At 60.0% G+C, this 55,384-nt stretch carries 56 protein-coding genes and 3 pseudogenes (2 of these 59 running past the window's edge); 20 read left to right on the top strand and 39 right to left on the bottom strand.

All coding sequences use genetic code 11. The annotated features are described in order from the left end of the window. From rplF to CFE428DRAFT_RS02275, 22 genes and pseudogenes are all read right to left on the bottom strand, one after another. Positions 1-343, bottom strand: the 5' portion of a protein-coding gene (gene rplF, locus CFE428DRAFT_RS02380; protein ID WP_006977828.1) for a 50S ribosomal protein L6. Its footprint begins 197 nt before the window's first position; the window shows 343 of its 540 coding nt (coding positions 1-343); it begins with the start codon at positions 341-343; its stop codon lies off the left edge, out of view. A 14-nt stretch (positions 344-357) separates the two neighbouring features. After that, the gene (gene rpsH / locus CFE428DRAFT_RS02375) at positions 358-756 is read right to left on the bottom strand and encodes a 30S ribosomal protein S8 (protein ID WP_006977827.1); all 399 of its coding nucleotides are present in this window, start codon (positions 754-756) and stop codon (positions 358-360) included. A gap of 3 nt (positions 757-759) precedes the next feature. Next, entirely contained in the window at positions 760-1,353 is a 594-nt protein-coding gene (gene rplE / locus CFE428DRAFT_RS02370; protein WP_006977826.1) for a 50S ribosomal protein L5, read from the bottom strand. Between the two features lie 3 nt (positions 1,354-1,356). Next, on the bottom strand, positions 1,357-1,650 hold the full coding sequence (gene rplX / locus CFE428DRAFT_RS02365) for a 50S ribosomal protein L24 (RefSeq protein WP_006977825.1): 294 nt from the start codon (positions 1,648-1,650) through the stop codon (positions 1,357-1,359). Positions 1,651-1,653: 3 nt separating this feature from the next. Next, the gene (rplN, locus tag CFE428DRAFT_RS02360) at positions 1,654-2,022 is read right to left on the bottom strand and encodes a 50S ribosomal protein L14 (RefSeq protein WP_006977824.1); all 369 of its coding nucleotides are present in this window, start codon (positions 2,020-2,022) and stop codon (positions 1,654-1,656) included. Positions 2,023-2,044: 22 nt separating this feature from the next. Next, positions 2,045-2,329 carry a 30S ribosomal protein S17 gene (gene rpsQ / locus CFE428DRAFT_RS02355; RefSeq protein ID WP_006977823.1) on the bottom strand — a complete coding sequence of 95 codons (285 nt, stop codon included), beginning with the start codon at positions 2,327-2,329 and terminating at the stop codon, positions 2,045-2,047. 3 nt (positions 2,330-2,332) lie between these two features. Then, a complete protein-coding gene (gene rpmC / locus CFE428DRAFT_RS02350) occupies positions 2,333-2,545 on the bottom strand; it encodes a 50S ribosomal protein L29 (protein ID WP_006977822.1) in 213 nt (70 codons plus the stop codon). A gap of 3 nt (positions 2,546-2,548) precedes the next feature. Beyond that, entirely contained in the window at positions 2,549-2,968 is a 420-nt protein-coding gene (gene rplP / locus CFE428DRAFT_RS02345) for a 50S ribosomal protein L16 (RefSeq protein ID WP_006977821.1), read from the bottom strand. A 33-nt stretch (positions 2,969-3,001) separates the two neighbouring features. Next, the gene (gene rpsC / locus CFE428DRAFT_RS02340; RefSeq protein WP_006977820.1) at positions 3,002-3,757 is read right to left on the bottom strand and encodes a 30S ribosomal protein S3; all 756 of its coding nucleotides are present in this window, start codon (positions 3,755-3,757) and stop codon (positions 3,002-3,004) included. Positions 3,758-3,759: 2 nt separating this feature from the next. Beyond that, entirely contained in the window at positions 3,760-4,245 is a 486-nt protein-coding gene (gene rplV / locus CFE428DRAFT_RS02335) for a 50S ribosomal protein L22 (protein WP_006977819.1), read from the bottom strand. 42 nt (positions 4,246-4,287) lie between these two features. Continuing rightward, positions 4,288-5,112: a rod shape-determining protein MreC gene (locus CFE428DRAFT_RS02330; protein ID WP_042724221.1), complete on the bottom strand. Its 825-nt coding sequence runs from the start codon at positions 5,110-5,112 to the stop codon at positions 4,288-4,290. A 28-nt stretch (positions 5,113-5,140) separates the two neighbouring features. Beyond that, positions 5,141-5,422: pseudogene (gene rpsS, locus CFE428DRAFT_RS02325) on the bottom strand (30S ribosomal protein S19). 23 nt (positions 5,423-5,445) lie between these two features. Next, a complete protein-coding gene (gene rplB / locus CFE428DRAFT_RS02320; protein ID WP_006977816.1) occupies positions 5,446-6,312 on the bottom strand; it encodes a 50S ribosomal protein L2 in 867 nt (288 codons plus the stop codon). Between the two features lie 13 nt (positions 6,313-6,325). Then, positions 6,326-6,610, bottom strand: coding sequence for a 50S ribosomal protein L23 (gene rplW, locus CFE428DRAFT_RS02315; protein WP_006977815.1), 285 nt, complete (start codon positions 6,608-6,610; stop codon positions 6,326-6,328). 1 nt (position 6,611) lies between these two features. Beyond that, positions 6,612-7,223, bottom strand: coding sequence for a 50S ribosomal protein L4 (gene rplD, locus CFE428DRAFT_RS02310; protein ID WP_006977814.1), 612 nt, complete (start codon positions 7,221-7,223; stop codon positions 6,612-6,614). A 6-nt stretch (positions 7,224-7,229) separates the two neighbouring features. Further along, complete coding sequence (gene rplC / locus CFE428DRAFT_RS02305; RefSeq protein WP_006977813.1) at positions 7,230-7,877, bottom strand: 50S ribosomal protein L3; 648 nt, start codon at positions 7,875-7,877, stop codon at positions 7,230-7,232. 20 nt (positions 7,878-7,897) lie between these two features. Beyond that, positions 7,898-8,206 carry a 30S ribosomal protein S10 gene (rpsJ, locus tag CFE428DRAFT_RS02300; protein ID WP_006977812.1) on the bottom strand — a complete coding sequence of 103 codons (309 nt, stop codon included), beginning with the start codon at positions 8,204-8,206 and terminating at the stop codon, positions 7,898-7,900. 53 nt (positions 8,207-8,259) lie between these two features. Continuing rightward, complete coding sequence (fusA, locus tag CFE428DRAFT_RS02295) at positions 8,260-10,428, bottom strand: elongation factor G (RefSeq protein WP_006977811.1); 2,169 nt, start codon at positions 10,426-10,428, stop codon at positions 8,260-8,262. Between the two features lie 39 nt (positions 10,429-10,467). Beyond that, entirely contained in the window at positions 10,468-10,941 is a 474-nt protein-coding gene (gene rpsG, locus CFE428DRAFT_RS02290) for a 30S ribosomal protein S7 (RefSeq protein WP_006977810.1), read from the bottom strand. 35 nt (positions 10,942-10,976) lie between these two features. Beyond that, positions 10,977-11,390, bottom strand: a complete 414-nt coding sequence (gene rpsL, locus CFE428DRAFT_RS02285; protein WP_006977809.1) for a 30S ribosomal protein S12 — start codon at positions 11,388-11,390, stop codon at positions 10,977-10,979. A 788-nt stretch (positions 11,391-12,178) separates the two neighbouring features. Continuing rightward, positions 12,179-17,599 (bottom strand): LamG-like jellyroll fold domain-containing protein, encoded by a 5,421-nt coding sequence (locus tag CFE428DRAFT_RS02280; RefSeq protein ID WP_006977808.1) that lies wholly within the window; start codon positions 17,597-17,599, stop codon positions 12,179-12,181. Positions 17,600-17,692: 93 nt separating this feature from the next. Beyond that, positions 17,693-18,667 carry an AraC family transcriptional regulator gene (locus CFE428DRAFT_RS02275; RefSeq protein ID WP_006977807.1) on the bottom strand — a complete coding sequence of 325 codons (975 nt, stop codon included), beginning with the start codon at positions 18,665-18,667 and terminating at the stop codon, positions 17,693-17,695. Positions 18,668-18,858: 191 nt separating this feature from the next. Between CFE428DRAFT_RS02275 and CFE428DRAFT_RS36890 the strand changes: the two genes are divergently transcribed. Together CFE428DRAFT_RS36890 and CFE428DRAFT_RS39465 are read left to right on the top strand one after the other, a co-directional pair. Next, entirely contained in the window at positions 18,859-19,227 is a 369-nt protein-coding gene (locus CFE428DRAFT_RS36890; protein ID WP_237705419.1) for a hypothetical protein, read from the top strand. A gap of 75 nt (positions 19,228-19,302) precedes the next feature. Further along, complete coding sequence (locus CFE428DRAFT_RS39465) at positions 19,303-19,857, top strand: hypothetical protein (RefSeq protein WP_006977806.1); 555 nt, start codon at positions 19,303-19,305, stop codon at positions 19,855-19,857. 40 nt (positions 19,858-19,897) lie between these two features. On the opposite strand, the gene CFE428DRAFT_RS02260 is transcribed toward CFE428DRAFT_RS39465, so the two are convergent. Beyond that, complete coding sequence (locus CFE428DRAFT_RS02260) at positions 19,898-20,125, bottom strand: hypothetical protein (RefSeq protein ID WP_006977805.1); 228 nt, start codon at positions 20,123-20,125, stop codon at positions 19,898-19,900. Between the two features lie 291 nt (positions 20,126-20,416). Here CFE428DRAFT_RS02260 and CFE428DRAFT_RS02255 point away from each other — a divergent pair. The 4 genes and pseudogenes from CFE428DRAFT_RS02255 to CFE428DRAFT_RS02240 all read left to right on the top strand — a co-directional run bounded on the left by CFE428DRAFT_RS02255 (position 20,417) and on the right by CFE428DRAFT_RS02240 (position 26,305). Beyond that, positions 20,417-22,070 (top strand): annotated as a pseudogene (locus tag CFE428DRAFT_RS02255) (alpha-amylase family protein). 576 nt (positions 22,071-22,646) lie between these two features. Further along, the gene (locus tag CFE428DRAFT_RS39460) at positions 22,647-23,606 is read left to right on the top strand and encodes an autotransporter-associated beta strand repeat-containing protein (RefSeq protein ID WP_006977803.1); all 960 of its coding nucleotides are present in this window, start codon (positions 22,647-22,649) and stop codon (positions 23,604-23,606) included. After that, complete coding sequence (locus CFE428DRAFT_RS02245) at positions 23,518-24,645, top strand: PEP-CTERM sorting domain-containing protein (RefSeq protein ID WP_237705424.1); 1,128 nt, start codon at positions 23,518-23,520, stop codon at positions 24,643-24,645. The genes CFE428DRAFT_RS39460 and CFE428DRAFT_RS02245 overlap by 89 nt, the downstream gene beginning before the upstream one ends. 151 nt (positions 24,646-24,796) lie before the next feature. Beyond that, on the top strand, positions 24,797-26,305 hold the full coding sequence (locus CFE428DRAFT_RS02240; protein WP_006977801.1) for a nickel pincer cofactor-dependent isomerase, group 22: 1,509 nt from the start codon (positions 24,797-24,799) through the stop codon (positions 26,303-26,305). Between the two features lie 18 nt (positions 26,306-26,323). Here CFE428DRAFT_RS02240 and CFE428DRAFT_RS02235 read toward each other — a convergent pair whose 3' ends face one another. The 3 genes from CFE428DRAFT_RS02235 to CFE428DRAFT_RS02225 all read right to left on the bottom strand — a co-directional run bounded on the left by CFE428DRAFT_RS02235 (position 26,324) and on the right by CFE428DRAFT_RS02225 (position 27,733). Further along, positions 26,324-26,710: a type II toxin-antitoxin system VapC family toxin gene (locus CFE428DRAFT_RS02235; RefSeq protein WP_006977800.1), complete on the bottom strand. Its 387-nt coding sequence runs from the start codon at positions 26,708-26,710 to the stop codon at positions 26,324-26,326. Continuing rightward, on the bottom strand, positions 26,707-26,934 hold the full coding sequence (locus CFE428DRAFT_RS02230) for a DUF2281 domain-containing protein (protein ID WP_006977799.1): 228 nt from the start codon (positions 26,932-26,934) through the stop codon (positions 26,707-26,709). Before CFE428DRAFT_RS02230 ends, CFE428DRAFT_RS02235 begins: the two co-directional genes overlap by 4 nt. A gap of 295 nt (positions 26,935-27,229) precedes the next feature. Beyond that, entirely contained in the window at positions 27,230-27,733 is a 504-nt protein-coding gene (locus tag CFE428DRAFT_RS02225) for a DUF4240 domain-containing protein (RefSeq protein WP_006977798.1), read from the bottom strand. Positions 27,734-28,168: 435 nt separating this feature from the next. Between CFE428DRAFT_RS02225 and CFE428DRAFT_RS35265 the strand changes: the two genes are divergently transcribed. Further along, positions 28,169-31,054: an SIR2 family protein gene (locus CFE428DRAFT_RS35265; protein ID WP_157447407.1), complete on the top strand. Its 2,886-nt coding sequence runs from the start codon at positions 28,169-28,171 to the stop codon at positions 31,052-31,054. Between the two features lie 276 nt (positions 31,055-31,330). On the opposite strand, the gene CFE428DRAFT_RS32815 is transcribed toward CFE428DRAFT_RS35265, so the two are convergent. Next, complete coding sequence (locus CFE428DRAFT_RS32815) at positions 31,331-32,863, bottom strand: DUF1963 domain-containing protein (protein ID WP_162145221.1); 1,533 nt, start codon at positions 32,861-32,863, stop codon at positions 31,331-31,333. Between the two features lie 223 nt (positions 32,864-33,086). Between CFE428DRAFT_RS32815 and CFE428DRAFT_RS02210 the strand changes: the two genes are divergently transcribed. Both CFE428DRAFT_RS02210 and CFE428DRAFT_RS02205 read left to right on the top strand, forming a co-directional pair. Beyond that, complete coding sequence (locus tag CFE428DRAFT_RS02210) at positions 33,087-33,893, top strand: hypothetical protein (RefSeq protein WP_006977795.1); 807 nt, start codon at positions 33,087-33,089, stop codon at positions 33,891-33,893. Positions 33,894-33,999: 106 nt separating this feature from the next. Continuing rightward, positions 34,000-35,283: an outer membrane protein assembly factor BamB family protein gene (locus CFE428DRAFT_RS02205; RefSeq protein WP_006977794.1), complete on the top strand. Its 1,284-nt coding sequence runs from the start codon at positions 34,000-34,002 to the stop codon at positions 35,281-35,283. Between the two features lie 14 nt (positions 35,284-35,297). On the opposite strand, the gene CFE428DRAFT_RS02200 is transcribed toward CFE428DRAFT_RS02205, so the two are convergent. Next, positions 35,298-35,870, bottom strand: a complete 573-nt coding sequence (locus CFE428DRAFT_RS02200; RefSeq protein ID WP_006977793.1) for a lipocalin family protein — start codon at positions 35,868-35,870, stop codon at positions 35,298-35,300. Positions 35,871-36,009: 139 nt separating this feature from the next. Beyond that, positions 36,010-36,204, bottom strand: a complete 195-nt coding sequence (locus CFE428DRAFT_RS02195) for a hypothetical protein (protein WP_006977792.1) — start codon at positions 36,202-36,204, stop codon at positions 36,010-36,012. A 428-nt stretch (positions 36,205-36,632) separates the two neighbouring features. Between CFE428DRAFT_RS02195 and CFE428DRAFT_RS02190 the strand changes: the two genes are divergently transcribed. The 4 genes from CFE428DRAFT_RS02190 (at position 36,633) to CFE428DRAFT_RS02175 (ending at position 39,001) form a co-directional block, all read left to right on the top strand. Further along, positions 36,633-37,247: a porin family protein gene (locus CFE428DRAFT_RS02190; RefSeq protein ID WP_006977791.1), complete on the top strand. Its 615-nt coding sequence runs from the start codon at positions 36,633-36,635 to the stop codon at positions 37,245-37,247. A gap of 174 nt (positions 37,248-37,421) precedes the next feature. Further along, complete coding sequence (locus CFE428DRAFT_RS02185; RefSeq protein WP_006977790.1) at positions 37,422-37,808, top strand: zinc ribbon domain-containing protein; 387 nt, start codon at positions 37,422-37,424, stop codon at positions 37,806-37,808. Positions 37,809-37,949: 141 nt separating this feature from the next. After that, a complete protein-coding gene (locus tag CFE428DRAFT_RS02180; RefSeq protein ID WP_006977789.1) occupies positions 37,950-38,651 on the top strand; it encodes a response regulator transcription factor in 702 nt (233 codons plus the stop codon). Between the two features lie 59 nt (positions 38,652-38,710). Next, positions 38,711-39,001, top strand: a complete 291-nt coding sequence (locus CFE428DRAFT_RS02175) for a hypothetical protein (RefSeq protein ID WP_006977788.1) — start codon at positions 38,711-38,713, stop codon at positions 38,999-39,001. A gap of 16 nt (positions 39,002-39,017) precedes the next feature. On the opposite strand, the gene CFE428DRAFT_RS02170 is transcribed toward CFE428DRAFT_RS02175, so the two are convergent. From CFE428DRAFT_RS02170 to CFE428DRAFT_RS02155, 4 genes are all read right to left on the bottom strand, one after another. Continuing rightward, the gene (locus tag CFE428DRAFT_RS02170; protein ID WP_157447406.1) at positions 39,018-39,665 is read right to left on the bottom strand and encodes a DUF72 domain-containing protein; all 648 of its coding nucleotides are present in this window, start codon (positions 39,663-39,665) and stop codon (positions 39,018-39,020) included. Between the two features lie 161 nt (positions 39,666-39,826). Continuing rightward, a complete protein-coding gene (locus CFE428DRAFT_RS02165) occupies positions 39,827-40,249 on the bottom strand; it encodes a CBS domain-containing protein (RefSeq protein WP_006977786.1) in 423 nt (140 codons plus the stop codon). A 59-nt stretch (positions 40,250-40,308) separates the two neighbouring features. Continuing rightward, positions 40,309-40,944 carry a DUF6799 domain-containing protein gene (locus tag CFE428DRAFT_RS02160; protein WP_006977785.1) on the bottom strand — a complete coding sequence of 212 codons (636 nt, stop codon included), beginning with the start codon at positions 40,942-40,944 and terminating at the stop codon, positions 40,309-40,311. A 98-nt stretch (positions 40,945-41,042) separates the two neighbouring features. Next, the gene (locus tag CFE428DRAFT_RS02155; protein ID WP_006977784.1) at positions 41,043-41,528 is read right to left on the bottom strand and encodes a cupredoxin domain-containing protein; all 486 of its coding nucleotides are present in this window, start codon (positions 41,526-41,528) and stop codon (positions 41,043-41,045) included. Between the two features lie 177 nt (positions 41,529-41,705). Here CFE428DRAFT_RS02155 and CFE428DRAFT_RS02150 point away from each other — a divergent pair, with 177 nt between their 5' ends. From CFE428DRAFT_RS02150 to CFE428DRAFT_RS02125, 7 genes and pseudogenes are all read left to right on the top strand, one after another. Continuing rightward, the gene (locus CFE428DRAFT_RS02150; protein WP_006977783.1) at positions 41,706-42,206 is read left to right on the top strand and encodes a YciE/YciF ferroxidase family protein; all 501 of its coding nucleotides are present in this window, start codon (positions 41,706-41,708) and stop codon (positions 42,204-42,206) included. Positions 42,207-42,727: 521 nt separating this feature from the next. Beyond that, positions 42,728-43,372, top strand: a complete 645-nt coding sequence (locus CFE428DRAFT_RS02145; protein WP_006977782.1) for a DUF6799 domain-containing protein — start codon at positions 42,728-42,730, stop codon at positions 43,370-43,372. A 531-nt stretch (positions 43,373-43,903) separates the two neighbouring features. Beyond that, positions 43,904-44,086: a hypothetical protein gene (locus CFE428DRAFT_RS36880; RefSeq protein WP_131989163.1), complete on the top strand. Its 183-nt coding sequence runs from the start codon at positions 43,904-43,906 to the stop codon at positions 44,084-44,086. A gap of 15 nt (positions 44,087-44,101) precedes the next feature. Further along, entirely contained in the window at positions 44,102-44,389 is a 288-nt protein-coding gene (locus CFE428DRAFT_RS02135) for a hypothetical protein (RefSeq protein WP_006977781.1), read from the top strand. A 166-nt stretch (positions 44,390-44,555) separates the two neighbouring features. Then, positions 44,556-44,930: pseudogene (locus tag CFE428DRAFT_RS40870) on the top strand (MFS transporter); the annotation flags it as partial. Between the two features lie 118 nt (positions 44,931-45,048). Further along, a complete protein-coding gene (locus tag CFE428DRAFT_RS39450; protein ID WP_006977779.1) occupies positions 45,049-45,753 on the top strand; it encodes an MFS transporter in 705 nt (234 codons plus the stop codon). 12 nt (positions 45,754-45,765) lie between these two features. Continuing rightward, on the top strand, positions 45,766-46,959 hold the full coding sequence (locus CFE428DRAFT_RS02125; protein ID WP_006977778.1) for an MFS transporter: 1,194 nt from the start codon (positions 45,766-45,768) through the stop codon (positions 46,957-46,959). 20 nt (positions 46,960-46,979) lie between these two features. On the opposite strand, the gene CFE428DRAFT_RS32810 is transcribed toward CFE428DRAFT_RS02125, so the two are convergent. From CFE428DRAFT_RS32810 to CFE428DRAFT_RS02095, 6 genes are all read right to left on the bottom strand, one after another. After that, positions 46,980-49,262, bottom strand: a complete 2,283-nt coding sequence (locus tag CFE428DRAFT_RS32810; protein WP_006977777.1) for a hypothetical protein — start codon at positions 49,260-49,262, stop codon at positions 46,980-46,982. Between the two features lie 12 nt (positions 49,263-49,274). Next, entirely contained in the window at positions 49,275-50,030 is a 756-nt protein-coding gene (locus CFE428DRAFT_RS02115; RefSeq protein WP_006977776.1) for a protein phosphatase 2C domain-containing protein, read from the bottom strand. A gap of 14 nt (positions 50,031-50,044) precedes the next feature. Further along, positions 50,045-50,884, bottom strand: a complete 840-nt coding sequence (locus tag CFE428DRAFT_RS02110) for a vWA domain-containing protein (RefSeq protein WP_006977775.1) — start codon at positions 50,882-50,884, stop codon at positions 50,045-50,047. Between the two features lie 98 nt (positions 50,885-50,982). After that, positions 50,983-52,275 (bottom strand): DUF1552 domain-containing protein, encoded by a 1,293-nt coding sequence (locus CFE428DRAFT_RS02105; RefSeq protein WP_006977774.1) that lies wholly within the window; start codon positions 52,273-52,275, stop codon positions 50,983-50,985. Between the two features lie 30 nt (positions 52,276-52,305). Next, on the bottom strand, positions 52,306-55,047 hold the full coding sequence (locus CFE428DRAFT_RS02100) for a DUF1592 domain-containing protein (RefSeq protein ID WP_006977773.1): 2,742 nt from the start codon (positions 55,045-55,047) through the stop codon (positions 52,306-52,308). Between the two features lie 29 nt (positions 55,048-55,076). Then, positions 55,077-55,384, bottom strand: partial view of a hypothetical protein gene (locus CFE428DRAFT_RS02095; RefSeq protein WP_006977772.1) — the 3' portion only. Its footprint extends 652 nt past the window's final position; only the last 308 of its 960 coding nucleotides appear in the window; its start codon lies beyond the right edge, outside the window; it ends in the stop codon at positions 55,077-55,079.

Below are 55,384 nucleotides of genomic sequence, written 5' to 3'. Positions count from 1 at the left end.
GCACGTCGTGGGAGAAGCCGAGGTTCAGGTCGAGAATCGCGCCCTTGACCGCGGCCTTGAAACCGACGCCCTGGATCTCGAGATCCTTGGTGAAGCCGGTGGCAACGCCAGTGACGATGTTGTTGACCAACGCGCGGGACAGGCCGTGCAACGCGCGGACCTTGCGGTCTTCGCTGGAGCGCTCGATGTGGACGGTATTGCCGTCAACGCGCCCCTTGATTTGCTTGGGCAGGGTCCACGAAAGCTTGCCTTTCGGCCCTTCGGCGTTCACGGCGCCGTCGCCGGAAATGGTGACCTTCACCTTCGCGGGGAGGTCGATGACTTTTTTACCGATACGGGACATAACAGAGAGTTCAGTTACCAAACGATGGCGAGGAGCTCGCCGCCGATATTTTGCTTCTTGGCTTCACGACCGCTGACGATGCCCTGCGGCGTGGAAAGGATGGAGATACCCATGCCGCCGAGAACGCGCGGAATTTCGGTCGCACCGACATACTTGCGCAGACCGGGCTTGCTCACGCGCTTGAGGCCGGTGATGGCCGACTGGCGGTTGTGGTTCTTGGTGGCCACCTTGATTTGCGGGAACTTGCCCGTGGTGTCCACTTCGTAATTCGCGATATAACCTTCCTGCTTCAGGATGCGGGCGATCTCGGCCTTGATCTTCGAGTAGGGCGCGACGACCTCCGCCTTGTGCGCGGTTCCGGCATTGCGCAGGCGCGTCAGGAAATCAGCGATGGGATCAGTAAGTTGGCTCATGTCTTAGGATTGGGCTGGGGCTTCCTCAGCCTTCTTTTGCGGCGGCCGTTTGGCCTTGTCGGTGAAAGGCATGCCCAGTTCGCTGAGCAGGCTCTTCGCTTCCGCGTTGGTGGTGGCAGTGGTGACGATCGTCACGTCGAAGCCGATGTTGCGCTTGATCTTGTCGAGCTCGACTTCCGGGAAGATGGACTGGTCGCTCACCCCGAGGGTGTAGTTGCCGTTGCCATCGAACGCGCGGGGCGAAACGCCACGGAAATCGCGAATGCGGGGCAGCGCCATCTTGATGAGACGCTCGAGGAATTCATACATGCGGGGACCGCGGAGGGTCACCTTCGCGCCGATCGCCTGGTACTGGCGGAGCTTGAAGTTCGCGATGCTCTTCTTGGAGCGGGTCTCGGCCGGCTTCTGGCCGGTGATGAGCGTGAGTTCGGCCTTCACGTCTTCGAGCGCCTGCTTGACGTCGTTGTTCGCGTTGACGCAGCTATTGACGACGACCTTCTCGATCTTCGGGATCTGGTTGACGTTCTTGTAGCCGTGCTTTTCGCGCAGGGACGGGATCACGCGATCCTTATAAAACTGGTAGAGTTCGACAGCCATGGTTTAGGAGGCTTTCTTCTTGGATTTCGATTTCGTCTTGGTGGCCTTGCTGGTCGCTTCGGCTTCCTCAACCTTCTTGACGTTGGAAATGTGGATCGGGCCTTCGCGCTGGATGATCGCACCCTGCGGGTTGTCCTGGGACTTCTTGGTGTGCTTCTTGATCATGCGCACGCCTTCGATCAAGACCTGTTCCTTGGTGGGAAACACCTGCAACACTTTGCCAGTGGAACCCTTGTGGTTGCCGGTGATGACCTGGACGTTGTCGCCCTTCTTGACGTGGAAACGATTACGGGACATGGCTTACAGCACCTCCGGGGCAAGCGAGACGATCTTCATGAAGTTCTTCTCGCGGAGTTCACGGGCGACGGGGCCGAAGATACGGGTCCCGCGCGGGTTGAGATCCTTGTCGATGATGACAATGGCGTTGTTGTCGAAGCGCAGGTAGCTGCCGTCTTCGCGCCGAATCGGGTGCCTGGTGCGGACGACCACGGCCCGAACAACTTCGCCTTTTTTCACGGTGCCGCCGGCGGAGGCTTCGCGGATGTGGGCGGTGATCACGTCGCCGACATGGGCCTCGGGCGTGTTCTTCTTGCCGATGACGCCAATCATCTTCGCCATGCGGGCGCCGGTGTTGTCAGCGACATCTAGTCTGGAACGAATCTGGAGCATAAAAAGGAACGCGGATTATACGTCAGTGCTTGAGAACTTCAACCAAACGCCAGCGTTTCAGCTTGGAAAGCGGGCGGGTCTCGGCGATGCGCACGGTGTCACCCACCTGTGCCTTGCCTTCTTCGTCGTGAGCGTAGAAACGCTTCACCTGCTTGACGATCTTGCCAAATTTGGCGTGCGGCACGCGGGTGGTGGTCTCGACGATGGCGGTCTTGGCCATCTTGGTGGAAACGACCTGGCCGACGCGCTCCTTGCGGAGGCCGCGGGACGGCGTGGATTCAGGGGTGGCGGTAGCGGTCTCGCTCATGGCTTACTTGGCTGCGGCCGGAGCGGCCTTGGATTTCTTTTGGGTGAGCACCGTTTCAATACGGGCGATTTCACGACGGATGGCGCGGAGTTGGCTCGGCTTTTCGAGCTGACCGCTCTGCTGCTGAATGCGCAGATGGAAGCTCTCCTCGCGCAGTTCGTGCTTGCGGGCCGCCAGTTCCTGCAGGCTCAGTTCAAGAATTTCTTTCAATTTCATAGACTAGGCAGCGTGGTGACGGGTGAGGAACTTGGTGCGGATGGGCAGCTTGTCGGCCGCCAGGCGCAGGGACTCGCGGGCCACCGATTCCGGCACGCCGTCGAGTTCGAAGAGGATGTTGCCCGGGCGAACCGTGGCCACCCAGTATTCGGGAGCGCCTTTGCCTTTACCCATTCGGGTTTCCGGCGGGCGGGCGGTCACGGACTTGTCAGGGAAGATGCGGATCCAGAGCTTGCCTTTACGCTTCATGTTGCGGGTAAGCGCGACACGGGCGGCTTCAATCTGGGTGTTGGTGATCCAGGCGCGGTCCAGAGTCTGGAGAGCAAACGCTCCGAAATCGATATTGATATTGCGTGAAGCCTTGCCCGCGCGGCTGCCGCGCTGGGTCTTGCGATACTTCACTCGTTTGGGCATCAAAGGCATAACCTAAAATCTCCTGCTAAAAATGCGGTGGGGTTACTGAGCGGCGGGTTGTTCGGCGGCGGCGGCAGGTGGCTGCTCTTCGCGGTTGCCACGGTCGCGATCGCGGTCGCGATCGCCACGACGCTCACGCTTTTCTTCCTTGTCGGCCGGTTGCGGCTCGTTGGCGCCTTCCGGCTTGCACAGCCAGCACTTGACGCCGATTTTGCCGTAAACCGTGTTCGCTTCAGCGAAGCCGTAATCAATCGGCTGACGAAGGGTATGGAGCGGGATCTTGCCTTCGCGGTACCATTCAGCGCGGCTGATTTCTGCACCGCCGAGACGGCCGGCGCAGCGGAGCTTGATGCCTTGGGCACCAAATTCCATCGTCTGCTGGATGGACTTCTTCATCGCGCGGCGGAAGCTGATACGACGTTCGATCTGCAGAGCGACGTTTTCGGCGACTAGCTGGGCGTCGAGTTCCGGAGTCTTGATCTCCTGGATGTCAATCTTGACCGACTTGCCGTTCGAGAGGCGCTCGATTTCCTTGGTCATGTTCTCGATCTCGGTGCCCTTGCGGCCGATGACGATGCCAGGGCGAGCCGTGAAAATGGTCACGCGGATGCTGTTCCACGCACGCTCGATGACGATCTTGGAGACCGCGGCCAGGCGAAGCTTGTCCTTCACATAGCGACGAATCTTGAGATCCGAGTTCAGGAAATCCGGCAATTCCTTGGGAGAAGCGTACCAGCGCGAACGCCAGTCGCGGTTCACTGCCAGACGGTAGCCGATAGGATTAACTTTCTGACCCATAATTATTCTTGAGTAGTGGTCTGTTCGGGAGCGGGAGCGGCCTCAGCGGCGGGCGCCGGGGTTTCAACCGGAGCAGCGGCTTTCTTCTTCGCCGCAGGCTTGGAGGCCTTGCTCTTGTTCGCCGCCTTCTTGGGCTGACGCTTCGGGGTGATTTCGATCTCGTCCGTAAGGATGATACGGATGTGGGAAGTGCGCTTACGGATAGGGCCGGCGCTACCGCGGGCCTTGGGCTGGAAACGCTTGAAGGTCGGGCCTTCGCCAACCGTGGCTTCCTTCACGACGAGGCGCTCGGCGCGGAGGTTGTTGTTGTTCTCGGCGTTGGCCACGGCGCTCTTGAGCGTCTTGGAAATGAGCACCGCTGCCTTGCGCGGAGTGAACGCAAGGATGTCGAGCGCCGCCGCCACGGGCAGGCCCTGGATCTCGCGCGTGACTTCCCGGGCCTTGAAGGCCGAGATGCGTGCGCCTCGATGGATGGATTTGATCTGCATGCTAAGTGCTCGTCTAAGTTAGGTTAGGTAAAAATTGGCTGGTTAACGATGGGCTTCCACTTTTAAGCGGTCCCCCACTTTAATTCGATCTTTATCGGTCGTCAGATCTTGAATAACGGCGCCGGCGATTTTCTCCCGGGCATCTACTACCCGGACACTGCCGACGATGTGATCGCCGCGGATGACCTGGAAGGGCATCCCGACTTTCACGCCCTGCTTGGTCCCGATGTTCATCACGACCAGCGCGAGATCGTCTCGCACGCTGATCGCCATCCCATCGGAAATCGTCGCCTCGACCGGCAGGGCTTCCACCGCATTGGGTGTGGCACCACCGAGCGCGGCATCCGCTTTGCGAAAGGCTGACTCGAGAGTGGCAATCGCGTCGGCGTTCGTCGTCGGCGCCAGCTTTTGGTAAAGCCGGGCCGCTTCGGAGAGCTGCACGAGGACTTCGGAGAGGTTTTTCTTCTCCTCAGCCATCACGCGCAGATCACGCACCGCGTAGAGCAATCGCTCTTCGAGTTTGGAATTGCTGCCTCCGGCATCGAGCCCGAGGGCTTCGATCTTCAGCTCCAATTCCATTGTCTTTCGCTTGAAGATTTCGCTTTCGCCGATGGACCGAGCGAGGTTTTGCCTCATCTCAGCCAGCGTTTTCGAATTCTCCGCGAGGGCGTCACCCAATTGTTTGTTATCCTTTTGAGCTTTCTCAAGGTTCGCTTGAGACTTCTCCAGGAGAACTTTCAACTGGCTGTTTTCAATATCTACTTCTGACAAAGAACCTTTGGCCTGCCCCTGCGCCCTTTCGAGCGACAAGAGACCGAGCCCGGCGACCAGTGCCGCGCATTTCAGCCCCAGGGTCGAGAATTTCATTCTTCTCAACATGGGACTTTCATCCGCGCTACTTGGCTACCTTGGCGGTGTGGGAACCGTGCTTCTTGAAGATTCGCGTGGGCGAAAATTCACCAAGCTTGTGCCCCACCATGTTTTCCGTCACGAAGACGGAGTTAAAAATTTTGCCGTTGTGCACCAGGAACGTGTGGCCCACGAATTCCGGCGTGATCATCGAGCGGCGCGACCAGGTCTTGATCGGCTTCTTTGCGCCCGAATCATTCATCTTGTCGATTTTTTCGAAGAGGTTGTCCGTTCAACAAACCGGACCTTTTTTCAGAGAGCGACCCATAATTAGTAATCAGTATTTAGTGCTTAGTAATCAGTGGTTACTTGGCTTTTCTTCTTCGACTTGCGACGTTCGATAATGAAGCTGTTGCTCGGCTTGTGCTTGCGGCGGGTCTTGAAACCCTTCGCCAGCTGGCCCCAGGGCGACATCGGGTGATGGCGACCGCCACCGCCCTTGGACTTGCCCTGACCGCCACCCATCGGGTGATCGACCGGGTTCATCACCATACCGCGAACGGTCGGGCGAACACCCCGCCAGCGGCTGCGACCAGCCTTGCCGGAGGAAACGTTCATGTGCTCGGTATTACCGACCTGGCCGATCGTGGCGTAGCACTTGATGTGAATCTTGCGGATTTCGCCGGAGGGCAGCTTGACCAGCGCGTAGTCACCTTCGCGGTTGTTCAGCATGACCAACTGGCCGGCGCTGCGGGCGATCTGGCCGCCTCGGCCCGCGACGAGCTCGACGTTATGGATCGCGGTGCCGAGCGGGATGGCGCTGAGCGGAAGGGCATTGCCGATCTTGGGCTCGACGGCTTCACCGGCGCTGACCTTGTCACCGACGTTCAGGCCGACGGGAGCGAGGATGTAAGCCTTCTCACCGTCCGGATACTGAAGGAGGGCGATGCGGCAGGTGCGGTTCGGATCGTATTCGATCGCCTTCACCTCGGCCTCGACGTTGCGCTTCTTGCGCTTGAAGTCGATGATCCGGTACTTCTGCTTGTGGCCACCACCGATGTGTCGGCAGGTGATGCGGCCGTTGTTATTGCGGCCACCGGAGCGGCGCTTGATAACAACCAGCGATTTCTCGGGCTTGGTCTTGGTGATCTCATCGAACGCCGGCAACGCCTTGAAGCGGTTGGTCGGGGTGAGAGGGCGGAAAGTCTTGAGGGCCATGGCTGGTTACGGGTTAGGCGAGTTCGATCTTGTCACCGGCCTTGAGGGTCACGATGGCTTTTTTCCAGTCGGACTTGTGGCCGAAGGCGGCGGTCCGTTCGCGCTTCTTCTTGCCGGCGTAGTTACAGGTATTCACCGCAACGACGGTCTTCTTGAAGAGGCGTTCGATGGCCTGCTTGATCTGGGTCTTGTTCGCGTGCGGCTTCACACGGAAGACGTACTTGTTTTCTTTCTCCGCGAGGAGCGTCGCCTTTTCCGTCAGGCGAACCGTATCGATAATGTCGTAGGGCTCGTTCATGTTACTTGGCGAGGCGGTCGGCTATTTGAGCGAGACCGTCGTTGGTGATGACGATCTTGCGGAAGTTGAGGAGTTGCTCGGTGTTCACTTCAGAGGCGGTGATGAGCTGCGCCGGCTGGACGTTGCGGGCCGAGAGGTAGGTATTCTTGTCGAAGGCGGCGGAAACGACCAGCGTCTTCGGCTCTTCGGTGATCAGGGCGATGGCCGCGGCGAATTGCTTCGTCTTCGGCTCCTTGATCGCGAACTCGTCGACGATGAAAACGTCGCCGGACTTGATCCGCTCGCTCAGCGCCTTGCGCAAGGCGAGCTTCTTCACGCTCTTGGCCACCTTCTTGGAATAGTCACGCGGATGCGGGCCGAACACGACGCCGCCACCCACCCAAACGGGGCTGGACTTGTAACCGGCGCGGGCGCGGCCCGTGCCTTTCTGGCGCCAGGGCTTGGCGCCCGAGCCATTGACGGTCGCCTTGGTCTTGACCGAGGCGGTGCCGCTGCGGCGATTGGCGCGCAGGGCGGTCACAGTGTCATGGATGACCTGGCTATACTTGCCGTTTTCCACGACTTCGATCTTCGCCGCCTTGGCGGCTTCTACGGTGAGAACTTTCGCTGCCATAAATCGTTACTTTGCAGCCTCCTGTTTGGCTTTTTTGGCGGGACGGATCACGATGTAGGTGCCATTCGCACCGGGCACCGCGCCGCTGATCAGGATCACGCCTTCTTCAGGACGGACCTGCACCACCTTGAGGTTTTGCACGGTCACGCGCTCGTCACCCATGTGACCAGGCATGCCCATGTTCTTCCAAATGCGGCCCGGGGTCGAACGGTTGCCGATGGCGCCGTTCCGGCGGTGCATCATGGAACCGTGGGAAGCCCCCTGCCCCGCCATGTTGTGCTTGCGGATGACGCCCTGGAAGCCTTTGCCCTTTGAGCGACCGATCACGTCCACTACGTCGCCGACGGCGAACTGGGAGACGCTGAGGTCGAGCGCGCCGTCCAGCTTGACGTCGTCCGGGAGGCGGAATTCCTTCACGAGCTTCTTCGGCTCGGAACCAGCCTTCTTGAAATGACCGAGCAGCGGCTGCGTCACACGCTGTTCTTTTTGCACGTCGAAACCAACCTGCACGCCGACGTAGCCGTCGTTTTCCTGCGTCTTGGTTTGCAGAACGGTATTGCCGCCGGCTTCGATGACGGTCACGGGCGTAGCTTTGCCCTTGTCGTCATACACTCGGGTCATCCCGATCTTTTTGCCTAGGAGTCCAATCTTCATGTCTTAGTCGGGCGAAAGGGTCAGATCTTGATGGTGATATCCACGCCAGCCGGGAGGTTGAGCTTCTTGAGCTCGTCCACCGTCTTGGCGGTCGGCTCGATGATGTCGAGCAGGCGCTTGTGGGTGCGGACTTCGAACTGGTCCATGGACTTTTTGTCCACGTGCGGGGACCGGTTCACGGTGAATTTTTCGATACGGGTCGGGAGCGGAATAGGGCCCGCGACCTTGGCGCCGGTGCGCTTGGCGGTCTCGACAATTTCCGCCGACGATTGGTCGAGCATGCGGAAGTCGAAAGCCTTGAGTCGGATGCGAATGCGTTGTCCGGTCATAGCGTAAAGTGGTTAGTAGGTTAAGTTGAGATTGTTAGGGGTTTAGGCCGGCCTTACTTGCTCTTCTGGTCGAGCACGGCGGTCTTGACGTTCTCCGGCACCTGCTCGAAGTGCGAGGGCTCCATCGAGTAGCTGGAGCGGCCCTTCGAGAGCGAGCGGATCGCCGTGGCGTAACCGAACATTTCCGCGAGCGGAACGTCGGCGTTGACGATCGAGAGACCGACCTTGTTTTCGATGCCCTTGATGACACCGCGGCGGCGATTGAGGTCGCCCATGATGTCGCCCTGGAATTCTTCCGGGGTGCTGTTCTCGACCTTCATGATCGGTTCCAGGAGGATCGAATTGCCGTTCTTGAAGGCATCCTTCACCGCGAAGATGGCGGCCATCTTGAAGGCCATTTCGTTCGAGTCGACTTCGTGATAGCTGCCGAAGACGATGTCGATTTCGACGTCGATCACCGGGTAACCACCGAGCACGCCATTGAGAACGGCTTCTTCGATGCCCTTCTTGACCGCCGGGATGTAGTCTTTCGGAATGGTGCCGCCGACGATCTTGTTTTCAACGATGTGGCCCTTGCCCTTCTCGGCGGGACGGACGTCGACTTCGACGTGACCGTATTGACCACGGCCACCGGACTGCTTGACGAGGCGACCGACGCCGTGCGCGGCTTTGGTGATCGTTTCGCGGTAGGCGATCTGCGGCTTGCCGGAGTTCGCTTCCACCTTGAACTCGCGGAGCATACGATCGCGAATGATTTCGAGGTGAAGCTCGCCCATGCCGGCGATGATCGTCTGGCCGGTCTCTTCGTTGGTGAAGACGCGGAAGGTCGGATCTTCTTCGGAGAGGCGCTGGAGAGCGACGCCCATCTTTTCCTGGTCGACCTTGGTCTTCGGCTCGATGGACATCGAGATAACCGGGTCAGGGAACGACGGCGGCTCGAGGAGCACGGGATGATCTTCGTCGCAAAGCGTATCACCGGTGGTGATGTTCTTGATACCGACGATGGCGGCGATGTCACCGGAATACACCGTGTCGATGTCTTCGCGCTTGTCGGCGGAAATCTGGATGAGGCGGCTGATGCGCTCGCGCTTGTTGGTGCGCGGGTTGTAAACGTTGTCGCCCTTCGAAAGGGTGCCGGAATACACGCGGAAGAAGACCAGCTTGCCGACGAACGGGTCCGCCCAGAGCTTGAACGCCAGCGAGCAAAAGGTGCCGTTGTCGTCCGTGATCACGTCCATCGCGGAACTGTCGTCCGGGTTCATCCCCTTGGCCGGAGGAATGTCGAGCGGGCTCGGGAGATAATCGACGACCGCATCGACGAGATACTGCACACCTTTGTTCTTGAAAGCGGAACCACCGACGACCGGGACGAACTTGTTCGCGATGGTCTGGCGACGGATGCCTGCCTTGAGGATTTCCTTGGTCACCGGCTTTTCCTCGAGGATCAGTTCGCCGATTTCGTCGTCGATGTTGGAGATCTGCTCGACGAGGTCCAGGTAAGCGGCATCGACCAGATCCTTGGCTTCCGCCGGGATCTCTTCGATCTTGTAGTTCGAACCCATCTCCTTGTCGTCGAGATAGATGATCGCCTTCTTGTTGACGACATCGTACTGGCCCTTCAACTGATCTTCCGACCCAATGGGGATGAGGATCGGCCAGGCATTCGCACGGAGCTTCGTGCGCATGTCGTTGATGGCGTTGTTAAAGTTTGCACCCGTGCGGTCCATCTTATTGACGAACGCGATGCGCGGCACGCCATACTTGGTGGCCTGGCGCCAAACGGTCTCAGACTGAGGCTGCACACCGGCCACACCGCAGAACACGGCGATCGCACCGTCCAGCACGCGCAGGGAGCGCTCCACTTCGGCCGTGAAGTCCACGTGGCCGGGAGTGTCGATGATATTAACGCGCTGCTTGATGCCGGAAAAAATCTTGTAGACACCCTCTTCGTTGCGCTGCTGCCAGTAGCAAGTCGTCGCCGCCGAGGTGATGGTGATGCCACGCTCGCGCTCCTGTTCCATCCAGTCCGTCACGGTCGTGCCTTCGTGCACCTCACCGATCTTGTGGATCATGCCGGTGTAGAAGAGAATACGCTCGGTGAGCGTGGTCTTGCCCGCATCGATGTGCGCAGCAATGCCGATGTTGCGTGTCCGCTCGAGCGGGTACGGGCGGTTCGGCGAGTTCAGGGAAGCAGTAGCTGGAGCAGCAGCGGCGGTCGACATAAGCTTTGTCAGTTAAGTGGCGTCGTTACTGGGGTGAAATTAAAAGCGGAAGTGAGCAAACGCGCGGTTGGCCTGAGCCATCTTGTGCGTGTCGTCGCGCTTCTTGATCGCATTGCCCTGGCCGTTTGCCGCTTCCTTGAGCTCCGAGGCGAGCGCCTTCACGAGCGGCACGTTCTTACGGCCTTGTGCATACGAGACGATCCAGCGCATCGCGAGAGCGAGCTGGCGGGCCGGCGGGACTTCCATCGGCACCTGGTAGGTGGCGCCACCCACGCGGCGGCTCTTCACCTCGAGGCGGGGCTTCACGTTGTCGATCGCCTTGTGCAGGATCTCCAACGGGTCGACCGCGTCTGTCCCCGTGCGGGTTTCTTCGATCGCGGTATAAACGATACGTTCGGCCAGCGACTTCTTGCCGCTGTGCATGACCGTGCTGATCAAACGGGCCACCACCGGGCTGTGGTAACGGCCATCCAGCTTCTCTTCCTTGTGAATAACGCGACGACGACGGGACATGGTCTAAAAGTGGTTAAGTGAGAGTGGAAAGTGGATTACTTCTTCTTGCCCTTGCCGGCAGCGGCGGCTTCGGCGCCAGCCTTCGGACGCTTCGCACCGTATTTGGAACGGCTGCGACGGCGGCCATCAACGCCAAGGGCGTCGAGCGTGCCGCGGACGATATGATAACGAACACCCGGAAGATCCTTCACACGACCACCGCGAACGAGAACGATCGAGTGCTCCTGGAGGTTGTGACCTTCGCCGGGGATGTAAGCGATCACTTCCTGCCCGTTCGTGAGGCGCACCTTGGCAACTTTACGAAGCGCGGAGTTCGGCTTCTTCGGGGTGCGAGTCATGACCTGCACGCACACGCCACGGCGTTGCGGGCAATTGGTCAGCGCCGGCGACTTGGATTTCACCGTCACTTTGGAGCGACCTTTACGGACGAGCTGGTTGATCGTTGGCATTGTGGAAAATTGTTTTTGGGTCTGCAGCTTTCGGCGACTGGCGCCACACTTGGCGGCCCTTCAGCCACCTTCGTTCACGGCTTTCACCGCGAGGTCTCCGCATCCGCTTTCGGCAGAACGTAGAGACTAGAAAACCCGCCGGGGCGGGCATTTTTGCAGCGTCCGCCGGGAGCGGGGAGCGCGGACACTAGGAGTTTTCACTTGCGGCGCAAGCTATTTTCTTCGCATTCGCGTTTTTTCTGCGAATCCACAACCTCCGCCTCGCGGCTTCGGCTGCGATTTCTGCGCGCCTCTCAGCGCACTCGGAGCAACATCTCCCGACGTTGTCTGGGTCGATCTTCGATCCTCTTCGCCAATCCCTCGCGGTATTGTCGGTTCGATCGTCTGATCTTTTGGCGACGCCTTTCAGCACCGCGCTCTTCCCCTCACCGGCTCCGTTTTGGCTTCACCCGACGTCGCGAAGCCACCGGCCTGAGACCGGAGCCGCGAGAGCGTTGAGTAGAGACTCAAGAGAGCGCGAAAGGGGACGAGATGTGTAAGGGCAGGCGCGAATTCATGCAAGAGACTTTTTGAGAATTTTTCAGGGAAACCGACGGCGCCCTCACAACGCCCCCACCCCGGCACCATGGCGCCCGGGGGAATTCCGACGAGATATTCGCCGAGATGCAGGGAAACATCAGGACCGTGGGAGCGGATCGATTCCAATGTGGAAATCGCTACCCAACCGGCGTGGGATTGGGGTGTGACAAGAGGCTGGCACAGCCGCCTCTCCGCCGGCGGCTATATCTTCACTCCAGCTCGAGAAGGAACTCGATCAGCTCATTCTGCTCGGTTGCCGTCAGTTCGCGGAAGCGGTCGTGGCCCTTGCCGGTGGGCGCGTTGGTGGTGTTGAAGACGGAAGGTAGGTCCGCGGCCTGGCCGCGATGCAGGTACGGCCCCGTCTGCCAGACCCCACGCAGCGTTGGCGTGTCGAAGCCGGTGAGCGTTTGTCCGAGGCGTTTCCCGGAGGCCGTGCTGATCGTCCCCACATCGTGGAGCAGGTTCACTGCGCTGTCGGTGAAGTTCGTGCCGCTGTGGCAGGTCGCACAACCTTTGTCCTGGAAGTGTTGGGCGCCGTTGATCGCCGCCGCGGTATTGCTGCCATCGGCGTTCCGATACGGGCTCTTCGGATAGGCGTTCAGCGACGAGACGTAGGCAGCGAGCGCGTCGAGGTCGGCGCTGCGCCCCGCGTTCGAGGCGCCGAGCGATGGGTTCGGCGTGCCGTTGGTGATGAATCCGGACCCGCCGAAGGCATTGCGAATATCGATTTCGAAATCCTGGATCTCGTCGAAGTTACCCGTCCAGTGGACCGGCCCATTGCCGGTGCCGGAGCGGCCGAGCAGCGTGATCGTCTGGCGGAAGCCTTCCCCGCGATCAGTGAAGTCCCAGGTCCGGCCGTCGCTCCCGCCATCGAGATGGCACGTGGCGCAGCTGATGTAGCCCTCCGCCGACATGCGCGGATCGTCCGCGTTGTAGAAGATCTTTTTCCCGGCGAGCACGGTGGCGGTGAGCTTTTCCGTGGCGATGAGCGTCGTCTGCCCGAGGTCGATCATCGCCGAACTGGTCGCATTCACCAGTCCCGTGATGTCGAGCGTGGTCACCGTGCGCGAGAGGAAATTGTGCACGTAGAGGCGCGTCCCATCGGGCTTGATGGTGAGCCCGGACGGTGCGCTGGCGACGACGATGCCCGCAACCTGGTTGCCCGTGGTGGTATCGAAGACGAGCACCTCGTTGTTCGTGATGTAAGTCACGAAGGCCAGGTCGCCGACCGGTGAGAAGCACACTGCCGAAGGCATGCCCTGGTTGTCGATGTCCTTGCGCGCCAGCGTGACCTCCGAGCCGCCGGCGAGATCGATCTGTCGCAGGATGCTGCGCACGGTGTTGTCCTCCGTGAGCGGCAGACCGCTGTGGCCCGGGCCGGTGCCACGGTTGATGTTATCCTTCTTCGCCGGAATCCACAGCCGCTTGCCGTCGGGCGAAATGCCCGCGTCGAGCAGATAGTTCGGCAATCCGCTCCCGCCGCTCGCCGAGTCGGGCGTCGTCTCGATGCCGAGCGCGAATGGATTCGCCGGGCGCGTCGTCGTGATGGGGGCGAGCGCCATCGTCGACGGGTCCACTTCCCACACTTGTCCCTGCGTGTCCGGCGAGAGGAATCGCGTCACGAACACCCGTGTCGAATCCGCCGATATGGCCACCGCGCGGGCCTCCGCCGCGAGATCCAGCGAACCGGTCACCGCGCGAGTGGCCGGGTCGATCTTGAACAATCCTGCCGCGCCTTCGCAGGCGACGAACGCGGCGCTGCCATTCGGGGCAAAGGCGATTCCCATCGGCTGATAGGCGCGGCCGAGGAGGATCGTCTGCAAAACCGCGCCGGTGCTCGCGTTCAAGACGTAGACGTTGCCGCTTTCCCGGCAGGACACCCACACTTCCGCGCCGCCCGGCCGCACCGCCACGGAGTTCGGCTTCGTCCCCACGGCGATCTCGAAATCGCGCAACCGGGAGCTCCCATCCATGCGCGTCACGGTGTCGATGTCGGGATTGACGATCCACACTTTGTTCAGCGTGCTGTCATAGGCGACCTGGCCGGATTTCGTCGGCGGATTCGCGGTCAGGGGCCGGTAGACGATCTGGACGAAAGTCTTCTGCGAAATGGTGTAACCGTCATCGACGAAGGCCGTCACCACATAACGGCCCGGCGCCGCGTAAGTATGGCTGGCGCTGGTGCTGCCGCTCCACGCGCTGTGAGAGCCGTCGCCGAAATCGAACGAGTAACTGAGCGGCTCGCCGACATTGGCATCCGTCGCGGTCGCGGTGAAGGTTACCGCCGAATTCGTGGTTTGCTTGGGATTCGTGGAAGCGACCGTGGTGACAACCGGGGCCGCGTTCGGCGAGCCGGCGCCGAGCGCATTGATCTGCGCGGCAGTCGCAATCGCCCCGTAGACGCGGACTTCGTCGATCCGTCCGACCATCACATTCCCGCCCGCCATGGAACCGATTTCCATTCCTGCGTTCGTGTTGAAATCCGTGCGGACCGTCTGCCCTGCCGTGGCATCCTGGCGATTGTAATAGATGCGTGCCGTGCCGGCGGTGCGGTTGATCGTCACGGCGACATGGTTCCACTGGTCGAACTGGAAAGTGCCGACCGCCGTGTAAGCGGCCGCGCCGAGCGTGCCGTTGCCCGTTTCGAGCTGGATGCGCCCGAGGCTCGTCTGGCCGGCGGCATAAACGAAGAGCCGGAAGCCCGCCGTGTTGTAACCCCACGTGCCGTTCGCCAGGATCGTCTGCAGCCCGGTCGACGTGGAAGGAATCTTCACCCACGCCGAAAGGGTTGTCGTATTGCCGATGTCAAACGCGGCGGAATTTGCCCGCTGGCCTGAGCCGTTGAGCAGCAGCGAATGCGTGCCGATGGCGTGGTCTGTGCTAAACGACGGCGCGTTGATGAGGTTGAGCGTCCGGCCGAAGCCGCCCTGGTCCGCCGTGCTGTTGTCCATGGGCCAGACAGCCAGCGGCGTGCGGATGGAGAGCTCGCGAACGTCGTCGAGCGTCAACGCACGGCCGTAGATGCGGACATCGTCCAGGGCGCCGAGCAGTGGACTGCCGCCGTCGGTCATGCGTCCGAGCAGGAGTTGCTGATTCGTCGGAAAATCATTTCGCACCGAGGCATCCGCAGTCATGTCCACGCCGTTCACGTAGATGGCCGCTGTGCCGGTCGAGCGATCCACGGTGACTGCCACGTGGTTCCATTGATCGAACGTGAACACGCCGGTGTTGGTGAAGGCGTCGCCACCGGCGCTACCATTGCCCGTTTCGATTCGCAGCCGTCCGGCTTGCGTGTTGGTCGATCCGTAGAGGAACAACTTCACGCCCGCGGTGTTGCTGCCCGTCGCGCTCGTCGCGAAAATCGTCTGCAGATTTCCCGAGCCGGATGGCGCCTGCACCCAACCCGACCAGGTGAAGCTTTGCCCGAGATCCATCGTTCCCGCATCCGCGTAGTTCGCCGCGGCCGGGATGCTCAGTGCGCCCGCGCCTTCCATGGCGGTGGCCGTGTAGGTCGCCCCGCCTTGCAAAATCACCGGATGACTTCCGCCCGAATCATCCGCCGTGGAGTTGTTGAAACGCCACCAGGCGATCGGCCCGTCGCGTTGCGTCCGCAGCGCCTGGATTTCGCTCGGGTAAAGCACGCGATTGAAAACATTCAGCTCGTCGAGCTGTCCCTTCATCCGATTCGAGCCGTTCGTCATCTGACCGATCTGGATCAGTTGATTCGTCGGGAAATCCGTCCGCACCGTCGTGTCGCTCGCGCGATCCACGCCGTTATAGTAGATATGCGCCGCCCCGGTGTTGCGGTCGATCGTCAGCGCGACATGGTTCCACTGGTCGTATTGGAAAACGCCGTTCGCCGTGACCGCCGCGTCGCCCAAGGTGCCATTGCCGCTTTCCACGCGGATCTGTCCCGCCGAGGCATTCGTCGACCCATAGATGAACAGCTTGAATCCGAGCGATTGGTAATTCGATGGGCTGTTTCCGAAAACGGTATGCAGGGAGCCTTCGCCGGATGGAATCTTCACCCAACTCGCGACGGTGAACGTGTTGCCGAGATCGTAAGTGCCGACATTCACATAGTCGTCCACGCCATCGAAGGTGAGCGCGCCATTGATCACGCCGGGCCCCCACGGGGTGGCAGGAAAGTTCGTCAGTGTGCCATTGCGGGAGCTGATGTCGTCGACCGCGATCGTGCCCGAGGTTTCGTCGAAGTGGTACCGTGAGACGAGCCCCAGCGTGGTGTCATCCACGTGATCGCCCGTCGAGAAGCGCATGCGGAACTCCTGGCGCAAACCATTGCCGACGACGTCGCGGACGCCGCCCACGGGGAGAATGACTTCGTAGATCGTGTTCGCCAGCAGGGGCACATCCGGCGCGAAATTGATGACGCCCATCTGCGTGGAATAGGTCCCGGTCAGGGCGGTGGTGCTCCCCAGCGGGCGCACGATGAACGTGCTCGTCGTCATCGAAGTGACGTCGATCTGATCGCTCATGATGAGCCCCACGCGCGAGGTGAGCGCCTGGCGCGTCGCTCCGTCCGACGGACTGGCGAACGTCACCGCCGGCCCCTGCGTGTCCGGATTCTGCGCGATGGGAATGATCCCGCACAAATTCCGACCGACCTGTCCGCCGGTGATGAGCATGTTGCCGAGCGGATAGTTGAAATCGCCCGGCGACGGCAGCGTGTAGGTATTGAGCGTCGCGAGGGTGTTCGCGTCGAAGACGATGAGCTTTGCCGCACCGGGAATCGTGTAGCCGATCCCCTCCTTCACCGAGATGTAGCGGGCATCCGCTCCACCGGAACTCACACTGCCGACGAAGGTGATGTTCTGCGGATCGGAGAAATCGTAAACGCCCACCACCCCATGCTCGCCGGTGTAGAGCCGGCTGCCGTGGACGAACGAGGTGTAGACGGGATTCGCCGTGATGAGCGAACTCAGCACGCGCGGATTTTCCGGATCGCTGATATCGAACACCGCGACCCCATTCGTCTGCGAGGCGGAGCAGATGAGAAGATTACCCACGGCGTGGGTTGCGCCGATGTAGAAGCCAACGAGCTGGGAGAGATCGATCTGCTTGAGTCGCGTCCTGGCCGTCGTCGTGAGGTCCATTTTCGCGATGTCCATGGTCGGCGGCCCCGCCCCATAGCCATTCGTCATCTCATATTCGTAAGGCGGCTGCACCGTCCGCCAGACGCCGGTCGCGATGCCCGCGCCATAGGTGCTCAGCTCTGTCTTCGTGGTGAAATCCCAGATACGCGAAAGTCCCTGGTGGCCCGTTGCGAGATTGTTGCCCCACCACGTGCAGACGTGCGGCTTGTTGCCGCTGGCCAGTTGGATGCGGGTGTCCAGGACCGGCGTGCGCGGATTCGACATGTCCCACCATGTGATGACCGGTAGGCTTCCCGGCTGGCTGTCCTGACCCGCGCCGATGTACATGCGTCCGTGCTGGAGGTCGGCCATGGTGGCCTGCAGGCCCACGACGTTGTGATCAAACTGGTAGATCACCGTGCCCACTTCCGCGGCCGTGAATGTCGCTTGATTGATCTGCGCGCGGAGCGTTGCTGCGGTGCAGAGAAGTGCCAGGACAAGGCCGCGGCACAGTACGGCTGGGAGCTTGGGGAGCATAGGGAGGGGGGCTTGCTTGAACCGCTTATCGCAAACCGCTTCGCGGGGGCGCTTGTATATTTCGCCGGGATTTTCGGAAAATTCGCCCCGGCACTAAACTACCTTGCTCCGCCGCAGCTTCCGGTACTCCAGCGGTGCGCATTGATGCCGCGCCTTGAAACAGCGGTTCAAATAGCTCTGGTCCGCGAAGCCATTCGCAGCGGCCACGTCGGCGATCGAGCAATCCGTCTCGCGCAACATTTGCGCGGCCCGCGTCAATCGCAATTCGCGCAAGTAGTCGACGAAAGTAGCGCCGGTGGTCTGCTTGAAGAATTCGCGAAAGCGGCTCGCGCTCATTCCCGCGATGGCGGCGGCTTGAGGCTGCTTAATGGCCCGGGCGTGGTTCGCGGCGATCCAGGCAAAGACCTTTTGCAGCCGTGATTGGCGCTGCCGGCGCTGGCGCAGGTCGTCTTGGAAATCCTGGCGCTGGCCGAAGTGTTCGCGCAATCCGGCGAGGATCGTGAGGAGGTGCAGCTTGCAACTGACGAAACGATCCGCCGTCGGCGCGTTGGCAAACCAGGTTTCGGCGAGGCCGAGCACGGCGCGATGCACGCGTTCGGCGCCGGCGGCGTCGTGGCGCATGACGGGCAGCGTGTCGTCGGGGCGCGCACAGAGCGGCGCGAGGAAAGCTTCGTCCGGACTCGCCCGGCCCGAGGAAGCCACCGCTTCCACGGGAAAGAAAATGACCAGCGAGTGATGTGGTCCGCTGAGCTGCGACACGCCATGCAGCTTGAGATTGTCGACGACGAGCAGGTCGCCCGGCGCAAAGGCCGACGTCTGGTCGCCGACTTGAAACCGGCCGGTGCCGCAGACCGGCACGATGAGCTCGAAGTATTCATGCCAGTGCATCCACTCGTCGCCCACCATGCGCCGGTATTTCGGGAAGCTGTAGAACTTGAGCAGCATCGGCAGTTCCGGGTCGAACTGTCGCGCCAGGCGCCGGCGAGCATCGACCTGCGGCGCGATCTCGAATGGCTGGCAACGTTGTTGGGCAAGAAATTCGAAGAGCGGCGCGGAGACGGACGACATCGGGAGGGGAACGACTCTGGACCATCTTGCATGCCAGGCAGCCGCATTGGCAAATCCGCAGGAGGTAATCGTCGCAACTGGTAAAGACCTGATCTTAACCCACCAAAAAAGAGTGTGTCACTCAAAGGCAATACCGACCGCTCGATAGCGGCTGAGCCTAAGCACTTTGTCATCCCAGCCCAGCAGCAGCAATGGAACCCACTCTTCCGGATTGCCCCGCAATTCGTTCGCCGCTTGTTTCTGGGAGATTCGTGCTGCGTGAAGGTATAGCCGTTGATGTAATGATCGCCTCCTTGGATTACTCCCGAATCCTTTCGTATGCTGCGAAGGCTTCCTCGCTTTCCATCTCCTCCGGCGGATTGTGCGGCAGCGAAGCGAAGCGCTGGAACTTCACGCTGTGCGGCGACGGCGTATCATCGTCGTCTGCGTCGGTGATGGCCTCGCCGCCCGCGCGCCAATCGGCGGCTTTAGAGAAATTCGCCGAAATTACGGGCTGGCAAGGGAGCTCTTGTCGCACATTTTGGCGACAGGCGGGCGAAACCACTCTGGCCTATCGGTGATGGATGGCATTTGTTCCCACCTCCCCAGTCTATCCGCCCGTCAGCCATCCGCTTCGCTTGGGCAGCCGATCCGCAATGATGGCCCTGTGCACCAGCGGCATCCTCCTTTGCACACCGCAGTTCGCCAGCTCAGAACCCATCCCGGGAGCCGCCGCTTCCGGCGCAACGGCTGCGGAAACCGATTTGGAGAAGATCGCGCACGACGAGAAGGCTTCCATCGACCTTCGGGTAGAACAACGAAATGTCATGCCTGGGATCCGTTTCGCGACGCACGGCGCTTCCCGGGTCCAACACCGGGGCCTGAATATCCATCTCTTCAACCATTCGCCCGACGTCGTGAATCTTAAAATCAAGTACGTCATTTTCGGACGCGACATGGTGCATCACGACGTCATCACCATCAGCGATGGCGAAATTCCCGTGATGATCAAACCCGGTACCGGCGAAGAAGTGAAAGTGGCTCCCGTAAGCGCTACGGAGGTTCCCGCTCACTTCAAAGCGAAAGGGAGCGGCGCTTCGATCATCGGCCATGGCGTGCAGGTCCTCAATGCCGGCAAGATCATTGCTGAAACCTACGAGCCGCCGGCCCTGAAAGCCAGTTTTGGCAAGACCATCCGGCTCCAGCAGTAACACAATACCCCCGAAGCCCAACCCGGCATCGCCTGGTTCGTCACCCCTGTTCAGATTTCGGCATCCAAAGGAGGACGTACCATTCAACGGCGGTAGCGATTGGCGGATAGCGGCTGAGCCAAAGCACCGGTGCGTAAAATGCGGCCATCGCCCGCGGCATTGGCGACCGAAGGCCATAATGGGTGAAGCGGATGACTGGCCCGATGGAGAGCGAATAAAAGACCAGCAGGGCGGCAAACAACATCGCCGCGAATTGCGCGGGTTTCATTCGTCGGATTTTCAGCGCAGATGGAGGTCAATACGAGTTTCTTTCTTCCGTTCGCTCGATCGGCACAGGCCAGGGAGTCGTGATCGTTGCGGGGCGACTTGGCCTTGCCCTCGTTACCAAAGCGAGGCTTCGATCACGATCCGTAATCAGCAAGCGGCGGAGTTGCCACACTGAATACTGATCACTGAATACTGACTACTACTCCCTCCCCCGCCGGCCGCAGGCGTGAACAACCCGGACACGCACCACCTACCCGAACTGCGATGCACGGGAACAGACCGAACCCGCCATATGATCCAAGATCTCTGGTACAAAAACGCCGTCATCTATTCCCTGGATGTCGATACCTTCATGGACCAGAACGGCGATGGCATCGGCGATTTTGAGGGATTGATGCGGCGGCTGGATTACCTGCACGCCCTCGGGATCAGCACCCTCTGGCTGGCGCCGTTTCAGAAGACGCCCAACCGGGATAACGGCTACGACATCGCCGACTATTACACCGTCGATCCACGGAACGGCTCGAGCGGCGACTTTGTCGAGTTCATGAACCGGGCCAACAAGCTGGGCATGTCGGTGATCATCGACCTGGTGGTCAATCACACCTCGGACGAGCATCGCTGGTTCCAGACCGGACGGGCCAACAAGGAGACGAAGTATTACAACTACTACGTCTGGTCCAAAAAGCGGCCGAAGGATTGGAACCAGGGAATGGTCTTTCCCGGGGTGCAGAAGGCGACCTGGACCCGCGACCCGGTGGCGCGCGAATATTACTATCACCGGTTTTACCAGTTTCAGCCCGACCTCAATTATCGACAATCCCGATGTGCGCACGGAGATCCGGCGGGTCATGGGCTTTTGGCTCCAGCTCGGCGTCGCCGGGTTCCGCGTCGATGCCGTGCCGTTCGTCATCGAGAGCCGCCTGCCCGGCAAGGCCAGTCGCATGCGTTTCGATTACCTCACGGAGTTTCGCAAATTCCTCCAGTGGCGCTCGAAGGACGCCATCCTCCTCGGCGAGGCGAATGTGCCACCGCCGGAGCACCTGAAATACTTCGGCGACGACGGCGATGGCCTGCACATGATGTTCAACTTCTTCGTCAACCAGCACCTTTTCTACGCGCTCGCCTCGGGCAATGCGCAGGCCCTGGCCCGGGCGCTGCTCAAAACGCAGAAGCTCCCCGGCTTCTCGCAGTGGGCGCACTTCCTCCGCAATCACGATGAGCTCGATCTCGGTCGGCTCACCGACGAACAGCGGGCGAAAGTGTTCGCGCGTTTCGGGCCGGACAAGGACATGCAACTCTACGGTCGCGGCATCCGGCGCCGGCTCGCGCCGATGCTCGGCAGCGTGCCGCTGATCGAGCTCGCCTACAGCCTGCTCTTCGCCCTGCCCGGCACGCCGGTGCTTCGCTACGGCGACGAGATCGGCATGGGCGACGATCTGGATCTTCCGGAACGCGAAGCAGTCCGCACGCCGATGCACTGGTCCGAAGATCCGCAGGCCGGTTTTTCCCTGCACCAGAAAACGGTGAATCCGGTGATCTCCCAGGGACCTTTCGCCTGCAGCCAGGTGAATGTGGCCGCCCAGCGGCGGGACCAAAATTCGCTCTTCAACTGGACAGCCCGGATGATCCGCCTGCGCAAGGAATGCCCGGAAATCGGCTGGGGCGAATGGAAGATTCTGAAGACCGGCTCCCCGAGTGTCCTGGCGATGCGGTATGACTGGATGGGCAGTTCGCTGGTCACGCTCCACAATCTCTCCGACCAGCCGCAGGAGGTGCGGATTCATCCGGGAGTGGAGGAAAGTCAGGTGCTGGTCAACCTGCTCGATATCAACGAAAGCCGCGCCGGGGACAACGGCATCCACCGCATCACCCTGGAAAGCTACGGCTACCGGTGGTATCGCGCGGGAAGCCTGAACCAGGTGCTGCGTCAGCGGAAGGTGTGAGGATCGAAACTCCTCGGTGCGGCGATCTCCAGGCCGCCGATCGATGCGCCGGCGGCTCCCACGGAACGCTTCGCGGTGGCTTTCGGTAAAACTGCAGGAACGCGCGCGGTTCCGCGAAGCCTGGCGAAGCGCGATCACGGTGGCGCTTGGCTTGGATCGTCTCAGGCCATCGCCGGCACGCCACACATACGTATTACAACTTAGGCACTGGAATTGCTCCCTCCGGGGCAGCGCATCGCGACCGCAATTCGGCAGAAGGTTTTCTGGTTCTTAAAAATGGGCCGGCATAACGACCGGAGCGGTACCCATCCGGAGCGGCGCAAAAACCTCTTATTCCATGAAAAATCCCATCTCGAGACAGACTCGCCCTTCATCTCTTTTCCTCAGGATCTGCCTCGGCATCCTGCTCGCCGGCTCTTTGGCTCGGGCGCAGCTCAGCACCACGTATAGCGATGGCCAGCAAATCGATGTGACGAATACTCCATCGGAAACATCGCCTCACCGACGACGATCACCCTCACCGGCATCAGCAATAACGGAACGGCCACGCTTTTAAATGTCACCAATTCCCTGAGCGTGGGTGACGAAGGCGGAATTACCGCCCAGGACGGGGCTCAGATCATCGTGGGCGGTATTGCCAAAATCGGCAACTCTAACGCCACCGCCGCCGGGACCATCGGCAGCAGCATTACCGTCACCGGCATGAATGCCAACGGCAGCGCTTCTTCATTGAGTGTCGGCGGCAATTTGTATGTGGGCTACGATATCATTCGAGGAACGCTCACCATTCAGGATGGGGCTCAAGTGACCTGCAACGGGGATGTGTCGGATGGCGGTACGACCCTCAACGGGGCGCCCAATGAACCATCCGGCACTCTCTTGGTCACGGGAACCAATGCCAATGGTACCGCCTCTACTTTGAGTGGAGTGAATCTGAGCGTGGCCAATGGAGCTCCCGGCCCGTCATCATTCACTGTCTCCAACGGCGCCCAGGCCAATTTTCAGACGTTTCACGCCAGCGGCACCACCTTCCTCATCGACAACGGCACCCTGCGCGGCACCGCCCCCACCGGCAGTTCCCTCCAGGGATCGTTTGCGCCTGGCCCCGTGGGTACGGTCACCTTGGGCAGTGGGGGTGCCACTCTCGATAACAGCGGCTACGCTTTCGCCGTCAGCGCGCCCCTCAACGGCGCCGGTAGCCTGACTTTGAAGGGGGCAGGCACCTTCACGCTGACCGGTTCGAATAGCTACAGCGGAGGCACCACGATCACTGCCGGAATCGCCCAATTTGCGACCGCGGCCTCGTTGCCTGCTTCCGGCACGGGTTTCCGTCCAGGCCGGCGCGACCCTGGCGGTGAGCGCCGGTGGAAGCAAACCGGTCTTCAACGGCCAGGAGTTCACCAATGCCACCTCGGGCAGCGGTTCGATCGGCGGCGTCCTTTCGAGCGTGTCGTTCGCCTCGGGATCCGCTTTCGGCATCGATACATCCGATACCGGGGGGCCTGGACAAGGTGGAACGTTGACCTACTCGGGTAACATCACGAATGCCGGCCTGGGCCTGACCAAACTCGGCATCGGAACCTTGGTCCTGGATGCCACGAACAGCTATGGCGGGCCGACCACCGTGGTCACCGGGACGCTGGCTCTCGGGCCAAACGGTTCGATCAGCAATACCTCGGCGATCATCGTCGCTAACCAGGCCACCTTCGATACCGGCGGTGCTTCGGCCACGGTCGGTTCCGTGACTGGCGCCGGCAATCTGGCGATCGGAGGCGGCGTTTTCACGGCGGGTGGCGACAACAGTTCCACCCATTTTTCCGGCAGCATCGGTGGCACGGGCGGATCTTTCGTCAAGCAAGGCACGGGCACGACCACCTTGTCCGGTGCGAATACTTACGACGGCGGGACGACCGTCTCCAGCGGCAAGCTGGCCGTGGATGGCGCGGTGGCCGGAAACGTGGTGGTCAATCCGGGCGCGGAAGTCGGTGGTCATGGCACCGTCGCAGGAACGATTGGCGGTGCGGGTTCCGTCGGGCCCGGCAATAGCCCGGGTATCCTGACCGCCGGCGCGACCGACCCATCGGGCGGCCTGACCTATAATTTTGAACTGGCTCTTCCCGGCGCACCGATCTGGAGCAACGCCGCCGCGAGCGGCAACGATGTCCTCCATCTCAACTCCGGCGCTCCATTCACCTCTGCGCTGACCGCCGGCAATGTCATCAATTTCTATTTAGCGGCGGGCCCGCAAACCTATGAAGGGGGATTTTTCGTCAATGGCGACACCGATCTTCTGAGCGCGAATATCGCCGACGCCGACATTCACTATTACCTTCTGGATAATGCGAACGGCACCGTCTCCTATAACGGGAACGAGTACGATCCGCTCTTCGGAACAGTCACCGCCAGCACGGTCCCCGTTGCCGGGGCTGATTTCGCCGATGGAACCGTCGATGGTTGGACCGAGCAGGTTACTATCGTGCCGGAGCCTTCCACCGGGGGGCTGTTGATCTTGGGAGCGTGTGGTTTCATGCTCCTCAAGCGCAGGCCGAAAGTCGGCCAACTCCAAGGCAATTGAAATTAAAGCGAGATCGTTTCAGGAGTGGAATGATTCGATTGCCGGCGGGGAATTGCAGTAAAACGCCAGCTTGCTGACTAGCGAAAGCGAACGGCGCTCACCGACGCCTGCATCCGCTATCCGCCATCAGCCATTCCCCCGTCCCCTCCCCATGAACAAAAAATCCCGCCAGCCCACCACCCGGCGCTACTTCCTCGGCCGCACCGCGACCTCTGGTCTTCTCCTCGCCCTCGGCAAAGGCGCCACCGCTCACGCTGGCCCCACTTCTGACATCACCCAGCAAGAAGCCCACGCTCCGAATACTCCCTCACTAAGCACTCCTCCACTAAGCACTCGCCCCTCCTCCTCCAGCCCTCTCCCCGCCAACTTCCTCAACCCCGCCGACTCCCCCATCCATGCGCTCCTCCACGCCATCCCCCTCCCGCGCATGGTCCCCATCGAGACCACCTTCGAGCGCCCCACGCTCTCCGACATCCCCGCCGCTTTCCTCGCCGAACTCCGCGCCTCCCGCGTGCTCGAATCCATCCGCCCCGGCATGTCCATCGCCGTCGGCGCCGGCAGCCGCGGCATCGCCAATCTCCCGCTCGTCACCCGCCTCCTCGTCGACGAACTCAAAAAGGCCGGTGCCCATCCCTTCGTCTTCCCGGCCATGGGCAGCCACGGCGGCGCCACCGCGGAGGGCCAGATCGCCGTCCTCGCCCGCATGGGCTTCACCGAGGAAAAAATCGGCGCCCCCATCCGCGCCACCATGGACGTCGTCCAGGTCGGCACCACCCCCGCCGGCCTCCCCGCCTTCGTCGATGCCCTGGCCGCCGCCGCCGATGGCATCATCGTCATCAACCGCATCAAACCCCACACCTCCTTCCGCGGCAAAATCGAAAGCGGCCTCGGCAAAATGATCGTCATCGGTGTGGGTAAACAAAAAGGCGCCGAGACCTGCCACGCCCTCGGCTACGGCCGCATGGAAGCCAACCTCCTCGCCCTCTGCCACGCCACCCTGGCCAGCGGCAAAATCCTCTTCGGCATCGGCCTCATCGAAAACGCCTATCACGAGACCAGCCAGATCGCCGTCGTCCCCGCGCGCGACATCGAGGCCCGCGAACCCGAACTCCTCGAGACCGCCCGCCGCCTCATGCCCGTCGTCCCCATCCACGCCCTCGACGTCCTGCTCATCGACGAAGTCGGCAAAAACATCTCCGGCACCGGATTCGACCCCAATGTCGTCGGCCGCTACCCCACCCCCGACGTCACCCTCACCGAGCGTGACCCGCGCATCACCCGCATCGCCGTCCTCAATCTCACCGACGTCTCCGAAGGCAACGCCACCGGCCTCGGCCTGGCCGACTTCACCACCGAAAAAGTCTTCCGCAAATTCAACTTCATCGAAACCTACTGCAACCTCCTCACCTCCACCACCGCTACGGTGGGCAAAATCCCCATGGTCCTGCGCGACGACCGCCAGGCCATCCAGGCCGCGATCAAGACCAGCCTCATCCCCGACCTGCGCCAGGTCCGCATCTGCCGGATCAAAAGCACCCTCGCCCTCGATCGCGCCTACGTCTCCGAAAACCTCGTCGAAGAAGCGCTCCGCAATCCGCGCACCAAAGTCGCCGGCCCGGCGGTGGAGATGGCTTTCGATGCGGAGGGAAATCTCCGGTGAGAAAACCGAAGCAACCGTCTACCAGAGCAGCGGAACTCCGTACGCCGCGAACGCAGTATCGCACGTTACAATCGTCAGTCCCTCGACCTGAGCTTGTGCGATAATCAGGCGATCAAATGGGTCGCCATGATGCCGAGGCAACGGAATGAGCGCTTGGTAATGCGCCACCGATGGCGGCAGAAGGGCAAACCCATTCGCATCCAGCACTCCCGGGAAAAGCATCTGATATCCGCCTTGGATCTGCAGCTTCCCCAAGCTCAGCTTGATCGCCACCTCCCAAGCGGAAGCATGGCTCACGCAACGCTCATTCGCCGCATCCTCCATCGCTGCACGCGCCGTCGCGCTCAAAGAGGGATTGCCCTCACAAAACCAGATGAGCGCATGGGTATCGATCAACACCCTCATCCCATGTAGTCCTTGAAATCTTCCAGCGGTTCATCGAAGTCCGGCGCAGTGGAAATCCGGCCGCGCAGGCAACCAAACCCCTTTAGACCGGCCTGACTCGCCTCCGTCAAGGCGGGTTCGAGTTCGGCCCTCACGCGGATCGCCTGATGCCTCAATTCCTGCGGAATCGGGAGGTGCAACGTCCCGTCGGCGTCCGGTTCCAAGATGGCCGTAATGGTGCTCATGGCTTGAGTATATCGGCTTGCCCCATTTTGAGCAACCACCTCCCTCTCAGCACAATCTGCCATCTGCAATTTGCCATTCCCCTACCTCCCCCCTCGACCGCGCCTGCGTCTCCGAAAACCTCGTCGAAGAAGCGCTCCGCAATCCGCGAACCAGAGTCGCCGGCCCACCCGCGGAGATGACTTTCGATGCGGAGGGGAATTTGAGATAAAGTTGTTGGCCGACTGTCCGCAGCCAGTGAACCCGCCAAGAAGCAGCGCGTCCTTTAAGTCCTGAAGGAGAAGCGCCCCTAAACGCTCACCAATACTTGGAGAAAAGCTTGGGCCAACGCTTGCTAAATACCTCTTCCTCCTCCTCCCATTCTTCACCGGTGAGAGTGTCAGGGGCCGTTTTGCCGTAGGGAAACGGTTTACCCACTTTCGCTTCGTAGGCTTTGGGTGCGATATAGGCGAATTCCTCAAATTCGATGTCTGAATCCGACAGGTTCTGCGGGTAGTCCGCCAGATCATCCGGATTCTTTACCGCCCGCTCGAACCATTCCCGACCGCGGCTAACCAGCCAGCGTCGGAAGTATTCAAATCCATCGTCGGAACATCCACCCGCGATGATATAAGCAGCTCCCCAAAGATCGTTTGAATAAGACTCCTGCAAGCACGCCTCCACATGCTCGCCAAACGATACAATCTCTTCTGGCGAAAGATCCATCAGCTCTGATTCGAGAACATCGGCCTGTTCATCAATCTCACCGCTGCTGCCGTCCAAGCTCCGCTGAATCAACTCCCAGAATTTGTCCTTGGTCATTCCCCATCTTGCCCCGATGCGATGCGCCTTTGGCAAGCCTCGACAAACGATCCGCAACGCGAATTTTTGTCTTGCGGCGGTCGGGGCGGTGAACTGGAAACAGAGTTTCCGACCCGCAGGATACGTTCCCAAAGCGCTTCGCCAACTTTAGGAACGAGAAAAAACCGTTAAATATCCGTTGCAGCCTTACCGCCTCGAAAATCGACAACCCAAATCCAGAAAGTTCGCAATTGCCTCGTAATTACGCGCTATTACCCCTATCACCCCTCCGGGAGGAAAAATAGACGAATGCACCATTTTGCAGAAACCGGCCGACTCCAATCTCGAGTTGTACACGCGGTCAATCGGGGAGAAAAGATAACATTTCTATTCGGCTCAGCGCTCACCGCGCCCGGCACTGGTGCCGACGAACTATGCGTGCCCGACGCAAACGCTATGGTCCAGGAAGTCGTAAAAATGTTTGATGGGACCGATGAAAACGACGCCTTGCGGACACTGCTAAACTCAACCGACATCACCCAACGCTACCAAGAGGCGATGCGGTTTGTCATCGATTGTCGCGGACAGGATGCGCTTAACAACATCATTCAAAATGCGGTATTAAAGGCTAGAACCGCTTCAGAACCCCATCCACTCGACTTCGACCGCCTCGAATCGGATCCGAAAGGATGGTTCCTGCGTCCCGCAGTGCGTGCAGTCGGTCAGATAGTACACGACCACCCTCACGTTTTCTCTGAGCCGTTGCTGACCTCTAATTTCGACCCTCTACTAGAGGTGAGTATCCGAGCCGCTGGGGGGAATGCAATGACAATTGTATTACCTTCAGACGGTCAATTTACAAATGTTTTAGCCCCCGACACATCGAAGGTGGTGCATTTTCATGGCTATTGGCACGGAAGTGACACCTTGCACACGCCTGCGCAATTGACGCGCAATCGTCCGCAATTAAAAGGTTGTTTACGGAACCTCCTCCGCGAGACCACGTTGGTCGTTATGGCTTACGGTGGATGGAGTGACGTCTTCACCCGAACTTTGGTGGAAGTTATCAGCGAACAGACAGAACCGCTAAATGTACTTTGGACGTTCTATTCTGATAACGAGGAAGATATTGCCAAGCGCAATCCGCGTCTATTAGCCGCATTTGAACCATTAGCCGGCCAACGAGTATTGTTCTACAAGGGCGTCGATTGTCACATTTTTCTACCTCACCTGCGAGAAAAACTCGTATCCCCAACACCAAAGATAGTCAAGGTTGAATATCTTTCCAAAAGCGAGGTATTGCCACCGTCAATAGTAGTTTCTGGCGGTTCCGATATCCCGCCGCAAGCAAGTGCCTGGGTAGGACGAGAAACGGAACTGCGAATAATGCTATCAAGCAATGCTAAGGTTATCGCCATTTCGGGATTTGGCGGAAATGGAAAATCAACATTGGCGGCCAAATACCTTGAAATGCGAATGACCGCAGGTGAAATCGCCCATTGGTATTGGGCGGATTGCAAAGAGCAGAGCAATACCTTACACACTCAACTCGTTCGGATGGTCGAACGAGTGTCGCGAGGAGCAGTGCGTGGGTCCCAACTCGCCACGGCTGACTCAGAAGCCGTAGTAGACCTTCTCTTAGTATTATTAGCGGAAGAGCGCGCGATATTGGTTTTTGATAATATCGATAAATACGTCGACGTCGAGGAACGCAAAGCTCTTGGAACGATGCAGATTTTGTTTCAACGCGCGATGTCCCAACCGCATCTCGGCCAATTCCTAATTACGGGGCGTCCTAGCCTTGATTACACCCACACTTCATTTTTACAAATACCTCTCTCTGGTCTATCTATCGAGGAAACCAGACGGCTCTTTGAGATGTGCGGCGTTATCTTCGATCCTATTAGCGCGGAAGAGAAGATATCGGAGGTCCACGCATTGACGAGCGGTCACCCTTTAGCTCTCAATCTAATCGCTAATCAGATAGGAAAAGGGCGAGCAGATTTTGACGAGCTTATCATAAAATTAAAGAAGGGAATAGAGGCCGGTATCGAGAATCCTGTTCTGCCAAATATTTGGGACACCCTTAATGAGAAACAAAAAACCGTACTCCGCTACCTCGCAGAATTGATTCACCCAGAACCTGAACAGAGAGTAGCAAGCTATCTAGGGACGGCAATCAAATACAATCAATTCAGCAAAGCCATCCGAGCATTAAAGGCTTTACATATGGTTGTGGTAAAAACTCCTGGCGGAGGCCTAGCGGATACGATCGAATTACATCCTTTGGTCAGAGACTTTATCCGCCATCGCTTCGAGGAAAAGGAGCGCACACCATTCATAAGTTCACTCATCAGCTTTTGCGACCGCATGATCGGCAAATTCCGATCAGAGATCTCTTCCGCTCCGTACAGCGTTTTGGAAAATTGGACTGCAAAGGTTGAACTCTGCCTTCGTACCAAGCGTTACGAGGAAGCTTTGATGGCTCTTTTTGAAGTCAAAGCATACCTGCTTTTGAACGGATATCCCGAGGAATTTCTACGACTCGCACTAGAATTAGTGAGTCAATTCGAAATCGATGCCGAAGACAAAAACAGAGCAAATCTCGATCAAGTGTTCGACGACTTGGTCAGGGTACTTTCGGAGTTAGGGCGTTTTAGAGAAGCAGACCTGATGTTATCGAAGTTTGAGAAATCCATCGCTGGTAAAGACGCCCGCTTCATTCTTCTTTGCAACATCAGAGGATACTCGCTATGGCTTCGCAAAGATTTTGAAGCAGCGAAACAGTGGGCCACTAAGGGCGTTGAACTGAAAGCCAGCGTTGGCCTGGACACCAACTACGATTGTAGTCACACCCTAGCATTGGCGCGAAGAGATTCGGGTGAATACGAAGCCGCGCTGAAGTATTTTCTGTTCGGACAAAACTTGGAGGACATCCTAAATGCCGAAAACTACAAACCAACAATAGCAGGCCACTACTATGGCAATATCGGGAGATGTTTGCAGTTTTTATCGCGTTTGGATGAAGCCATTACATGCCTTCGCTTCTCTGCTCGGGCCCTTGAAGAACAGAGCAACTCAATGTCATTGATGAATGAAGGATGGGCGGCCTTTTGGATCGGAGAAGTACTCGAAAAGCGTGGCGATCTAGAGGTCGCCTATGCGGCCTTTAGAAGGGCTGCAGCGAAATGGAAACCTGTATCGCCGTCTCGACATCGTGAGGCCGCTCATGCGGCAGATCGAGTCAGAGAGATGTTGCCATTGGAAGTTGTTGCGCCCGCAGACGACTGGGAATGTAAAAGAATATTTCTGGAATGGGTGCGTAGCGACAAAGCTGCATAGCCTGCTGCGTCATGCATCGCTTCTCATCCTTATTCCCTTGTCGGGATAGGGGGTCGCTTGCGGGATAGGGGTCGGGTCTTGACACTTGACGGAAAGGAGGCGGGGAGCGCGGGGTGATCGGGGTCAACTCTTCACACTTCACAGAAAGAAGACGGGGGATGGGGACCGCGGAAAAGTGAGGGCAACTGTGGACAGTCCCCCAAAAATCATAATCCCTGCGATCTCACAACCGGGCCCCCGTCACTGGTTCTACATCATCGATCCCTGCCTTCCCGGCTAAGACGTCTCCAGCGAAGCGTGCACGCGCGAAAAATCGCCTCGTCGCAAATCCTCACGGTGAATCGTAAACGTCACCGTGCCGGCGTCCCAAAAACAAAACCCGACTTTGTCATCCCAGCCCAATTGCAACAAAGGGACCCACTCTTCTGGTTTGCCCCGCAATTCGTTCGCGGCTTGTTCCTGAGGAGATTCGTGCTGCGTGAAGGTATAGCCGTTGATGTAATGATCGCCTCCTTTGGATAACTCCCGAATCTTTTCGTATGTATCGGGAGCTTCCCCGCTTTCCATCTCCTCGGGTGGACAGTGCGGCAGCGAAACGAACCGCTGGAACTTCACGCCATACGGCGACTGCGTATAATCGTCGGTGTCGTCGGTCATGGCCTCGCCACCCGCGTGTCGAATCGTCTTCAACTCCCGCACATCGCCTTCAAAAAACAGCACCCGGGCCTTCAATGATTCCGTTGACTCGATAAAGAACGACAGCAAGCCCGCGCGCGGCAGGTAGGTATTCAGCGAGGCCAGGTCTTCCAGATTGAGCTGCGCCAGAAAAATCCAATAGCGTCCCTCTTCGTCCCGGGGGAACAACTCCGAGTCGGACAGATCTGGAAAGCCGCCCAGACGCGAGTTGCCGGGTCGCGAGTAATCATCAGGCACCGTGGAATCGATACGCACCGCCTCACGAGCCAACCCGAGGATGAGCGGCGCAAATTCGCCTGCCCCGTAGCTCTCCGTCGCTGCGAGCAACGGCGCGTGGAAAGGACTTGCCGGTTCGACAAAAAGCTTCATGTCCGTGAGGGCAATCCGCGGCGGCTGATCGCTGGGCTGATAAGTCCAATCCATGAACAGCGGGCGTTTCTCCGCCTCGATGCTGATGGTCTCAATGCCCATGGTGGAAAGGCAGCCCGGCAACGACTCGAGCGGGTTTCTTTCGATAGATAGCCGTTCAAGACTAGTGAGACGGCAGATTGATTCCGGAATGGTCCGCAGATCGTTGCAATTCAGCGACAACGATTTTAAACGGGCCAGTTCGCCAATCGACTCAGGCACTTGCCGCAACCGATTTACGTCAAGAAACAGCCACACCAAGGCGCCAAGATTCCCAAGCGACTCCGGCAATTCCTCCAGTTTGTTATAAGAAAGACCCAACCTTTGCAACTGTGTCAATCGACCGATACTTTGCGGAATCCGCTCAAGAGAGTTTTGCGAAAGGCTCAGTTCCTCCAGCTTGTCCAGGCCACTAATCTTCTCCGGCAGAGCGCCCAGGGAACTGTTCCCGATGGAGAGGGATCGGAGATTCGAAAGCGAAAGGATGCTTTCGGGAAAAGTCGGAATGTTGCAGGCTTGCAGATGAAGGATCTGCAGGTTTTTCATTTTATCCAATCGCGGCAGAAGCTGGCTGACATCCGCGAGCGAAATAGAAAGCGACTGCAAATTCTTTAACTCGGCCACCCGCGCAAGCGCCGCGGGATCCGTATGGCGGTAGATCCGCAAACGGACGACCATCTCGGGCGTCCGCAGTGCTTCCTCCAAGTCCTGGAATTCCGGCTGCCGTTTGAGTTCTTCGTCGCAGTACAGGGGCATGAGGGGAGGCTATCAATGCGCGGCCAGGCCGGTAGCACAATTTTTGCCCTCGTTACCAAAGTCACTTTGGTAACGAGGAAAAAGCAATACGCCTTGCTAAACAACTAACGGCCGGTTACACCCTGCCTCCGACTTGGAGGCACGTTTCCCCTTATTGTGATGCTGTCGTGTTATGAAAACCCTTTCGCTCCCCGCTCTGGTCTGCGCCCTCGGTTTGCTGCTTTCCGCCCAATTCTCGCTTCGGGCCGATAACGCCCCTGCACCTACGGGACATATCGCCGAGGTCCAGCTGGCGGAGGCAGAGCTGTCCAAGAATGGCGTCTTTGGATTTCCACAGGAACAGGCCCAAATCCTCTGCGATACTCCGGAACTGCGTCTCTCGATGTGGAACAACAGCGAATACCTCTACGCGCAGGCCATTTTCTGGAATGACAACGACGCAGAACTTGGCCAGCTGCGGGACGGTCGAGTCACCGGAGATCGCGCCAATCTCGTCCTCGACCTGGATGCGGACGAACAGCTGACCAAAGATGTGGATCGCATTTACATGCTGAGTCCGTGGCCCAATTTCCCCGGCCTGCGCTATAGCATTGCCAAAGGCCAGGACGGCAAATGGGCGACGAACCCCATCCTGAGCGACACCAAGGGCCGCGGCGCTATTCGCTATGTCTTGACACCGGAAGGACGCAGAATCCGGGTGGATTCGTTTTTGATTCCATTGAGAGAGATCAATCGCAAGATCGGCGACAAAATCCGGCTGGTCTACTACGGCAACTCCCCGCATCCCGATCTCACCGTGAACTCAGCGGGTTTCCAACCCCAACCGCCCTTGGGGGCGCATTATGCCGATTACAATATTCCCATGGCCAGCTATCACGATTATTTTCTCGCCAAAGGTGGAACCTTTTCGATGAGCAGCGTTCCCGACGGCCACCACGATGCTCCCTCCGGCCCACCAGCTCCTCCGCGCCGCCGCTAATCCAGCGGCGCAGAAGTTTCTTATCGAGTTGGAGCGGGGCAGCAACGCGGGGTCAAAGAGAGGCATTGGAATTGAGTTGTGCAGTGGAACCCATTAATCCCGCCCCATGACTCCCCTATCCCCCATTCCCCGTTTCCCCCTTTCTCGTCTCCTTTTGACGCTCGGCTGCCTGGGGGCCGGGGCCGCTTTGGTCTCCGCCGGGGAGACGGAATGGCCGCAGTTTCGGGGGCCGACGGGGGAAGGGATTTCCCATGCGACGGATGTGCCGGTAAAGTGGAGTGCGACCGAAGGGGTGGCCTGGCAGGTGGAGGTGCCGGGCAAGGGTTGGTCGTCGCCAGTGTTGCACCAGGGGCGGATTTACCTGACCAGCGCGGAGACGGATGCGACCAGCGGCGATGTGACGCTGCATGCGCTCTGTTTCGACGCCAGGAATGGGCATACGCTGTGGGACACCGAGGTGATCAAGCCCGACCCGGCCCAGGTGGCGGCGATGCATCGCAAGAATTCCCCAGCCAGCCCGACGCCCATCGTGACCAATGACCGGGTTTATGTGCACTTTGGCCACATGGGCACGGCGGCGCTCGATCTCGCCGGCCAGGTGTTGTGGCGGCAGACGGAGCTGAATTATCCGCCCACGCATGGCAATGGCGGTTCGCCGGTGCTGCTGGGCGATGAACTCATTTTCAGCGCCGATGGCTCGAAGGATCCGTGCGTGATCGCGCTCGACGCCAAGACCGGCGCGCTGCGCTGGAAGACGCCGCGCAATTCACCGGCGAAAAAGCAGTTTTCGTTTTCCACGCCGCTGGTCATCGAGGTGGGCGGGACGCAGGAAGTGATCAGCCCCGGGCCGGGGTTCGTGGGGGCGTATGATCCCAAGGACGGCCACGAGATGTGGCGGGTGGGTTATGGCGAGGGGTATTCGGTGGTGCCGCGGCCGGTCTTTGCCCATGGCTTGCTCTATCTCAGCTCGGGGTTCGACAAGGCGACGTTCTATGCGATCAAACCCGAAGGGGCCAAGGGCGATGCCACGGCGACGAATGTGGCCTGGACGCAGCCCAAGGGGGCGCCGCACACGCCGTCCGCGGTGGTGGTGGGCGATGAGGTGTATTTCGTCTCGGACGCAGGAATCGCGACGTGCGCCAATGCGGTGACGGGCGAGGTCTATTGGAACGAGCGGCTCGGGGGGAATTTCTCGTCGTCGCCCGTGGTGGCGGATGGCCGGATCTATTTCGTGAATGAAAGCGGCGTCGGTTATGTGGTGAAGGCGAGCAAGACGTATGAACTGCTGGCGACGAATGATCTCGCCGAGCATACCCTGGCCTCGCCGGCGGTGGCGGATGGGGCGCTCTATCTGCGCACGGAGTCACATCTTTGGAAGATTGGGAAGTAGGAGGAGAAGCCGGCCTATTGTGCTGGGGCCTCGCTGTAATCCCAGACGAGGTGTTTCATCTGGAAGCCTTCCTTGGCGGCGAGGGTGAGGTAGGCTTTGGTCGCGCCGAGGGGGAGGTGCGGGTCGCGGGAGAGGATCCAGAGGTATTGCCGATCGGGCGTGGCGACCATGGTCGTCAGGTAACGGTCGTCGAGGCCGATGATCCAGTAGTTGCCCTGGTCGCTGGCCGGGGCCAGTTCGGCGAGGCCATGGAATTTCACGCGGAGCCGGCCGCCATCGCTCCCGGGGACAACCTCGGCGGTGCCCCGGAAGGTGCGCGTTTTGCCCGACGGCTCGATGGCGCTGACGCGGACGGTAGCCTGGGTGGCCGTGGTCGGCACGAAGACGACCATGGCGTGCTCGCCGCGGTGTTGGAAATGGTTCTGGATGCGGGCGACTTCGTACCACTTGCCACCATAGCGGTGGAGATCGACCCGGGCGGTGTGGAGGGGCTGGTTGGCCTCGGTGGCACAACCGGAGAGGAAGGCGAGCGCGGCGGCGCTGAAGAGGGCGCCGGCCGTGACGCGGAAGGTTCGTGGAATATTCATGGCTATGATGTTTCGCGTGAAGGCCTTGGATCGCGTGCGCGAAAGCCAAGAGCCTAGTTACGAGTGCCAAGTGTTCACTGCCCTACGCAGATGATGTCGCCACTTGGCTCTTGGCTCTCGGCACTTGGCTCTTCCCGGTCTACAAGGTTTGCGTGAAGACGAGCTGGCCGGCGGCATCGTAGACGGAGAGCTGGACCATTTCCTGCCCCTTGAGCGAGCGCGCGTGAGTGATGGCGTCGAGAAGGTCCGGAAATTGGCGGGTCTGCCTTTCTTCGTCAATTTTGAGGACGCACGCGCCGTCGGCATCGGAGTAGACGAAGAATTCACGCGGCATGGACTATGTTTAAACAATCGGCTACACGGGCGCCAGCAAAGATCGCTCAGGGATGCGCACGATTACAGCGTAGCACCGTGGACGACAGCGCCCGGGTGGGGGCGCGGAAACGAGGGGAGGCGCTCTTGACAAATCAACCGCCGTTCATGTGGAATGCGCGGCGGGAAAACGCTGGCTCTGACGCATTCTGGAGGGGCGATTTCGAGGCTGATGTCCGCCACGGTTCGGCCATCGCCGCGGTGTGGCCGATGCGTGGCTTCACTTATTACTCACCCATTCGACTATTAACCACCCTTACACTTCACTCAGGGTCTCACCCGCTAGGCAACCAAAAGACGTTTCGGTCTTATCGCTTTCACAGCGAGCGCGTCGTCCCTAACGCCGCGCTGGCTCCCTAAACCAAGAAACTAACAAGACATCCAATCATCATGAGAAAACTCCATATTCTCCTTCCGGCCGCTGTCGGCCTGCTCGCGCTCACCAGCTATGCCGGGCAGCCGATGGTTTCCTCCGGCAAGGAAACGAAGGAAATGAAGCAGCCGGTGCCCGAGGAGACGTGCTTTAACGATCACGAACTCGAGCTCGGCGTCTTCGGCCAATACACCGTGGGCGAAGGCCCAAGCCATGCCGGTCCCATGCGCGACCACGGCTGGGGCGGCGGCGTCGAAGTGAACTACTTCTTCCTGCGCAACGTCGGTATCGGCGTGGAAGGTTCGTGGGAAGACATGAAGGAGAACGCGGCTTTCGCTCGCCACGACGGCGGTAGCTCGTCGACGGCGCTGCACGAAGTCGGCGGCAGCCTCATCCTGCGTTTCCCGATCGACCGCATGTGCCTCGCACCCTACATCTTCGGCGGCGGCAGCTTCCAGGTGGACGGACGCCAATGGGCGGCCGGCCACGCCGGCGTGGGCGTCGAATATCGCATCGTGCCGCACAAGGTGGCGATCTTCGCCGATGGCCGCTGGAATTTCTTCGGCAGCCGCGATGACCTCGGCGATCTGAACAACTTCACCGCGCGCGCCGGTTTCCGCCTGATCTTCTAAGGGGAGGCCGAGTAGGCCCAATACCAGACGCCGGAGCCCCGCCGAACGGGCTCCGGCGTTCTTTTTTTTGGAGGAAGGCACGGCGGCAGCGAAGGACGGGGCGCAGGAACATGACATCGCGGAGCACGCATTCGACGCTCGGGTTGCGAATACCTCATTGGAATTTCGCGAGTCATGCGCTGCCCCTACTGCCAGACCGAATTGCCTGATCACGCCACGGAATGCACGCACTGCGATTGGGTGCGGGATTCGACGATCGAGGAGTTACGGGGCGAGAATTGGCTGGCCGCGATGCTGAGCTTCGTGCCCGGACTCGGGCATCTCTACAAGGGGCACCTGGTGAGCGGCATATTGCTGCTCTGCGTGGGCGGACCGGCATTTCTCTTGTTCGTCATGCTGCTCGCGCCGAAGACCTTCGGCTTGAGTCTACTGCTGCCCGCACTGTTCGTGGCGGCGACGGCTTTTCATGCCTTCCATTTGCCCGACGTGCGGGTGCATCCCGGGCCGCGGGAGCATGCGCTGCGGACCCTCGCACATTGGGGAAAACGGATGCATCGATAGCGTGCGGACGTTCGCCGACGCCCTCGTATTTCTCCGCAATTTCGCGCCGTAATACGCTCAGTGCCGGAACCATTTCCGATTCGCTTTTGCAGGCACAAACCGCATCCAACTTACCAGCCTGCGCGCAGAAGAACCTCCGATATGACCGCGACGCTGATGAAACCCGATGTCCCTCCACCCACCGCGAACGGCCGTAAACGAGTGTTGCTCGTAGATGACCACGCCGTGGTGCGCAAGGGGCTCGCGGCGATCCTCGCGGAGGAACCGGACCTGACGGTGTGCGGCGAGGCGGAGAGCGCTCCGCAGGCGTTGGAGGCGATGCGGCGGTTCGATCCGGATGTGGCGCTGCTGGATATCTCGATGCCGGGGACGAATGGGATCGAGCTCATCAAGGCGATGCTCGCCGAGCGGCCGAAGCTGCCGATCCTGATGCTTTCGGTGCACGACGAATCGCTGTATGCGCTGCGAGCGCTACGGGCCGGCGCGAAGGGTTACCTCATGAAAGCGGAGGCGGTGTCCGAAGTCTTCGCGGCCTTGCGCAAGGTGCTCAACGGCGAAATCTATGTGAGCCCGCGCTTCGGGGAGCGGCTCGTCTTCCAGGCGATCCAGTCGCAGAATGGCAGCGTGCTCGGCTCACCGGTCGACAAGCTTTCCGATCGTGAGTTGGAGGTGCTGCATCACCTTGGCAAGGGGCATGGGACGCGCGAGATCGCCGCGGCGCTGAACTTGAGCGTAAAGACGATCGAGACCCACCGGGCACACATCAAGGAGAAGCTCGGGGTGAAGGATTCCGACGAGATGGTGCGCTTTGCGCTGGATTGGGTGACGCTGGAAGAAGGCTAGGCGCAGCGCGAACACGGAAGGATCGCGACCATCCGCAAGGCGGGGTGCGAATCAGAGGTATGAGACGGAAAAAGCTATCCATCAACGAGGAAGACAAGCAGGAATCCGCCGAGGAACTCGCCGACGCCACGGATGAAACGCCGACCGATACGACCGCGCCGGAGCTGAGCGCCAAAACGGAGGAGCTGACCGAATGGGATGACGCTCCCGAGTCTCATGGCACGGCGGCGCCCAAGGTGCTTCCCGACGACGAGGATGACACGATCTCGTCCAAGCTGGTCTACGAAGGCACGGACGAAGCGGAACGCGAGCGCCGCATGGCGGCAGCCGATCCGGACTTCGAGCCTTGATCGGCCTGCGGCCGCGTCACTCGCCGTGTGAGAAAGCGGCCCGGAATTCGTGGGCGAACTTCGGGCCCACGGCGCACTCTTCGTGTTTGAAATAGACGAACGTCTTCGACCAGCGCGTCTTTTGTTGATCCACGAAGGCGGCCCATTTGCGGAGTTGCGCCGCGGTATAGTCTTCGCGCCGGAGACGCAGATAGCCGAAGTCCGCGGTGGCAATCGCCGGGGTGGCGAGTTCTTCATTCTCCGCGATGCAGAGCGCGGCATTCGCCCCGCGCAACGCCTCGAATACGGCATCGTCGAACCAGGACGGATGGCGAAATTCGAAAGCCATCCGGAGATCGTTCGGCACATCACCGAGGAACGCGCGCAGCAACTCGACATCCTTCACGAACGTCGGGGGTAGCTGAAACAGCACCGGCCCCATCTTGGCGCCCGCCTCCGCGATCGCTTTCGCAAATACCTCCAGGATCTCCGCACACCCGCGCAGTTTGGCAAAGTGCGTCACCCGCTGCGGCGCCTTGAAGCTGAAACGAAATTCCGCGGGCGTCTTGCTCGACCAGTCCTGGATCGTCTTCGCCGCCGGAATCCGCCGGAAGGAATAGTTGATCTCGGTGGTGGAAAAGTGATCCGCGTAAAAGGCCAGCATGCGACTCGCCGGGATCTGCACAGGGTAAATTTCCCCTTCCATTCAGGATATTGAAAACCGGAAGTACCGACCCAAAGTTTCATGACGCGACTTTTAGCAGAAATCGGCGATGAGTAATCAGTAATCAGTAATCAGTAATCAGTAGTCAGTGCGGAGCGTTCTGACTGATCACTGATTACTGATCACTGATTACTTCCCTTCCCCTCCCCCACGAGATCCGCTCGAGTGACCACCCCGACGATCCGCATCTCCCGATCCACGACCGGGAGGCGGTCCAATTGTCCTTCCTCCATTTTTCGCAGAGCCACCGCACAATCTTCGTCCTCGAAACAGTAGAATACATTGCTGATCATGTATTCGATCACCCTCGCTGCCTTAGGATCGTGCCCGTAGCCCGCAGCGACACGATCCGGATGCGGCTGATCCACCATTCCGACCAGGCGGCGCCCTTCTGAGACCGGCAATGACTCCGCCTCGAGTTCGCGCATTTTCTCCCCTGCTTCCTGGAGGGATTCCTGCGGGTGCAACACCGGGTGTTTTTCGACCACCACCTCTCCCGCCGTAGCCGTACGTACCGCCGCCTTTTTCTTTTTCGAAGCAGCCATATCAGTGTTGCATTGAGCCTGCACAGGCACGCGCTTCGCTCTCTGAGCGAGAACGGAAACTACCGTGGCGCCGTACTCCGCAGTCGAGCTGCGGGGCGCGCGCGCATGTCGTGCAGGACGCCGTTCAAATCGACGAATTGATCGGCCCGGAGCGAGATGGTGTTGCCGTTGCTAAACGTCACGGTGCCATCCGATTTTGCGATGGCGCCATTAGGCAGCCGCACATCGTCCTTGATTCGTTCGGTCACACCATCGCGAGTAATGAGAGCCACGCCATTCGCCACCGTAATGCCATCCCGAGAAGAAGCATGAAAGTCGGTTTGCGTCCTCGGGCCTTCGGCGACGGCCGCCAGCGGCGCGACGCCATCCGGGGTTAAGACGGCATCCTGGATCTCTCCATCGAAAAGAAGAATCTGGTTCGGGCGCAACGCGGTCGTGCTACCGTCGCGCGAAATGATGTTGCCATTGGCCAGGACACGAGTTCCATCCTGCAACACGTATTCGCGATTCACTTTGGTCGTCACCCCATGCTGGGTCATGACGACTTCGGCTCCTCGCAACGTGAATCCATCACGGGCGGTCGCCCCCATGTGGGTGCGGGTGGCATTGGCCGCATTGATCTCTTCCGGCGTCGCGGCGATCGACGCTACGCATAGCCCTCCCACGATGATTGAGGTGAGGATGAACGTCTTCATATAAACTGAATCGGGAGGTTACTGAATTTTGGCTGCTTTTTCCCGGTCGGCGCCCGCGTTCCCGCCAGCCCCGACCGGGTCTCAGTCGCACGTCACATTTATTTCACCCGCAGGCTCACCTCATGGCCCTTCGGTTCGGAATTCTTTCCGGGCATCGGAATGAAGACTTTGTACGTCCCCGGTTTCAGATCCACGTCGAGCGTCTTGGATTCATTCGGCGACACGGCGATCATGAACTCTTTGTCGAGGCCATTGCCTTCGATCCGGAAACCCTGGCTTTCCTTGCCGTCGTTCTTGACGACAAAGCCCGTCTTGCCCGCCGGAAGTTCTCGCGGCATTTCGATGTGCCGTTCGGTCAGCGTCACATCCACCTTGCGCGCGTCGCTGTTGGGCGTCACCGCATCCTTGAGTGTCGTGCCCACCTTTTTGGTGTCGTCCATAATGGTCTTCCCGGTCTTCTTCAGCGTATCCGAAGTTTTCTCACCGAGAGATTTCTGGTCTGATGTTTTTTGGTCGTCGCCCTGGGCAATTCCCGCGGAAAGAGCCGCTGCCAACAGAGCGGAATAGAAGAGTCGCGTATTCATATCCACCGAATCGCAACGCTCATTGGCAGGATTGGGTCAGGCCCATCCATGAAAGACGGATCAGGATTTTTGCGCCGCCTCTCACCCTCCGGCGGTTTTCCATTTCCTTTGCCCAGAGGCACCGTGCCGTCAGTCTTACACAGCCATGGATTCGAATCGCCCCGATCCTCTTTTGCTATGAAATTCAAATCTCTCGAAGATCTACTTCATCAGGAACTGAAGGATCTCTACAGCGCGGAAACACAGCTCCTCAAGGCGCTGCCGCTCATGGCCCGGGCCGCTTATCACGAGAGTCTTCGGACCGGGTTCGAAGAGCATCTAGACCAGACCAGAGATCACATCGAACGCCTTCAGCGCGCGGCCTCGCTTCTCGGCGTCAAACTCCCCGGTCACAAGTGCAAGGCCATGAGCGGGCTCATTGAAGAAAGCCAGGATTTCATGCACGAGCAAGCAGGCCCCTCCGTGCGGGATGCCGGTCTCATCGCGGCCGCGCAACGCATCGAGCACTACGAAATTGCCGGCTACGGCACCGCGCGCTCGCTCGCCGAACTGCTCGGCCACGATGAGGTCGTCCGCCTGCTCGAGGAAACGCTGGAGGAGGAAAAGGACACGGACATCCTGTTGACCGAAATTGCCGAATCCGGCATTAATATCGAGGCCGCCGCCGCCGCGGATTGAAGATAATGATCGGTGGTAATCAGTAATCAGTTATTAGTAATACAGTCTTCCGGGGCGGCGCGAAAAGACCGAGAGAAGAAGAACTGATTACTGATTACTGACTACTGAACACTTTCCCCTGCCACCGGCCTAGACCTGCGCACCGGCGAGGTGCTGACCCCGCCCGCCACGGAAAATGTGCGGAGCTATCGCGTCGCAGTGACAGACGATCAACTTTCTATCGAATTGGAATAGCGAGGCGCATCGCTCCCCCCGACAGATCTCGCCCTAAACGGCTATAATTTTGCTGTTAAGGCAGGAGCGCGACGTAACCGCTCTTCCCCGACTCCAAACCCGCAGCAGGCCGTTTCCGCCCGGCCTCAGGCTTTCGCCCATCGTGACAAATTCCTGCGCGTTTCTCACGGGCTGTTTGCCTCCCAACTCAGGCACTCGCCTGCTTTGTGCATCAGGAAGCACATCTCAAGTGATCCTATCCCTATTCACCCGCACCCAGCGCTTCCAGAAGCGGCGATTCTGTCAGTATGAAAACCTTCACTCTCACTTTCGCCCTGTGCGCCTCGCTCCTCGCGGCGGCGAATGCCCAGGTTCCGCTCAACCAGAATATTCCTGATCCGCCTCAACGCGCCATCCGCACCGGAACGCAACGCGACGGTTTCTACGTGCGCGACACCCACGTATTCATGGTGCGGGACGGGGTCGTAACTCGGGTGGACCGAGAGGTCCTCTTTCCCAATGGCCTGCGGGTGGAACCGAACGCCACCGTGACCCTGCGCGACGGCCGCGAGATCACTCTACTGCCCAACCAGTGGCTCGATTTCGAGGGCTCGCTCGATGATTCCGTCGCGCAAGCGCCCACGGCTCCCGTCCTCAAGGAAACCGCACCTGCCGCAAAACCCCGCGAAAGTGGCGTCTCAGCACGGGATGGAATCACCATTTCCGGGACGGATGTCTTCATTACCCGCAACGGGACGACGGATAAAGTGGTCCACGAGGTCAAACTGCCGAATGGCGTAGTGGTCAAAGCGGACGGTACGGTGATCCTGAGCAGCGGTCGTCACGTGACGCTGCGCCCAGATCAGGTGATGGACCTGCACGGGAAATTGCACGAGGCGCCGATCATCCCCAATCCTGCGGGCCCGGCTCCTTCGTCCAATCAGCCTCGTTAACCGTAACGGGCATCCGCAAAAAAGACACTGCCGACAAGCGGGGCCTCGGGGACTCGCGGAGAGCACTCCCAGGACACCTCGCTTGTCGGCTGGTTATTGGTTACTACCTCACACCAGCGCTTTCGTTAATCAGGACGTTCCCTGAACCCGGTATCGGAGTTGCGCACCACATGCGGTGCACCGGAAAAATTACGCCCGCCGTAAAAAGGAAAGACCCCACCCAAGCGAATGCAAGGGTGGGGCGTTGTTCCCCCCAGAACAGGTTTCACATCGCTTCCCACTCACGTGGTGCGCGCATCAAAAGTGGATGACTCGAAAAGCCCAACCAGCCAGCGCCGTCGTGGCCACCGCGAGCGACCAAAATGGAACCCAGAAAAGAAGGACGATTCTGTGGCGCTTGCGCAGTTTCATACCTTTGAAACGTGAGCCGGCGTGAAGGTGCGTGTGCCATTTTCGAGATCGTTCCACCTCCCGCTCCGATTCCCCAACAAACTCAGTTGCGGCCATCCTCCAGTCGCCGGATAGTCTGCCATGCGACTCTTCCTTTTGGTCCTTGGCGTATTCGCCGTTTGTCTTTGCACGGGATGCGCATCCTCTCGCGAAGCCGCCCGACGGCCCAGCGTCTATCTCGGCGGCCAATACTATGGCGACGCGCTGCACGCCGACGAGCTGGCCAAAAACGACAACCATTCTCCGAAAGGCACGCGAAACTAGCAACCGGGTTCGCCCATGCTCGATCCGTCCTCCAGTCCGATCCCGCCGGAGTTGCAGGTCTTGCTCGATTTGGAGTTGACGATTCAGGGACTGAATTCCGCGGTCGCGCAACAAAGGCTCGAAACTGCATTGGCCGATATCTCCGGGATGGAATCGCTGAGTTTCTTCGAAGGCAAACTCGCCATCCGCTATGAACCCGAGAAAGTCACCCGAACTCAGATTTTTGAGCGGATCGGTGCGGCGGGATTCCAAATCGCGGCCGCGGAAAGTGCCCCGCCCTCGCCGCCCGTCGTGGCGCAGTAGAACGGTCGCGGTCTGATAGCAGAATAGTGGCAGCAACATCCTGCCGCTGATCATATTAAACGCCCAGCGGCAGGATGCCGCAGCCACTCTGCTCCAGAGCATCGACGCGACCGCGCCCACCGCCTAGCTTGCCCAGCTTTCCGTGAACAATCGCCTGCTTATTTTCATGCTCGCCGCCCTCTCCATGCTGGGCGCGCTTTCCATCGATGCCTATCTGCCGGCGTTGCTCGCCATCACGCGCATCTTCTCGGTGACCGCGGCCGCCGCGCAACAGACCCTCACCGTCTATCTCGCTGCGTTCGCCATCATGACGCTCTTCTACGGCACGTTGTCCGACTCCTTCGGGCGCCGTCCCGTGCTGCTCACCGCCATGCTGCTTTACGTATTGAGCACGATTGGCGCGGGACTCTCGACCAGCCTCGGCATGCTCATCCTCTTTCGCTTTCTCCAAGGCGCGACCGCCGGCGCAGGTAGCGTTATCGGACGCGCCATCGTGGGCGACCTTTTCGTGGGCGCGGAAGCGCAACGCGTCATGTCCTACATCTCCGTCGTCTTCGGCCTCGCGCCGGCGATCGCGCCTATTCTCGGGCGGCTGGCTGCTCTCATCCTTCGGATGGCGTTCCATCTTCTGGTTCATCGCACTCTTCAGCGGACTGCTCATGGCCCTCTGCGCCGGCGAATTGAAGGAAAGCCTGCCCATCGAAAGCCGGCATCCATTCCGTTTCCGGCCCGTGATGCTGAACTATCTCCATGTCTGCTCGTGCCGGCCCTTCATGCTGCAAGCATTGAGCATCGGCTTCGCCTTCGGCGGCGTGATGGTCTACGTCAGCTCCGCGCCCGCCTTCGTCATCCACATCCTGCACCTCCACGAAACGGATTACGGCTGGCTCTTCATCCCGCTCATCGGGGGAATGTCCGCCGGCTCCTGGGTGGCTGGACGATGGAGCCACAGCTTTCGCCCCGCGACCATGATCACCGCCGGCTTTGTTATCATGACCATTGCCGCGGCCGCGAATATCGCCTACGCCGCGCTCGTCACTCCGGCGATTCCCTGGGCGATCGTGGCGCCGTTGTTCTATTGCTTCGGGATGTCGCTGGCCACACCCGGCATGACCGTTCGCGCGCTGGAACTTTTCCCGCGCCATCGCGGCCTGGCTGCTTCGCTGCAAGGTTTCATCTTCATGGCGCTCTTCGCCCTCGGCTCCGGCGTGGTCTGCCCGCTGCTCTTCGATAGCGCATTGAAACTCGCTCTCGGTGTCGCGGCCAGCGTGATCCTGAGCGCGCTCTGCTGGTGGGCCGGCATCTCCGCCAAACCGCGCCCCGCCGATGAAGGGTTCATCGAGGAAGAAACCGCCTCGGCTTGATGGCGAAAATCGATGTCCAGCGCCCATCCTACCGACCTCATCGCCGAATCCGTGTCGCCCGGCTCCGCGAGTCCGCGTCGGAGCCTGCTGGGCGCCTGCCTCGCGCACATCCTGCACGATGGTTATACAGATCTGCTCTACCCGCTGCTACCGGTGTGGCAGGTGCAATTCGGCCTCTCCTACACCGGCCTGGCCATCGTCCGGGCGCTCTACTTCGGAACCATGGGTGGACTGCAGGTCCCTTGCGATCGCTTCATCAAGCGCCTCAGCCTGCGTACCACCCTGGCGGTGGCGACCTTCGTCGCCGCGCTCGGATTCCTCGTCGTCGCGCTGCCTTTTGGCTTTGTGGGACTGTGTTCGGGACTCGTGCTGGCCGGCTTGGGATCGAGTGTCCAGCATCCGCGCGCTTCGCTCCTGGTGGCGAACGCTTATGGCCGCACCGCGCGGGGGCCGCTCGGGATCTACAATTTCGCCGGTGACCTCGGCAAAGCCACTCTTCCGGCGACGGTCGCGCTGCTCTTGCCCGTCATGGCCTGGCGACCCGCTGTCGGCCTGATGGCATTAGTCGGCTTCGCCGCCGGATTCGCTCTGCTGGCGCTGGTCCCCAGACAACCCTTCATCGCTGTCGCGGAAACAAAGTCCACAGCCCAGGGCAGCGACCGCCGTGGTTTCGGCCTGCTCATGTCCATTAGCGTGCTCGATACCGCCACGCGCATGGGCTACCTCCTGTTCCTGCCTTTCCTCATCCAGGGTCGCGGCGGAAGCTCCGCCACCGTCGGTCTCGGCCTGGCGCTACTCTTTATCGGAGGCGCCTTGGGCAAAGCCGTCTGCGGCTGGCTCGGGCAGCACCTCGGCGTCGTTGGCAGCGTCATTGTCACCGAGGCGGCCACCGCCCTCCTCATCGTCCTCACCCTCTTCACCCCGCTCACCGCGATGCTCATCCTGCTACCCTTGCTTGGCATCGTTTTAAACGGCACTTCCTCAGTGCTCTATGGCACCGTGCCGGAGCTTGCCCCCGGGGGCGATACCGCCCGCGCCTTCGCGGTGTTCTACACCGGAGTCATCGGCTCCGGCGCGCTGGCGCCCATCATCTACGGCGCCGTCGCCGACCATTTCAACCAAACCCTCGGCATCCTCACCGCGGGAGGCACCGCGGCGCTGACGATCCCCTTGGTCCTGACGCTCCGGTCCACTCTTTCACGCTAACCACACGGCCCTTTCCTAAGTCATCGTGAAATCACCGCGCTGCGCAGGAATCCCCAAAGCGTGATCGCTTGAAATTCCACCAACTCCCGCTCGATCTCCGTCGCCTGCCACCTCGCGGTGAAGAGCTTTTTCTGCCGTTCCTGTTGCTCGGCCTTTCGTTTCGCGTCCTTTTCACCGATCTGCCGGAAGATTCCCTGGAGGTCCGCCACCGCCGCTTTCAACTCGGACGCGTTGCCCCGCTCGATTTGCTCGATGTCAAAACGCGCCCGCTCCCTCTCTCGCGTCTCCTCTTCCTGCAAGGAAGTCCGTGTCGCCGCAAGGCGTTGGCGCACGATGTTACTCGCCCCGGCAATTTCATTTTCCGCGGTCGTGCATTCCCCTTGCAGCACCAGTATCTTCATATCGTATTTGCCTTTGATCGCCGCTTCCTGTGCGGGAGAAATCGTCGAGGGAATGCGGCTGCGCAACTTTTGCACTAGCGACGCTTTCCAAAGAATGAGGGCGGCCGCCTTGGAAGCGCCAATCCCGCTGACCGCCTGAACCTGGACATCGGTAATGTCGGCCGCCGTCCGGATGCCCTCGCTGGCCAACCGTCGCTTCAGGCTGAAGCCAATGCCGGCGATGCCCGCGTCCCCAATCGAGAACTGCCGTAACTCGTGAGTGACGAAAGCGCTCTGCGTGTTGCGCAGCGCGTTTTCGAATTCCTCCGTCCGCTCCTGCGTGAGCGCCCCGATCTGCCGTTTGAGAGCGAGCAGCTTCATCCCTTTCTCGTCCTGTACCTTCTGCAATTCCCGGGCCTCCGACTGGTTCAGCGCCAGGCGTCTCTGGTCGATCTCCGAGAGCCGCATGCGCAGAACGCCATGGCGCTCGTCCTTTTGCTTCTGCTCTGCCGCCTTCAGGCTGGCAATCCGCGCTTCCGCCTTTTCCTGCTTCGTTCGCAGCGGGTTTACCGCAGCCAAAATGCGCTCTTGTTCGTGCGCGAATTCCCTCTCGGTTTTCACGATCTCACGCACCTGTTTCCGATGTCGGCGCCAGAGCTTCGACGCCTCCTTCGTTTCGGGCCGCAGCGCATAGATTCCCCACAGCAGGAGCGCGTCGCTGCCCGTGAAATAAAGCAGGAAAGGCCATCCCGTATGTTTCGCGAGTTCCGGCCATGTCGGGCAAAGGACGATCGCCGCCACCAGCAAAACGGCCAGCAGAATACTGGCCATGCGCGTGCGCATCGGAATGGAAAACACGCGCCTCTTTTTCGGCGGCGGTTTCGCGACATGATCGAAGAGCCAGGAAATGTCCCTGGCCGGTTCGTTCCGGACCCCAGCCGGCTTTCCACTGCCGGTCACACTGCCGGGCTGGCTGCCCGAACCTGCCCACCAATCCTGCTTCGTCACCGCCGTCGTCGCTCGTGGCGTATCATCATACGCGAAACTCTGCCCATCGAGGCTGGGGACCTGCGGCACGCTCAGATAAGCCAGCGAGCGGAAAAGTCCGCCGATCTGCCGAATGCGGTGATCGAGATGGGTCTCCAGCAAGGCAAACACTTTCGACGTGTGCGGGTTCTCAAAATCCGCCCGTTGAAAAATCAGGAACTCCTCTCCGCCACCCACCTTTTGCATCATCTCCGGATCGGTCGCCAGGATCACCAGCGAAACATAGATCGTCCAGGCGGAGAAGTGATCGATATAGCCGCCGAAATCCGCCAGCGTCCGTGCGGGGTGCTGGTAATTGCGATGCCCGACTTCATTGCTGAGTTTTCCAGCAAGTGCCGGCACATACATGCCGTCGTAGTCGATCAGGCGAAGCTTCCCATCCACCACGAGGACGTTGCCGTGTTGCAGATCGCCATGCGCCACCTGAGCCTTGGCCAGGGCATCGATCATCTCGCTCCATTGTTTCGCCAGCGCGAGGATCGCCCCCGGCGACTTCAAATTCGCCTCGATGTATTGATGCAACAGACGCCCCTTCAACCATTCCATTTTCAGAATGGGAAACCATCGGTTGCCGACCCGAATCCCCTTTTCCTGAAATTCAAACGCCACCGTTTGCGACAATCCCGCGCTGGCCAGATGCTTCCCGATGGCGCTGTAGCGATCCTGCTGATCGGCGAACTCCCGCAAGAAACAGCGGACCGCCCAGTCCTTCGTTCCGCCCTGCATGCGATACACGCTGGCGAAGCCACCACAGATCGGCCTCGGCAACCCCAGGGCCGTGGTCTCGGCGATGCCCCGCTTCAGCTCCGGGTCCGCGAAGTTGAACGCCGGATTCTGAATCGCCTCGTTATATTCTTGAGCCGTGGGCCAAGACACACCCGTCTCCTTTCACTCGACGGTGATCCTTACCAGCGTCACGTCGTCGTTCTTCATTGCTCCACCCTGACGAAGTTGCTGCACCCATTCGGAAAAAGCATCTGGTTCACCCTGTCCATCGAAGCCGCACAGAATTTCCCACGGCCTTTCGTCTCTCACCGACGCTTCCAGGAACCAGCAAGCGAGAGCGTCCGTCATCAGGAAAAACGAATCGCCGGACTCCCATTCGCCTTTTCGTTCCTGAATCTGCGATTCCTCCACGCGGACCTGCGGATTGCTGGAAAGCAAGGTCGGTCGCGAGTTGAACTCCGCCGCACTCTCGAGAGGAAAGCTGGCCACCAGTGAGTCATTACGGACCTGGCAGAGGCAACTGTCTCCCACCGCGATGCTCTGCCAATCGCCCCGCGCAGTCGACTCCGAGGTCTCCGAGAGACTCAACCCCAGGATCGAAGAAAAAGCCCCCTGCCGCACTTTTTCCTCCGCAAACCACGGCAGCGGCTTTTTGCCAACATGATCGCTCCACATCTTCTGATAGCCGGAAAGGGCGTGGCTAACATCCTCCGCAGGGAGATCAGCCCGCTGATATGCCCAGATTAACAGGCGCGCCCATAGGGCCGAAAAGGAAGTCTCCGTCGCTCCATCCGCGACCGCAAAACGGAAGTGCGAGGCCTTCCGGTCGATCCGCCGCCGTGGCCAGTGGGCGTCCTCATATTCTTCGCGCGAGTTACCGAATTTCTGCACCCAAAATGGCTGGGCATGGATATGCATTCCGGCCGGGGCGCTTAGCGAAGATTGTTCGGACGCGTGCCAATATCCAAAAACTGAATCACGGAAACCAGATCCGCATTGAAGACAAAGCCGCGCGCCCCTTCGGAGACGTTTTTGCCTTCCTGCGCGGCGATGTTCCTCATGTAGGAGGGCAGTTCGCTGGAAATGCTGTAGAGCAATTGGGAGAATTCGTCGGGCAACTCCCGCTCCGTGCTGGGATATTCCACGGCCGCATTGCCGCGCGAGGAGCAGTGCAGATTGAAAAGCAGCACATTGCCGTCGTTCGTAGCCAGGTTCGTCAGTTCGCGCGCGACGCCCGTCGGGTCGCCATCGGTGGATTCGCCATCGGTGATGTTAATGACAATGGGCGGAAACGAACTCGGGTGCTGGGCGATCCACGCGGAAAGAATGCCCTTGGCCTGCGTTAAGGCCTGGCACATCGGCGTGCCATTCTTCGCCACGGCATCGAACCAAATGGGAAACTTCACCTTTTGCTCCGCAAGACCGCCCGCGCCGTCATCGACCTTCTTCGCCCGTTCCTCGATGCGTGCCGGCGTGCTGGCGATATCGCTGATCGGCACCATGTCCCGCCCTGCGAGCGCCCCCGAAAAGGCCGGGCCCACGCGTTCACCGTAACCGATCACGCCCGTCTGGTAATAGTCGCGGACGCCCTCGGATTTCGCGCACTTGATAACCAGATTTTGCAAAAGCTTATTGATCGCATCCGCCACCGCGTCCGCTTTTTTTCGAGTGGATTCCCCCCCTCCAAACGGATCTTCCATCGATCCGGATTGGTCGATGAGAAACAAAAAGCAGGACGGATTGACGCGGCTGATTTCGGCGGAATAGGACATCGGGAACCTCTCCGGCGGAGGCTACGGACTGACCTTTTCACGGTCAATCCCCATCGCGCCGATCGCATATCACTGCGGGAGAATACCTTGCGCAGCAATCAAGCGATAATCTCTTTCAATACACCGCTGCTATCGCCGTGCCGTTCGGCTTTGATCCCCACGCCGTGCAGCAGCGCAAGCCAGGCATTGCAGAGCGGCGTATCTTTGGGCGCAACGATGTTCCTGCCCAGCTTCAACCCGGCGGCGCCACCGGTCAGAATCGTGGGGCAATTGTTGAGCTCGTGCGCGGTGCGAATGTTACTGCCGTAGGCCAGCGAGACATTGTCGAACAAGCGGCTGCCGTCGACTTCCTTTAGATTTTTCAACTTATCGATGAAACCCGCCAGCAGCTCACTTTGCGCGAAGTCGCGCCGCTGCGAGGCATCGAGCTTTTCGCCGAGCGTGGTGCTGTAGTGGCTCATGTCATGGGGGAAGACTTTGATCTCGAGGCTCGTGAGAAGGCTGGCCACCGGCTGGCGATAAGTCATCACCCGCGTGCTATCGGTGTGCATGGCCGCCAGCATGATGTCGTACATCAGCTTGATCTCCTCGCGGCCCTTGTCGAATTCACGCGGTTCAGCAAACGGCGCCGGCGGCCGCGGCACATTCATCCATTGTTCTTCCTTGGAGAGACGCGTCTCGATGTCGCGAATGCTTTGGAAATACTCGTCCAGCTTGGCGTGATCGGTGCGATTGAGTCCGCGCTGAAGCGTCCGGGCACCATCCATCACGGTGTCGAGCACGCTGCGCTTCTCCGCCAACATGGTTTGCTGCTGCGCGATGGGCGTGGTGTCCTTGGCGAAAAGCCGGTGGTAAGCCGCGAGTGGGCCATTGAGTCCGGCAACGGGTTTGCCATTGACGTCCCAGGCCAGCGATAGGCCGGGGCCGTGTCCGGAAAGGTTCATGTCGCCTTCCGCGCCGTTGAACTGCAGCGAGGCAAAGCGGGTGGACAAACCAAGCTGCGCCGCCGCGACCTGGTCCGCGCTGATGCTATTATGAAAGTTCAGCCCGGGCTCCTCGTAGCGATTGGCGCCCGTGAGCCAGAAGGTGCTGCCCCAGTGGCCTTCGTTGCTATACCGGTTCCAAAGCCCTTGCACGATGGAGATATCCTTCCGGTGACGCTCAAGAGGCAAAAGACCCTTCGGCATGACATAGTCCGCCCCCGGCTTTTGGTCGGGATACCAGGTCTCCTGGGTCACACCCCAACCAAAGCTCAGAAAGAGCATGCGCTTGGGCGGCGCGACCGGCGCTGCCGCCGAGGCGAAACGGCGAAAGCCCAGCGACTCGAGCACCGGCAACGCGATGAAGGCGGTCGTGGATTGGAGGAAGCGACGACGGGAGGTGGGTAACATAGGGTTGGGGATTCTTGAGCAGGGCGGAAGTTACTTGCTGTGGAACTCGTTACTGGCGACCAGCGCGTGAATGAATTCGCGGATGGAGAGATCGTTCTTCTTCGCGCGCGCAATCATGTCATCGGCCAGCGCCTCATCGCGGAAGCCGATGGAACGTCCGAGCGCGTATTCGATCAGCGCCTTGCTGAAGCCGCGGGCGAAGTTGTCCGACCGGGAGGCGATGATATCGCGCAATTCAAAATAATTCTGGAACGAAGGTCCTTTGTGCAACGTGGCGCTGGCATCGATGACCCACGTCTTGGAAGCGCCCTTCACCGGTTTCCCGTGCTCGTCTTTCACCTGATAGGTATCCTCCGTGCGCCATTGACCGACGGCATCGAAGTTTTCCATGCCAAGGCCGAAAGGATCGATCTTGCGATGACAACTCGCGCACTGCGCCTCCTCCTGATGCGCCTTGAGCCGTTCACGGGTCGTGAGGACTTTGCCGGCGAGCCGGGCGATTTGCGGCACATTCGCGGGCGCCGGCGGCGGCGGATCGTCCACCAGTTTGCGCAAGATCCAGGCGCCGCGCTCCACGGGCGAGGTGCGTTCTCCATTCCCGCCCATGGCCAGGACCGCAGCCATACCGAGCAGGCCCCCGCGCGGCGAATCCTTCGGCAATGCAACTTTCTGGAAAGCGTCGCTGGTCACCTTCGGCAGACCGTAGTAATCCGCCAGCACCGGATTCACGACGACATAGTCGCATTTCAAAAGATCGCGAAAGCTGGAACCGCTACGTATGAGATATTCGAAGGTCTCAAACACCTCCTGGCGCGCGGCCAGTTTGGTGCTGTTGTCGAAACGCGGATGCAGTTCGCGATTGAACTCAAAAAAATCCAGGCGATCGAGACCGAGCCACTGGTGGACGAACGGGCGGGTGAAGCCGCGGCTGCGCGGATCGTTGAGCAAACGATCGGTCTGTGCGGCCAGCACATCCGGATGGAGCAGTTCGCCTTTTTCCGCGAGGGCCTGCAGCGCGGCATCCGGCGGCGCGCCCCACAGGAAATAGGAGAGGCGCGTGGCCAGCTCCGGCCCGGTCAGCGGGCGACGATGATCATCCTGCACCGGTTCGGCCAGATAGAGAAACTGGGGCGACGCGAGGATCACCGCCAGTGTTTGCTTGAGCGCCTCGCTGTGTTTGTCACCGGCCTTCAGGCGCATTTGGTAAATGCCGGCGAGACGATCGAGATAACTCTGCGGCGGTGTCACCCCGCGAAAAGCCTGCACGCAGAAGCGCTCCACCGCCGCCCGCACCTCGGCAATCGATGGCTTCGCATGATCATCCTGGGGAATCCCGAGCACCGCCAGCGCGGGCGCCTGGCCCGAGCGCGAATTGGGAATGCGTTCCAGTTCCATCCAATCCACCCAAATGGCGAAATCCGGGCCGATCCCATTCTTTGCGTGGCCGGCGCCAAACTTGGCGCGGGCCTGCAGGTAATCATCGTTGCTGCCTTTTTCGCGGATGAAGAGGACGCGATCGTCAGCGTTGCGGCGGGTGAGCGTCACGGGAATTTCGATGATCTGCGGGTGATCCATCGTGCCAGTGACCTGATGGGTACTGGTCACCCGGCCGGCACGCGGATGGATCCCGAACTCGATAAACCGCCGCTCGGGTGGCGCCTGATCCGTCGCGGCGACGCGCACGCGGAAGATGTAATCACCGGCAATCGGCTTCCACGAGTATGGCACGCTGAGCGTGAGATTCTCATTCGTCAGGACCTCGTTGCCCTGGATGGTGAGATACGCTCCCGTGTCGAGGTGCGGCATTTTCAGATATGCTTCCTGATAAGGACGCATGTAGCCGGAGCCCACTTTGGTCGCATAACTCAAGGCGCCGTTGGCCTTGTCCGCGTTGTTTTCGACCGTCTTGAAACCATAATCCTCCGGCGCCGGCGCTCCGGGAATCTTCGCCCACTGCCGCCGGAAAAAAGCCTCGTTCTTCGCTCCCTTGCGCAACTCCGCGACGATCGCCGCGTTCTCCGGCCGGGCGGCGGCGTCATCGACCGCTTTCGCCCAACGCGTGGCCCGCTCCAGCGCATCGAGCCGTTCCGCATATTTCTGTTGAATGACCTTCAGCGTGTCTTCGGCCTCGACGTGAATCTTCTGCTGCACACTCGCAGCGGCCTGCCATTCGAACGCTTCGTCCAGCGCTTCATGGCCGATCTCCAGATATTGTTCAAACTGGTTGCCGGACATGAAGAGGTTCGAACCCGCGGTGTCGTAACCACCGGTCCCGGTGTCACCGGGTAATTCGGTCACGTCCACATCGACCCCAAGGAGCGCGCGCAAAGTGTTGCCGTATTCCCGGCGATTCAGCCGGCGCAGTGTGATCTCACCGTGACGATCCGCCAGCGAACGCCGCGCCGCGACCATCTTTTGCGAAAGCTCTTCCAGGAAATCCGTCTTCATCGCATTGGGCGGTTGCTCGGCTTCCTCCGGTGGCATCTCGCCTGCGTTCAGCTCGTTGAGAATCTTCTGCCATCTTTCCGCGTTCTCGAGCGTGGTAATGCCGAAGTCGAGCTGGTCGACGCGGAATTTCCCTTTCTGCTTTTTCGGCCCATGACACGAGATGCAGTAGTCGTTGAAAAGCACCTTGTGTCTTTGATCCATTTCCACGCGCGGCGCATTGGCCGGCGTGGCGAGGACGGAAGCCAACGAGAGAGCCAATGCGCCCAGGCAGCGGAAAAACAACTTCATGGCAGCGGCGGAGTCGAGACGGGGCAGAACGGTCATTATTTTCCGGGGGGGTGATCGCCACGCGCTTACCGCAGCAGCGGCCGGCGGCCCAAAGTGAGCCGCACATCGTCGAGATAGTGGCCATCGAAAGTCACGCGGCGCTGATCGCGGTTCGCGTGATCCACCGAGATGTGGACAAGCAGGAAATCCGTGTTCGGCGGCAGGCGCAGCTCCACATTCGAGCGCTGCCAGGTCTTCGGATCCCGGTCCAGCATCACGCGACTGTTCCGCGCCATGGCGAGGGATTCCCGTAACTCGGCGCCGTGGCGCGTGGAACCATTCGTCGCCGTCGCCGCGTCCAGCGCATAGAGCGACATGGAACAGCCGTATCTTT

This window comes from Chthoniobacter flavus Ellin428, assembly GCF_000173075.1.
In the GTDB taxonomy this organism is placed as follows: Bacteria; Verrucomicrobiota; Verrucomicrobiia; order Chthoniobacterales; family Chthoniobacteraceae; genus Chthoniobacter; species Chthoniobacter flavus.
Note: the sequence above shows the minus strand (reverse complement) of the source record. Positions and strands in the feature narration are given on the sequence as shown.

Coding starts and splice junctions, on each gene's coding strand:
- rpsH (WP_006977827.1), bottom strand. CDS start 756: ATGAGCCAACTTACTGATCCCATCGCTGATTTCCTGACGCGCCTGCGC.
- rplE (WP_006977826.1), bottom strand. CDS start 1,353: ATGGCTGTCGAACTCTACCAGTTTTATAAGGATCGCGTGATCCCGTCC.
- rplX (WP_006977825.1), bottom strand. CDS start 1,650: ATGTCCCGTAATCGTTTCCACGTCAAGAAGGGCGACAACGTCCAGGTC.
- rplN (WP_006977824.1), bottom strand. CDS start 2,022: ATGCTCCAGATTCGTTCCAGACTAGATGTCGCTGACAACACCGGCGCC.
- rpsQ (WP_006977823.1), bottom strand. CDS start 2,329: ATGAGCGAGACCGCTACCGCCACCCCTGAATCCACGCCGTCCCGCGGC.
- rpmC (WP_006977822.1), bottom strand. CDS start 2,545: ATGAAATTGAAAGAAATTCTTGAACTGAGCCTGCAGGAACTGGCGGCC.
- rplP (WP_006977821.1), bottom strand. CDS start 2,968: ATGCCTTTGATGCCCAAACGAGTGAAGTATCGCAAGACCCAGCGCGGC.
- rpsC (WP_006977820.1), bottom strand. CDS start 3,757: ATGGGTCAGAAAGTTAATCCTATCGGCTACCGTCTGGCAGTGAACCGC.
- rplV (WP_006977819.1), bottom strand. CDS start 4,245: ATGCAGATCAAATCCATCCATCGAGGCGCACGCATCTCGGCCTTCAAG.
- CFE428DRAFT_RS02330 (WP_042724221.1), bottom strand. CDS start 5,112: ATGAAATTCTCGACCCTGGGGCTGAAATGCGCGGCACTGGTCGCCGGG.
- rplB (WP_006977816.1), bottom strand. CDS start 6,312: ATGGCCCTCAAGACTTTCCGCCCTCTCACCCCGACCAACCGCTTCAAG.
- rplW (WP_006977815.1), bottom strand. CDS start 6,610: ATGAACGAGCCCTACGACATTATCGATACGGTTCGCCTGACGGAAAAG.
- rplD (WP_006977814.1), bottom strand. CDS start 7,223: ATGGCAGCGAAAGTTCTCACCGTAGAAGCCGCCAAGGCGGCGAAGATC.
- rplC (WP_006977813.1), bottom strand. CDS start 7,877: ATGAAGATTGGACTCCTAGGCAAAAAGATCGGGATGACCCGAGTGTAT.
- rpsJ (WP_006977812.1), bottom strand. CDS start 8,206: ATGACCGGACAACGCATTCGCATCCGACTCAAGGCTTTCGACTTCCGC.
- fusA (WP_006977811.1), bottom strand. CDS start 10,428: ATGTCGACCGCCGCTGCTGCTCCAGCTACTGCTTCCCTGAACTCGCCG.
- rpsG (WP_006977810.1), bottom strand. CDS start 10,941: ATGTCCCGTCGTCGTCGCGTTATTCACAAGGAAGAGAAGCTGGATGGC.
- rpsL (WP_006977809.1), bottom strand. CDS start 11,390: ATGCCAACGATCAACCAGCTCGTCCGTAAAGGTCGCTCCAAAGTGACG.
- CFE428DRAFT_RS02280 (WP_006977808.1), bottom strand. CDS start 17,599: ATGCTCCCCAAGCTCCCAGCCGTACTGTGCCGCGGCCTTGTCCTGGCA.
- CFE428DRAFT_RS02275 (WP_006977807.1), bottom strand. CDS start 18,667: ATGTCGTCCGTCTCCGCGCCGCTCTTCGAATTTCTTGCCCAACAACGT.
- CFE428DRAFT_RS36890 (WP_237705419.1), top strand. CDS start 18,859: ATGGAACCCACTCTTCCGGATTGCCCCGCAATTCGTTCGCCGCTTGTT.
- CFE428DRAFT_RS39465 (WP_006977806.1), top strand. CDS start 19,303: ATGATGGCCCTGTGCACCAGCGGCATCCTCCTTTGCACACCGCAGTTC.
- CFE428DRAFT_RS02260 (WP_006977805.1), bottom strand. CDS start 20,125: ATGAAACCCGCGCAATTCGCGGCGATGTTGTTTGCCGCCCTGCTGGTC.
- CFE428DRAFT_RS02240 (WP_006977801.1), top strand. CDS start 24,797: ATGAACAAAAAATCCCGCCAGCCCACCACCCGGCGCTACTTCCTCGGC.
- CFE428DRAFT_RS02235 (WP_006977800.1), bottom strand. CDS start 26,710: ATGAGGGTGTTGATCGATACCCATGCGCTCATCTGGTTTTGTGAGGGC.
- CFE428DRAFT_RS02230 (WP_006977799.1), bottom strand. CDS start 26,934: ATGAGCACCATTACGGCCATCTTGGAACCGGACGCCGACGGGACGTTG.
- CFE428DRAFT_RS02225 (WP_006977798.1), bottom strand. CDS start 27,733: ATGACCAAGGACAAATTCTGGGAGTTGATTCAGCGGAGCTTGGACGGC.
- CFE428DRAFT_RS35265 (WP_157447407.1), top strand. CDS start 28,169: ATGGTCCAGGAAGTCGTAAAAATGTTTGATGGGACCGATGAAAACGAC.
- CFE428DRAFT_RS02210 (WP_006977795.1), top strand. CDS start 33,087: ATGAAAACCCTTTCGCTCCCCGCTCTGGTCTGCGCCCTCGGTTTGCTG.
- CFE428DRAFT_RS02205 (WP_006977794.1), top strand. CDS start 34,000: ATGACTCCCCTATCCCCCATTCCCCGTTTCCCCCTTTCTCGTCTCCTT.
- CFE428DRAFT_RS02200 (WP_006977793.1), bottom strand. CDS start 35,870: ATGAATATTCCACGAACCTTCCGCGTCACGGCCGGCGCCCTCTTCAGC.
- CFE428DRAFT_RS02195 (WP_006977792.1), bottom strand. CDS start 36,204: ATGCCGCGTGAATTCTTCGTCTACTCCGATGCCGACGGCGCGTGCGTC.
- CFE428DRAFT_RS02190 (WP_006977791.1), top strand. CDS start 36,633: ATGAGAAAACTCCATATTCTCCTTCCGGCCGCTGTCGGCCTGCTCGCG.
- CFE428DRAFT_RS02185 (WP_006977790.1), top strand. CDS start 37,422: ATGCGCTGCCCCTACTGCCAGACCGAATTGCCTGATCACGCCACGGAA.
- CFE428DRAFT_RS02180 (WP_006977789.1), top strand. CDS start 37,950: ATGACCGCGACGCTGATGAAACCCGATGTCCCTCCACCCACCGCGAAC.
- CFE428DRAFT_RS02175 (WP_006977788.1), top strand. CDS start 38,711: ATGAGACGGAAAAAGCTATCCATCAACGAGGAAGACAAGCAGGAATCC.
- CFE428DRAFT_RS02165 (WP_006977786.1), bottom strand. CDS start 40,249: ATGGCTGCTTCGAAAAAGAAAAAGGCGGCGGTACGTACGGCTACGGCG.
- CFE428DRAFT_RS02160 (WP_006977785.1), bottom strand. CDS start 40,944: ATGAAGACGTTCATCCTCACCTCAATCATCGTGGGAGGGCTATGCGTA.
- CFE428DRAFT_RS02155 (WP_006977784.1), bottom strand. CDS start 41,528: ATGAATACGCGACTCTTCTATTCCGCTCTGTTGGCAGCGGCTCTTTCC.
- CFE428DRAFT_RS02150 (WP_006977783.1), top strand. CDS start 41,706: ATGAAATTCAAATCTCTCGAAGATCTACTTCATCAGGAACTGAAGGAT.
- CFE428DRAFT_RS02145 (WP_006977782.1), top strand. CDS start 42,728: ATGAAAACCTTCACTCTCACTTTCGCCCTGTGCGCCTCGCTCCTCGCG.
- CFE428DRAFT_RS36880 (WP_131989163.1), top strand. CDS start 43,904: ATGCGACTCTTCCTTTTGGTCCTTGGCGTATTCGCCGTTTGTCTTTGC.
- CFE428DRAFT_RS02135 (WP_006977781.1), top strand. CDS start 44,102: ATGCTCGATCCGTCCTCCAGTCCGATCCCGCCGGAGTTGCAGGTCTTG.
- CFE428DRAFT_RS39450 (WP_006977779.1), top strand. CDS start 45,049: ATGGCCCTCTGCGCCGGCGAATTGAAGGAAAGCCTGCCCATCGAAAGC.
- CFE428DRAFT_RS02125 (WP_006977778.1), top strand. CDS start 45,766: ATGTCCAGCGCCCATCCTACCGACCTCATCGCCGAATCCGTGTCGCCC.
- CFE428DRAFT_RS02115 (WP_006977776.1), bottom strand. CDS start 50,030: ATGCATATCCATGCCCAGCCATTTTGGGTGCAGAAATTCGGTAACTCG.
- CFE428DRAFT_RS02110 (WP_006977775.1), bottom strand. CDS start 50,884: ATGTCCTATTCCGCCGAAATCAGCCGCGTCAATCCGTCCTGCTTTTTG.
- CFE428DRAFT_RS02105 (WP_006977774.1), bottom strand. CDS start 52,275: ATGTTACCCACCTCCCGTCGTCGCTTCCTCCAATCCACGACCGCCTTC.
- CFE428DRAFT_RS02100 (WP_006977773.1), bottom strand. CDS start 55,047: ATGACCGTTCTGCCCCGTCTCGACTCCGCCGCTGCCATGAAGTTGTTT.